The 57,671-nt window shown below is 61.5% G+C and carries 36 protein-coding genes and 14 pseudogenes (1 of these 50 running past the window's edge); 24 read left to right on the top strand and 26 right to left on the bottom strand.

Annotated features, from left to right (window positions below):
• Both JFV26_RS06835 and JFV26_RS06840 read left to right on the top strand, forming a co-directional pair.
• Positions 1 to 219: aldo/keto reductase (locus JFV26_RS06835; protein WP_201190877.1), on the top strand; the 219-nt coding region annotated here is incomplete at its 5' end.
• 28 nt (positions 220 to 247) lie between these two features.
• Positions 248 to 718 carry a DUF1810 domain-containing protein gene (locus tag JFV26_RS06840; protein WP_201190879.1) on the top strand — a complete coding sequence of 157 codons (471 nt, stop codon included), beginning with the start codon at positions 248 to 250 and terminating at the stop codon, positions 716 to 718.
• Here JFV26_RS06840 and JFV26_RS06845 read toward each other — a convergent pair.
• On the bottom strand, positions 683 to 3,043 hold the full coding sequence (locus JFV26_RS06845; protein ID WP_201190881.1) for a DNA polymerase II: 2,361 nt from the start codon (positions 3,041 to 3,043) through the stop codon (positions 683 to 685). The genes JFV26_RS06840 and JFV26_RS06845 overlap by 36 nt on opposite strands.
• A gap of 348 nt (positions 3,044 to 3,391) precedes the next feature.
• Here JFV26_RS06845 and JFV26_RS06850 point away from each other — a divergent pair, with 348 nt between their 5' ends.
• Positions 3,392 to 3,832, top strand: coding sequence for a CBS domain-containing protein (locus JFV26_RS06850; protein WP_201190883.1), 441 nt, complete (start codon positions 3,392 to 3,394; stop codon positions 3,830 to 3,832).
• 139 nt (positions 3,833 to 3,971) lie between these two features.
• Here JFV26_RS06850 and JFV26_RS06855 read toward each other — a convergent pair whose 3' ends face one another.
• Entirely contained in the window at positions 3,972 to 4,595 is a 624-nt protein-coding gene (locus JFV26_RS06855; RefSeq protein WP_201190884.1) for a glutathione S-transferase family protein, read from the bottom strand.
• A 146-nt stretch (positions 4,596 to 4,741) separates the two neighbouring features.
• On the opposite strand from JFV26_RS06855, the gene JFV26_RS06860 reads away from it, so the two are divergent.
• Positions 4,742 to 5,536: a DUF4349 domain-containing protein gene (locus JFV26_RS06860; RefSeq protein ID WP_201190886.1), complete on the top strand. Its 795-nt coding sequence runs from the start codon at positions 4,742 to 4,744 to the stop codon at positions 5,534 to 5,536.
• A 426-nt stretch (positions 5,537 to 5,962) separates the two neighbouring features.
• Here the strand turns inward: JFV26_RS06860 and JFV26_RS06865 are convergent, their stop codons facing one another.
• Positions 5,963 to 7,054 (bottom strand): DUF1615 domain-containing protein, encoded by a 1,092-nt coding sequence (locus JFV26_RS06865; RefSeq protein ID WP_201190888.1) that lies wholly within the window; start codon positions 7,052 to 7,054, stop codon positions 5,963 to 5,965.
• A 275-nt stretch (positions 7,055 to 7,329) separates the two neighbouring features.
• Here JFV26_RS06865 and JFV26_RS06870 point away from each other — a divergent pair, with 275 nt between their 5' ends.
• Positions 7,330 to 9,540, top strand: a complete 2,211-nt coding sequence (locus tag JFV26_RS06870) for a TonB-dependent receptor (protein WP_201190890.1) — start codon at positions 7,330 to 7,332, stop codon at positions 9,538 to 9,540.
• Between the two features lie 223 nt (positions 9,541 to 9,763).
• The gene (locus JFV26_RS06875) at positions 9,764 to 11,299 is read left to right on the top strand and encodes an FAD-dependent oxidoreductase (protein WP_201190892.1); all 1,536 of its coding nucleotides are present in this window, start codon (positions 9,764 to 9,766) and stop codon (positions 11,297 to 11,299) included.
• A 123-nt stretch (positions 11,300 to 11,422) separates the two neighbouring features.
• Here JFV26_RS06875 and hemB read toward each other — a convergent pair whose 3' ends face one another.
• The 4 genes and pseudogenes from hemB to JFV26_RS06895 form a co-directional block, all read right to left on the bottom strand.
• Complete coding sequence (gene hemB, locus JFV26_RS06880; protein ID WP_201190894.1) at positions 11,423 to 12,397, bottom strand: porphobilinogen synthase; 975 nt, start codon at positions 12,395 to 12,397, stop codon at positions 11,423 to 11,425.
• 394 nt (positions 12,398 to 12,791) lie between these two features.
• Positions 12,792 to 13,633: pseudogene (locus tag JFV26_RS06885) on the bottom strand (PhzF family phenazine biosynthesis protein).
• Positions 13,634 to 13,657: 24 nt separating this feature from the next.
• A pseudogene (locus JFV26_RS06890) lies at positions 13,658 to 14,355 on the bottom strand (glutathione binding-like protein).
• A 32-nt stretch (positions 14,356 to 14,387) separates the two neighbouring features.
• Positions 14,388 to 14,597, bottom strand: coding sequence for a hypothetical protein (locus JFV26_RS06895; RefSeq protein WP_201190902.1), 210 nt, complete (start codon positions 14,595 to 14,597; stop codon positions 14,388 to 14,390).
• Between the two features lie 188 nt (positions 14,598 to 14,785).
• Here JFV26_RS06895 and JFV26_RS06900 point away from each other — a divergent pair, with 188 nt between their 5' ends.
• Both JFV26_RS06900 and JFV26_RS06905 read left to right on the top strand, forming a co-directional pair.
• Positions 14,786 to 15,460 (top strand): histidine phosphatase family protein, encoded by a 675-nt coding sequence (locus JFV26_RS06900; RefSeq protein WP_201190903.1) that lies wholly within the window; start codon positions 14,786 to 14,788, stop codon positions 15,458 to 15,460.
• Positions 15,461 to 15,552: 92 nt separating this feature from the next.
• Entirely contained in the window at positions 15,553 to 16,608 is a 1,056-nt protein-coding gene (locus JFV26_RS06905) for a permease (RefSeq protein ID WP_201190904.1), read from the top strand.
• A gap of 136 nt (positions 16,609 to 16,744) precedes the next feature.
• Here JFV26_RS06905 and mnmH read toward each other — a convergent pair.
• The 3 genes and pseudogenes from mnmH to JFV26_RS06920 form a co-directional block, all read right to left on the bottom strand.
• A pseudogene (gene mnmH / locus JFV26_RS06910) lies at positions 16,745 to 17,847 on the bottom strand (tRNA 2-selenouridine(34) synthase MnmH).
• On the bottom strand, positions 17,847 to 18,881 hold the full coding sequence (gene selD / locus JFV26_RS06915; RefSeq protein ID WP_201190910.1) for a selenide, water dikinase SelD: 1,035 nt from the start codon (positions 18,879 to 18,881) through the stop codon (positions 17,847 to 17,849). Before selD ends, mnmH begins: the two are co-directional and overlap by 1 nt.
• 289 nt (positions 18,882 to 19,170) lie before the next feature.
• Positions 19,171 to 29,720 (bottom strand): annotated as a pseudogene (locus JFV26_RS06920) (autotransporter-associated beta strand repeat-containing protein).
• Positions 29,721 to 30,207: 487 nt separating this feature from the next.
• On the opposite strand from JFV26_RS06920, the pseudogene JFV26_RS06925 reads away from it, so the two are divergent.
• A pseudogene (locus tag JFV26_RS06925) lies at positions 30,208 to 31,163 on the top strand (nucleoside-specific channel-forming protein Tsx).
• Between the two features lie 62 nt (positions 31,164 to 31,225).
• The gene (locus tag JFV26_RS06930; protein WP_201190912.1) at positions 31,226 to 32,260 is read left to right on the top strand and encodes a purine-nucleoside phosphorylase; all 1,035 of its coding nucleotides are present in this window, start codon (positions 31,226 to 31,228) and stop codon (positions 32,258 to 32,260) included.
• A 243-nt stretch (positions 32,261 to 32,503) separates the two neighbouring features.
• On the opposite strand, the gene JFV26_RS06935 is transcribed toward JFV26_RS06930, so the two are convergent.
• From JFV26_RS06935 to JFV26_RS06945, 3 genes are all read right to left on the bottom strand, one after another.
• Positions 32,504 to 33,460, bottom strand: coding sequence for a quinone oxidoreductase family protein (locus tag JFV26_RS06935; RefSeq protein ID WP_201190914.1), 957 nt, complete (start codon positions 33,458 to 33,460; stop codon positions 32,504 to 32,506).
• A gap of 31 nt (positions 33,461 to 33,491) precedes the next feature.
• Entirely contained in the window at positions 33,492 to 33,665 is a 174-nt protein-coding gene (locus JFV26_RS06940; protein ID WP_201190916.1) for a DUF1427 family protein, read from the bottom strand.
• A 200-nt stretch (positions 33,666 to 33,865) separates the two neighbouring features.
• Positions 33,866 to 34,648 carry an AraC family transcriptional regulator gene (locus JFV26_RS06945; RefSeq protein ID WP_201190918.1) on the bottom strand — a complete coding sequence of 261 codons (783 nt, stop codon included), beginning with the start codon at positions 34,646 to 34,648 and terminating at the stop codon, positions 33,866 to 33,868.
• Positions 34,649 to 34,793: 145 nt separating this feature from the next.
• On the opposite strand from JFV26_RS06945, the gene JFV26_RS06950 reads away from it, so the two are divergent.
• Positions 34,794 to 35,021, top strand: coding sequence for a DUF6555 family protein (locus JFV26_RS06950; RefSeq protein WP_054051602.1), 228 nt, complete (start codon positions 34,794 to 34,796; stop codon positions 35,019 to 35,021).
• Positions 35,022 to 35,094: 73 nt separating this feature from the next.
• Here the strand turns inward: JFV26_RS06950 and JFV26_RS06955 are convergent, their stop codons facing one another.
• The 3 genes and pseudogenes from JFV26_RS06955 to JFV26_RS06965 all read right to left on the bottom strand — a co-directional run.
• Positions 35,095 to 35,259 (bottom strand): metallothionein, encoded by a 165-nt coding sequence (locus tag JFV26_RS06955; protein WP_201190920.1) that lies wholly within the window; start codon positions 35,257 to 35,259, stop codon positions 35,095 to 35,097.
• Positions 35,260 to 35,475: 216 nt separating this feature from the next.
• A complete protein-coding gene (locus tag JFV26_RS06960) occupies positions 35,476 to 35,928 on the bottom strand; it encodes a DMT family transporter (protein WP_201190922.1) in 453 nt (150 codons plus the stop codon).
• Positions 35,929 to 35,930: 2 nt separating this feature from the next.
• Positions 35,931 to 36,089, bottom strand: a pseudogene (locus tag JFV26_RS06965) (DMT family transporter); the annotation flags it as partial.
• Between JFV26_RS06965 and JFV26_RS06970 the strand changes: the two are divergent.
• A pseudogene (locus JFV26_RS06970) lies at positions 36,083 to 36,280 on the top strand (LysR family transcriptional regulator); the annotation flags it as partial. The pseudogenes JFV26_RS06965 and JFV26_RS06970 sit on opposite strands and share 7 nt — an antisense overlap.
• Positions 36,281 to 36,434: 154 nt before the next feature.
• Here JFV26_RS06970 and JFV26_RS06975 read toward each other — a convergent pair.
• Both JFV26_RS06975 and JFV26_RS06980 read right to left on the bottom strand, forming a co-directional pair.
• Positions 36,435 to 38,117 carry a methyl-accepting chemotaxis protein gene (locus JFV26_RS06975; RefSeq protein ID WP_201190924.1) on the bottom strand — a complete coding sequence of 561 codons (1,683 nt, stop codon included), beginning with the start codon at positions 38,115 to 38,117 and terminating at the stop codon, positions 36,435 to 36,437.
• 163 nt (positions 38,118 to 38,280) lie between these two features.
• Positions 38,281 to 39,599 (bottom strand): annotated as a pseudogene (locus JFV26_RS06980) (Na+/H+ antiporter family protein).
• Positions 39,600 to 39,960: 361 nt separating this feature from the next.
• Between JFV26_RS06980 and JFV26_RS34685 the strand changes: the two are divergent.
• The 3 genes and pseudogenes from JFV26_RS34685 to JFV26_RS34695 all read left to right on the top strand — a co-directional run.
• Positions 39,961 to 40,831 (top strand): annotated as a pseudogene (locus JFV26_RS34685) (cache domain-containing protein); the annotation flags it as partial.
• 313 nt (positions 40,832 to 41,144) lie between these two features.
• A pseudogene (locus tag JFV26_RS34690) lies at positions 41,145 to 41,201 on the top strand (hypothetical protein); the annotation flags it as partial.
• A gap of 201 nt (positions 41,202 to 41,402) precedes the next feature.
• A complete protein-coding gene (locus JFV26_RS34695; RefSeq protein WP_446739906.1) occupies positions 41,403 to 42,107 on the top strand; it encodes a methyl-accepting chemotaxis protein in 705 nt (234 codons plus the stop codon).
• A 147-nt stretch (positions 42,108 to 42,254) separates the two neighbouring features.
• Here JFV26_RS34695 and JFV26_RS06990 read toward each other — a convergent pair whose 3' ends face one another.
• The 4 genes and pseudogenes from JFV26_RS06990 to JFV26_RS07005 form a co-directional block, all read right to left on the bottom strand.
• Complete coding sequence (locus tag JFV26_RS06990; protein ID WP_201190926.1) at positions 42,255 to 43,574, bottom strand: ATP-binding protein; 1,320 nt, start codon at positions 43,572 to 43,574, stop codon at positions 42,255 to 42,257.
• Positions 43,571 to 44,238: pseudogene (locus JFV26_RS06995) on the bottom strand (response regulator transcription factor). The gene JFV26_RS06990 and the pseudogene JFV26_RS06995 overlap by 4 nt, the downstream one beginning before the upstream one ends.
• 3 nt (positions 44,239 to 44,241) lie before the next feature.
• Complete coding sequence (locus JFV26_RS07000) at positions 44,242 to 44,547, bottom strand: PepSY domain-containing protein (protein WP_201190928.1); 306 nt, start codon at positions 44,545 to 44,547, stop codon at positions 44,242 to 44,244.
• Positions 44,547 to 44,855, bottom strand: coding sequence for a PepSY domain-containing protein (locus tag JFV26_RS07005; protein WP_201190930.1), 309 nt, complete (start codon positions 44,853 to 44,855; stop codon positions 44,547 to 44,549). The genes JFV26_RS07000 and JFV26_RS07005 overlap by 1 nt, the downstream gene beginning before the upstream one ends.
• On the opposite strand from JFV26_RS07005, the gene JFV26_RS07010 reads away from it, so the two are divergent.
• The 7 genes and pseudogenes from JFV26_RS07010 to codA all read left to right on the top strand — a co-directional run bounded on the left by JFV26_RS07010 (position 44,854) and on the right by codA (position 50,522).
• A complete protein-coding gene (locus JFV26_RS07010) occupies positions 44,854 to 45,156 on the top strand; it encodes a hypothetical protein (RefSeq protein ID WP_201190931.1) in 303 nt (100 codons plus the stop codon). The genes JFV26_RS07005 and JFV26_RS07010 overlap by 2 nt on opposite strands.
• Positions 45,157 to 45,186: 30 nt before the next feature.
• A pseudogene (locus JFV26_RS07015) lies at positions 45,187 to 46,265 on the top strand (patatin-like phospholipase family protein).
• 85 nt (positions 46,266 to 46,350) lie between these two features.
• Positions 46,351 to 46,707 carry a 6-carboxytetrahydropterin synthase QueD gene (gene queD, locus JFV26_RS07020; protein WP_201190933.1) on the top strand — a complete coding sequence of 119 codons (357 nt, stop codon included), beginning with the start codon at positions 46,351 to 46,353 and terminating at the stop codon, positions 46,705 to 46,707.
• 111 nt (positions 46,708 to 46,818) lie between these two features.
• Positions 46,819 to 47,271: a GNAT family N-acetyltransferase gene (locus tag JFV26_RS07025; protein WP_201190935.1), complete on the top strand. Its 453-nt coding sequence runs from the start codon at positions 46,819 to 46,821 to the stop codon at positions 47,269 to 47,271.
• 232 nt (positions 47,272 to 47,503) lie between these two features.
• A pseudogene (locus tag JFV26_RS07030) lies at positions 47,504 to 48,333 on the top strand (alpha/beta fold hydrolase).
• 251 nt (positions 48,334 to 48,584) lie between these two features.
• Positions 48,585 to 49,264, top strand: a pseudogene (locus JFV26_RS07035) (cytosine permease).
• Between the two features lie 13 nt (positions 49,265 to 49,277).
• Complete coding sequence (codA, locus tag JFV26_RS07040; protein WP_201190937.1) at positions 49,278 to 50,522, top strand: cytosine deaminase; 1,245 nt, start codon at positions 49,278 to 49,280, stop codon at positions 50,520 to 50,522.
• A 110-nt stretch (positions 50,523 to 50,632) separates the two neighbouring features.
• On the opposite strand, the gene JFV26_RS07045 is transcribed toward codA, so the two are convergent.
• Together JFV26_RS07045 and JFV26_RS07050 are read right to left on the bottom strand one after the other, a co-directional pair.
• Positions 50,633 to 51,625, bottom strand: a complete 993-nt coding sequence (locus JFV26_RS07045; RefSeq protein ID WP_201190939.1) for a diaminopimelate epimerase — start codon at positions 51,623 to 51,625, stop codon at positions 50,633 to 50,635.
• A gap of 45 nt (positions 51,626 to 51,670) precedes the next feature.
• Complete coding sequence (locus JFV26_RS07050) at positions 51,671 to 52,450, bottom strand: AraC family transcriptional regulator (protein ID WP_201190941.1); 780 nt, start codon at positions 52,448 to 52,450, stop codon at positions 51,671 to 51,673.
• Between the two features lie 92 nt (positions 52,451 to 52,542).
• On the opposite strand from JFV26_RS07050, the gene JFV26_RS07055 reads away from it, so the two are divergent.
• Positions 52,543 to 52,794 (top strand): hypothetical protein, encoded by a 252-nt coding sequence (locus tag JFV26_RS07055; protein WP_201190943.1) that lies wholly within the window; start codon positions 52,543 to 52,545, stop codon positions 52,792 to 52,794.
• A gap of 137 nt (positions 52,795 to 52,931) precedes the next feature.
• Positions 52,932 to 54,083, top strand: coding sequence for an MFS transporter (locus JFV26_RS07060; protein WP_201190945.1), 1,152 nt, complete (start codon positions 52,932 to 52,934; stop codon positions 54,081 to 54,083).
• A gap of 115 nt (positions 54,084 to 54,198) precedes the next feature.
• Here the strand turns inward: JFV26_RS07060 and JFV26_RS07065 are convergent, their stop codons facing one another.
• Together JFV26_RS07065 and JFV26_RS07070 are read right to left on the bottom strand one after the other, a co-directional pair.
• Entirely contained in the window at positions 54,199 to 56,409 is a 2,211-nt protein-coding gene (locus JFV26_RS07065; RefSeq protein WP_342215431.1) for a TonB-dependent siderophore receptor, read from the bottom strand.
• Positions 56,410 to 56,715: 306 nt separating this feature from the next.
• Positions 56,716 to 57,671: the 3' portion of a FecR family protein gene (locus JFV26_RS07070; RefSeq protein WP_201190947.1), read on the bottom strand. The gene runs 19 nt beyond the window's last position; 956 of the gene's 975 nt are visible here — the last part of the coding sequence; its start codon lies beyond the right edge, outside the window — the gene reads right to left on this strand; it ends in the stop codon at positions 56,716 to 56,718.

Here is a 57,671-nt window from a genome sequence, read left to right on the forward strand (position 1 = left end):
AAGCAAGTGGCCGCCCGTCACGGAGTGACGCCAGCCCAGGTAGCGCTGGCATGGATACTGCGTCAGGACAGTGTCATTGCGATTCCCAAGGCGGTCCGACCCGAGCACGTGACGCTCAATGCGCAAGCGGCGCAGTTGAAACTGCAAGCGCAGGATCTGGAGGCGCTGGACCAAGCGTTTCGCGCGCCACAATGTAAGCAGCGGTTGGCCATGGTCTGAGCCATCGCGACCTGTAGAGGGCTTCGGAATGAGAAGCACCGATCAGCTCGACTCATTCAATCTGCCACGCTTTGTCCAGGCACAGGACCCGGTGTTCGAGTGGGTCCAGGAGGAACTGCGCGCCGGCCAGAAACGCCGGCACTGGATGTGGTTCATCTTTCCGCAGATCGCCGGGCTTGGCGGCAGCGAAATGTCCCGCCACTTCGCCATCAGTTGCGCCGAAGAAGCGGCGGCCTACCTCAAGCATCCACTGTTGGGCGCGCGTTTGCGTACGTGCACCCAGTTAGTGCTGAACCTGAAAAAACGCTCGATTGCCGAGATTTTCGGCCACCCCGATGACCTCAAGTTTCACTCCTCCATGACCCTGTTCGCCCAGGTCGCCCCTGACGGCAGCCTGTTCCATCGGGCGCTGGATCACTATTTCCATGGCATACAGGATGACTGGACGCTGTCGCTGCTGGACCTAAAACAGGCCCAACTGCCCACCAATCAGCGTTGAGAAATCGTCATTGACGAACGGCAGGATCGCATCGGCCACCGGTTGCAGCTGTCGGGTGACGTAGTGGTCGTAGTCGATGGGCGCACTGCGGATCTCCAGCGGCTCCGGCCCGGCGACGGTGATTACGTAGCTGATCCAGCCGCCACTCTGGTACTGCCGCGGGCGGCCCTGCTGTTCGTTATAGGCATCGGCCATCCGCGCCGCTCGCACATGGGGCGGCACGTTGCGCTCATAGTCGTCGAGGGTGCGGCGCAGGCGCTTGCGATAGACCAGGCGGTCGTCGAACTCACCGACCAGGGTCTTGCGCACGTAGTCGCGCACATAGTCCTGATACGGCTGGCGATGGAAGATCCGCGAGTACAGCTCCTGCTGAAATTGCCGGGCCAGCAACGACCAGTCGGTGCGCACGGTTTCCAGGCCCTTGTAGATCATTTCGTCGGTGCCGTCGGCACGGGTGACCAACCCGGCGTAACGCTTCTTGCTGCCCTCCTCGGCCCCGCGAATGGTCGGCATCAGGAAGCGCTTGTAGTGGGTTTCAAACTGCAATTCCAGAGCGCTTTCGAGTCCGTATTGCTGCTGCACATGTTCACGCCACCACTGGTTGACGTGATCTACCAAAGCACGGCCGATCTGCGCCGCTTCCTCCTGACCGTGGGCGCGACGCAGCCAGACGAAAGTCGAGTCGGTGTCGCCATAAATCACCGCGTGGCCCTGGGCCTCGATCAACTGCCGGGTGCGCAGCATGATTTCATGGCCACGCAGGGTGATGGACGAGGCCAGCCGCGTATCGAAGAACCGGCAACCGCTGGAGCCGAGTACGCCGTAAAAAGCGTTCATGATGATTTTCAGGGCCTGGGACAGCGGCGCATTGTATTCACGCTTGGCGGTTTCGCGGCCTTCGGCGACCCGCGCGACGATGGCCGGCAGGCAATGCCTTGTTCGGGAAAAACGCGCACCGCGAAAGCCTGGCACCGATTCGCTGTCGTCTGGGTGCTTGAGGCCCTCGATCAGCCCAACCGGGTCGATCAGGAAGGTGCGGATGATCGACGGATAAAGGCTTTTGTAGTCGAGCACCAGTACTGACTCGTACAACCCCGGTTGCGAGTCCATCACAAAGCCGCCGGGGCTGGCCTGCGGTGGCTTGCCGCCGAGGTTCGGCGCAACGAAGCCCTGGCGGTGCATCAACGGCATATACAGGTGCGTGAACGCCGCCACCGAACCGCCGCTGCGATCCGCCGGCAACCCGGTGACGCTCGCTCGTTCCAGCAGGAAGGTCAGCAATTGGGTTTTGGCGAAGATCCGCGTGACCAGTTCGCAGTCCTTGAGGTTGTACGTCGCCAGCGCCGGTTTGTCCTCGGCGAACATGCGGTTGATTTCGTCCATGCGCTGGTACGGCGTGCTGATCGCCTTGCCCTCGCCAAGCAGGGTTTGCGCGACGTTTTCCAGGCTGAACGAGGGGAAGCTCCAGGTCGCCGAACGCAGGGATTCGATGCCGTCGATGATCAAGCGCCCGGCTGCCGAGGCAAAGTAATGGTTACGGCTGCCGTGCTCGCGCCACTGCATTTCTTCGCCGCCACGCCCCAGTTTCAGCGGCACCGCAAGACGTCGGGCGTGCTCGTGAAGCACGCGCAGGTCGAATTGCACGACGTTCCAGCCGATGATCGCGTCGGGGTCGTGTCGGGCGAACCATTCGTTGAGTTTTTTCAGCAGCAGGGTTCGGGAATCGCAGTATTCGAGCTGGAAGTCCAAAGCGCTGGCGTCACCGTTGGGTGGGCCGAGCATGTAGACCTGACGCTCGCCGCAGCCTTCCAGCGCGATGGAATACAACTCGCCCAGGGCAGTGGTTTCGATATCGAGGGACACCAGCCGCAGATTCGGCCGGTAACCGGGGGCCGGTTTCATTTGCGCGTCGAACAGCAGGCCATCGGCGTTGGGTGTGCCGCCAAACTGCACGGGCGCGGTGATGAAACGCTCCATCATGTAGCGTTCCGGCGGGCGCACGTCGGCTTCGAACATCTCGACGCCGACCTTGCGCAGCGCAGTTTCCAGCCGCATCAACTGGCCGTGCTGCTGGCAATACAGGCCGAGCACCGGGCGATGCTCGAAATCCAGCAGGGCCAGGGGCCGCAGTTCGACGTTCTTTTCCCCGCGCAACACGGTTTCAGCCTGCTCACGCTGCTCCGCCGGAATGAAGGCCACCGACGGTTGATGAGGCAGGCGGATGCGCCGGGGACCGGCATCGGTCGCCAGCCAGAACTCGACTTCGGTGCCGGCCGGGGTGTCGCGCCAATGCCGGGTCAGGACGAAGCCCTGCTGTAAATCCACCACTGCAACCTCGAATCTGATTCAGGGCGCAAATTCTACGCGTGATTAGTCTATATAGCGCCTCACATCCCCTGTAGCAGCTGTCGAGCCCCAGCGAGGCTGCGTTCGAGGACGCAGTCCTCATGCGATTTGCCTGATACAGCGCGTTGGCTGGATTGGCGACGGCGACGCCGCCGAACGCAGCCTCGCGGGGGCTCGACAGCTGCTACAAGGGGGGCGAAAAACCGGGCATTTCGCAAAAAAACCGCCAAATGACGTTTTTTGCGTGTTATCTGCCGCTTTGCGCCTTGCCCTGCGCGCCTGGGTCTACGATTCTTCAAGAACAACGACAACACCTGAGAAGCCGCCATGAAAACCGTCGCCCAACTGCTCAAGTTGAAAGATCAGAAGAACCAGGAAGTGCACCAGATCAAACCCGACCACATGGTGCTCGAAGCACTGATGAAGATGGCCGAGAAGAACGTCGGTGCCTTGCTGGTGGTGGAGAACGACGAAGTGCTGGGCATCATCAGCGAGCGGGACTATGCGCGCAAACTGGTGCTGCACGGCCGCTCTTCGGTGGGCACCCCGGTACGCGACATCATGGCGTCCCCGGTGATCACCGTCGACACCCACCAAACCGTCGATACCTGCCTGGGTATCATGTCGGACAAACGCCTGCGCCACTTGCCGGTGGTGGAGAACGGCAAGTTGCTGGGCTTGCTGTCCATCGGTGACCTGGTCAAGGAAGCGATTGCCGAACAGGCGGAATTGATTCGTCAGTTGGAGCAGTACATCCGCGGGGAGTGATCGGACGCGATCTCACTAAACCGCAAATCCCCTGTGGGAGCGAGCCTGCTCGCGATGGCGGCCTGACATTCAACATTGATGTCGACTGGTCGGACGTCATCGCGAGCAGGCTCGCTCCCACATTGGTTTGTGGTGGGGTTCAGGTCGGCCAATGCCGGGCGAACACCGGCGCCAGGGCCGGATGCCGATCAATCCGCGTCAGCCAGGCGTAAAAACCCGGTCGCGCACCGCGTAAATGCTCCCGGCTCCCGGCCCAGCGCGACACCACCGCCGCCAGCACATCCAGCGCTCCCGGAGTCTCAGCACCCAGGTACAGCTCACCGGAAAACTGATCGGCAAACACCTCCCAATTCCAATGCAAGCGCGCACGGGCACCCGCCATGAGGTTTTCCCTCGGCGACTCGTCCGGTTCGGCCAACCAGCGCTCCGGGTAATCGATAAGGCTGATGGCCGAATAGCAATTGCAGACGATGTAGACCAGGCCTCGAATGGCCTGGTCGCGTTCCGCCGGGCTGTCCGGCAGCAAGCCTGATGAGGGAAAAGTCAGCCCCAAGTGAATGAGGATCGCCGCGCTTTCGGTGAGGATGCTGCCGTCGGGCAGTTCCAGGGTCGGGATCTGCTTGAGCGGGTTGAGCTTTTCCAGCGCGTGAGCCGCCTCTGCCGACCCGGCGACATCGATAAACCGATAAGGGATCGCGCAGAGTTCAAGGGCCGCTTCTATCGCCGCCGCGCCGGAGTTCTGTTGTCCGTAAAGCTGATACATGTCGCGCCCTCCCGGCGAACAGACAATCAGTGGGTAGACGGTGGGGCACGGTGCAGGTTCGCGGCCATTTGGCCAAATGATGCAGGTAAGATGCGCGCTCCCGGGGCGCACTGCTGACGTCCCGCTGCACACCTCAAGGATCGAACATGCGCCAACCGGATGGCAAACCTGCCTCAATGCCTCGCGTCTATTGGTTTGTACTGGCCTGCCTGGCCCTGGGCGGCTGCTCGCCGAGCGAACGGTCGTCATCGGCCAGTCTAGACGGAGAACAAGGACGTGGCGGCGCGATGCTCGCCTATGAGCATCAGTTGCACCTGTTGCTGCCCCAAGCGCAGATAGCCCCACGCTTGCAGGCCACCCGCGAGGCCTGCGAAACCGCGCGTTTTGGTGCCTGTAACGTATTGCGCATCGAACAAGGGGCCGGCCGCGCCGAAATCACCTTGCGCATCGCCCCCGCTGGCGTCGAGCCGTTGGTAGCCATGGCTGCCGAGGGTGGCGAAATGGGCCAGCGCATCACCTCCGCCGAAGATCTCGCCGATGCGGTGGACGACACCCGCCGCCGTCAGGAGCGACTCAAGGCCCAGCAGCAGCGCCTGGACGAACTGGCCAGCCGCCGGGACATCAGCGTCACCGACCTGATCGCCCTGAGCAAAGAACAGGCCGGCATCGAAAACGACCTGCAGGCCCTGGCCCAGGTATCCGCCGGCCAGCAACGCCGACTGGACACCAATCGCGTCACGCTGTCGTTCCAGCCGACCGGTGCCAGTAGCCGCTCGTCGCAGTTGAGCCGGGCGTTCAGCAACTTGCTGGACAACCTCGCCGATGGCGCCGTCGATGCGCTGGAGAAAGGCAGCTATGCGTTGCCGTTCCTGGTCCTGGCCTTCCCGCTGTTTATGCTGTGGGTCTGGCTGTGGCGCAAGTTTGTGCGTCGTCGCACGTGAGTCAATAGCAACGATCCGATACAAACCCTAATGGGTTTACCGCAGCACTCAACGAAAAACCCGGCCTTATCAGCTAATGCCGATCAGTTAAGAATATCTCAAGGTGACACGCGCTCTTTGTAACAGCTGGCGAAGCCTGCGTTCGGCTGAGCAGCAGTCGTAAATCCTGTATACGCGGTTTGCCTGAAAGAACCGGGGGCTGATCTAACGACTGCTGCGCAGCCGAACGCAGGCTTCGCCAACTGCTACAGATCGCGTTTAGCTTAACTGATCGGCATTAGCCTTATCAGCCGGGGGTTTTATGCCTACTAATATCCATTACTCATGCAGTGTCTGGATACTCGCCAAGATCGCAGCCTTCGGCAGCTCCTACAGGTGTACGCAATGCCCATGTAGGAGCTGCCGAAGGCTGCGATCTTTTGATCTTCAACTTCCCTTCGCCATGCACCGCTGATAACGCTCATCAACCCGCTTGGCAAACCACGCCGTCGTCAGTTTGCGGGTGATCTTCGGACTGTGCAGTTCGATCCCCGGCAACACCGCTCGCGGCAACGCCCGGCCTTCGGCCTTCTCGGCCAGGGCGAAGACCTTCTGATAGAGCGCCGTGTCCTCAAATTCCAGGCTCTTGCCCTTCTCCAATTGCTGGCGAATCGTCGGATTGCGCATGCCCAGTTGCTTGCCGAGGGTGCGCACCGCCAGTTCCGTGGTGCCAGGCATGATCGAGTCGTAGCGAATCACGTCACCGTCCAGCGCCAACGGGATACCCGAGGCGCGACTGACGGCATTTTGAAACGCCGCATTACGGCTGGCGTACCAACCGGCATTGAAATCGGCAAAGCGATACAGCGGCTGCTTGTAGCTCACCGGATAACCGAGCAAATGGGCAATGCCGAAGTACATGCCACCGCGACGGCTGAACACCTCATGGCGAATCGAGCCCGTCACCGGATAGGGATAATTGCGTGCCTCCTGTTCGGCGAACTCGACGCTGACCTGCATCGGCCCGGCGGTGTGCACCGGGTTGAACCCGCCGAACAAAGTCCGGCCCATGGGCACCATGTTGATAAAGTCATCGAAGATCGCGCTGAGTTCTTTTTCGCTACGGGCGGCGCTCAGTCGGTCGCTGTAGCTTTTGCCGTTCGGTGAACGGACTTGCAACGCAGCGCTGACCAGCAGGCTGGGAATGTGCACCTTGGCGGCGCGGCGGTCGATCTCGTCCCGGGCGATCTTGCCCAGGCCCGGCACGGTTGGGTCGACCTGGAAAGTCGATTCCTGCTCGGTGACGGCCAGGACTGCGCAGAGATTTTGCGTGCCTGGTGAAATGTCCTGGGCGACAAACGCTGCGTAGATGTCCGTCGCCCAACCCTCACGGTCGACGGTCTTGGCCGGTAACAGGCGCACGATCTGCGCCTTGACCTCGGCAGGCTTGCGGGCCGGCGTCTCCTGGGTACGCTGAGTGCCGCAACCGGCCAGGACCAGCAAGGCAGTGAGGCTCATGATCAATCGGTGGGCGTGCATGGTGCTCCATCAAATCTGTTTAGCCGGGTCAACCATACGATCAAAGGCATGGCGCAGGCTATGACTCCCACCACCCCCCGCCGTTCCTTCGTAGCAGTTGTCGAGCACCGCGAGGCAGCTGCTACAGGGCACCTCGCATGTGCAGGATGATGACAAACTGATTGCAAGACGTTACTGAGAAAACATATCATTTGCGCCTGGAGTCGTATTCGCGCAAGGAGTTCCCCGCGCCGTTATCTCTTTTTCTCATCGGCGGCGCGCCGCCAGGATCGAACATGCCCACTCCAGCCCGACTCGGCGTTCCTTTTCGCCCGACCTTTCTCGCCTTGTTTTGCGCCCTGTCCGTCTCAGCCCACGCTGCAACATCCGAAAACGACGGCAAGGCGCTGGTGCTGGACGATGTAAACGTCAACGCCCAAGCCCCGACGCCGACCGCCCTGCCTCCAGTGTATGCCGGTGGCCAGGTGGCACGCGGCGGTCAATTGGGTGTGCTGGGCAATCAGGATGTGATGGACGTGCCGTTCACCATGGCTTCCTACACCGAGCAACTGATCCAGGACCAGCAAGCCGAAACCGTCGGCGATGTGCTGCTCAACGATTCCTCGGTGCGCCAGGCCACCGGTTATGCCAACCAGGCCCAATTGTTTGTGATTCGTGGCCTGCCGCTCAATGGCGATGACATTTCCTATAACGGCCTCTACGGCGTGCTGCCGCGGCAGATCATTTCCACCGACGCCCTCGAGCGCGTGGAAGTGTTCAAAGGACCGAACGCCTTTATCAATGGCGTGACACCGACCGGCTCCGGCATCGGCGGCGGGGTCAACCTGCAACCCAAACGTGCCGACGACGTGCCGCTGCGTCGCTTGACCACCGACATCAGCAGCGACGGCCGGGTCGGCGAACACCTGGACCTCGGCCAGCGTTTTGGTGAAGACAACCGCTTCGGCGCCCGGGTCAACCTGGCCCAGCGCGAAGGCGACACCGGTATCGACGACGAAAACCAGCGTTCCAAACTGTTCGCCCTGGGCCTGGATTATCGCGGCGACGCCCTGCGCATCTCCGGCGACTTCGCCTATCAGAAGCAACGCATCAACGGCGGCCGCAACTCGGTGTTCCTCGGCAGCGCCACCCAGGTGCCGGACGCACCATCGGCCTCCACCAACTACGCGCCGAAGTGGGGTTTTACCGAGATAGAAGACACCTTCGGTATGCTGCGCGCCGAGTACGACCTCAACGACAACTGGACAGCCTATGCCGCGGCCGGCGCCAAGCACACCCGTGAAGTCGGTCGCTACAGCTCGACCACCCTCACCGATAACCTCGGCAACGCCACCACTACCGGCTCTTTCGTCCCCCACGACGAAGACAACACCAGCGCAATGGCCGGCCTGAACGGTCGTTTCCAGACCGGCCCGGTCAGCCACAAACTGAGCTTCGGCCTGGCCGGCATCTGGACCGAACAACGCAGCGCCTACGATTTCGACCTGACCAAATACTCGAACAACCTCTATCACCCGGTGGATACGCCATCGCCCGTCGGCAACTTCTCCGGCGGCGACCTGAACGATCCGGGTATCGTCGGCAAGACCTTCAACCGTAGCGCTGCGGTGTCCGACACCCTCGGCTTCTTCGACGACCGACTATTGGTGACCGCCGGCTTGCGTCGCCAACAATTGGTGGTTCAAGGCTACAACTACGCGCCCTACGGGTCGGGCAGCCGCAAATCCGCCTACGACGAATCGATCACCACGCCGGTCTACGGCATCGTCTTCAAACCGTGGGGACACGTGTCGCTCTACGCCAACCACATCGAAGGCCTGGCGCAGGGCCCGACTTCACCGACTTCGGCCGGCGGTCGCGTCGTCACCAACGGCAACGAGGTCTACGCCCCGGCCCGTTCCAAGCAAATCGAAGCCGGCGTAAAAGTCGACATGGGCACCTACGGCGCGAGCCTCGGCGTGTACCGTATCGAGCAGCCGAGCGACGGTTACTCGCTGATCACCGGCGCGACCACCGCTGTGTATGTGCGTGAAGGTCAACAGGTCAACAAGGGCGTCGAACTCAACATCTTCGGCGAGCCGATCACTGGCCTGCGCCTGATCAGCGGCCTGACCTTGATGGACACCGAACTGAAGAACACCCAGAACGGCGCCAACGACGGCAACCGCGCCATCGGCGTGCCGAGCTTCCAGTTCAACGCTGGCGTGGACTGGGACGTACCCGGCCTGCAAGGCGTAGCCCTGACCGGGCGGATGTTGCGCACCGGCGGCCAATACGCCGACGCGGCGAATAACCTCAGCCTGCCGACCTGGAACCGCTTCGACGCGGGCGCCCGCTACGCCTTCAAGGTTGAGCACAAAGACGTGACCGTGCGTCTGGGCGTCGACAACCTGACCAACGAGAAATACTGGGAATCGGCCCTCGGCGGCTACCTGACCCAGGGCGAGCCACGGGTGGCGAAGTTGTCGGGCACCCTCGATTTCTAAGCACCACCGTTTAACGAAAAGGCCCCGCAGTTTTACAGCTGCGGGGCCTTTTTTGTCAGATGTCGACCGATACCCGTAGGAGCTGCCGAAGGCTGCGATCTTTTGATCTTGCTGTTGGATCAAGATCAAAAGATCGCAGCCTTCGGCAGCTCCTACGGGGTTCGCCAGGCTCGAAAGCCGGACCTGGACCATACTGGGTGCATACACCAAGGAAAACAGGCCCATGAACCGAAGCGACGTGTTGATCATCGGCGCCGGCCCGACCGGTCTGGTGCTGGCGTTGTGGCTGAGCAAGCTCGGCATCCGCGTGCGCATCATCGACAAAACCCTGGCCCCGGGCACCACCTCTCGCGCCCTGGCCGTCCAGGCCCGGACCCTTGAGTTGTATCGCCAACTCGATCTCAGCGACACCATCGTGCAGAACGGCCACCGGGTGGCGGCAGCGAATTTCTGGGTCAAGGGTGAAGCCGTGGCGCGCCTGCCGTTGACCCGTATCGGCGAGGGCCTGACGCCCTACGCGTTCATGGAAATCTTTCCTCAGGACGAACACGAACAGTTGCTGATCGAACGCCTTGAAACCTTCGGCATCACCGTGGAGCGCAATACCGAACTGGAAAACCTCAAGGAAACCAGCGACGGCATCAGTGCTCAGTTGCGCCTGCCCGATGGCCAACAGGAAACCTGTGAGGCTTGTTACATCGCTGGCTGCGACGGCGCCCGGTCGATTGTGCGCAAAAGCCTGGACAGTGGGTTTCCCGGCGGCACCTATCAGCAGATTTTCTACGTCGCCGACGTTCAGGCCAGCGGCCCGGCGCTCAACGGTGAACTGCACGTAGACCTCGATGAAGCGGATTTTCTCGCGGTTTTCCCATTGGCCAGCGAAGGTCATGCCCGGCTGATCGGCACCGTGCGCGATGAGCGCGCCGAGCATGCCCAAACCCTGCAATTTGCAGACGTCAGCGGCCGAGCCATCGAACATCTGAAGGTGCAGGTCGAACAGGTGCACTGGTTCTCGACCTACCGTGTGCATCACCGGGTCGCGGAGTTCTTTCGCAGCGGTCGGGCGTTTCTGCTCGGCGACGCCGCCCACGTCCACAGTCCCGCCGGCGGCCAAGGCATGAACACCGGGATTGGCGATGCAATCAACCTGGCCTGGAAACTCGCCGCCGTGCTAAGCGGCGGCGCAACCGCCAAATTGCTCGACAGCTACGAAACCGAACGCATCGCCTTTGCCCGGCGCCTGGTGTCCACCACCGACCGGGTGTTCAGCTTCGTCACCGCCGAGGGCAAAGTCGCCGACCTGCTGCGCACGCGCCTGGCGCCGTTCCTGATCCCGAAAATGGCTTCGTTTGGGGCGAGCCGGGAATTTCTGTTTCGCACGGTGTCGCAGATCACTCTCAACTATCGCGGCATGCCGCTGAGCGAAGGCGTGACCGGGCACGTACACGGCGGTGACCGCTTGCCCTGGGCCCACGATGGCGAAGGCGATAATTACGAACCGCTGAAAAACCCGGCCTGGCAGGTGCATGTGTACGGCGATACCAGCGACGAAATGATCGCCTGGTGTATCGAGCATCATTTACCGCTGCATGTGTTCGACTGGCGGCCGGCATTTGACGCGGCGGGGTTGGCGCGCAACGGGTTTTACTTGCTGCGACCGGATACGTACGTGGCGATTGCCGATAACAGCGCCGATCCGAAGGTGATTGAGCGGTACTTGCGCGATCACGGGATACGGTCGTTTTTTGGGTCCCACTGACTCAACGCATCCCGAAAGTGCGAGCGAGCCCGCTCGCGATGATCGCGGCACATCCAGCATCATTGCGCCTGACCCACCGCAATCGCGAGCAGGCTCGCTCCCACAGGGAATGTGTGGTGGTGGTTAGATCCCTGCCAGCGCCAAGTCCATCGCGAAGTAGGTGAAGATCAAGTCCGCCCCCGCCCGCTTGATCGCCCCAAGGCTTTCACGCACCACACGATCTTCATCAATTGCTCCGGCCTGCGCCGCAAACTTGATCATGGCGTACTCGCCACTCACCTGATACGCCGACAGCGGAAGGCGCGACACCTCGCGAATATCGCGGATGATGTCCAGGTACGCACCCGCTGGTTTGACCATCAGCGCATCGGCGCCTTCCTGTTCGTCCAGCAGCGATTCGCGCACCGCTTCGCGGCGATTCATCGGGTTCATCTGGTAGCTTTTGCGGTCGCCTTTCAAAGCGCTGCCGCCAGCTTCGCGAAACGGGCCGTAGAGCGCCGATGCGAATTTGGTCGAGTAAGCCATGATCGCGGTCTGGGTGAAACCGGCTTCGTCCAGCGCCCGGCGAATCGCCTGGACCTGGCCGTCCATCGCGGCTGACGGAGCAATCACATCAGCGCCGGCACGGGCAGCGGCCACGGCTTGTTTACCGAGGTTGATCAACGTTTTGTCGTTGTCGACTTCGTGGTTATGCAGCACGCCGCAGTGGCCGTGGTCGGTGTATTCGCAGAAACAGGTGTCGGACATCACAATCATCTCCGGCACTGCATCCTTGGCGATGCGCGACATGCGCGACACCAGGCCGTTGTCGCTCCAGGTGTCGCTGCCACTGCTGTCCAGGTGATGGGACACTCCAAACGTCATGACCGACTTGATCCCGGCACGGGCATAACGCTCGATCTCGCCAGCCAGTTTCGACTCTGGAATGCGCACCACGCCGGGCATGCTCTTGATCGGAACGAAGTCGTCGATTTCTTCTTCGACGAAAATCGGCAGCACCAGGTCGTTCAGGCTGAACTCGGTTTCCTGGAACAGGCTGCGCAGGCTCGCATTGCGGCGCAGACGGCGTGGACGTGCTTCTGGGAACTGGCTGGACATGGGTTTTCCTGAAAGACGATAACGAGACGAAAGTCGTAAGGGGGTGAAGCTTATGCCCTGAATGGCTCGGGGCACAAACCTCAGGGGCGGAAAAAACCGTTACCGACCAAGCAATAATCCCCACATTCAACACAATTCCCTGTGGGAGCGAGCCTGCTCGCGATGAGGGAGTGTCAGTTGATATTGATGGTGGCTGATACACCGCTTTCGCGAGCAAGCTTTGCTCCTACGGGGGTCTGCGGCGGATGAAAAATTTGTGTTCTACGGTGATCTACTGTGGGAGCGGGCTTGCTCGCGAAAGCGGCCTGGCAGTCGCTATTGATGTCGACTGAGATACCGCTTTCGCGAGCAAGCCCGCTCCCACAGGGGATTTGTGTTGATTCCACGGGGTTTGTTACAGATTCAGGGTCCCGTCGATGCAGGTCACCACCGCGCCACCAATCCAGATCTCATCGCCTACCTGATCCACCTGAATCCTCCCCGCGCGCCCCATGGCCAGGCCCTGACTGACTACGTAAGATGCCGGCGCCAGTCCTTCGCCGAGCAGCCATTGGGCGATCCCGGCATTCAAGCTGCCGGTGGCCGGGTCTTCCGGCATCCCGTCGCCGGAAATGAACGCCCGCACTTCGAACTGGGCGTCATCGCCATCACGTTCAGGGTGCCATGGCGCGATGACGCCGACGGCCAGGCCAAGCATCTGCGAATGATCCGGCTGCACAGCTAGCACCTGCTGACGATCCTCGACCATCACCGCCAACCAGCCGGCGCCGTTATCGACCCATTGCGCTCGAACGATTGCCCCGGCGTCCAGCCCGAGCCCGAGCCGCACCCGTTCCAACAGGTCAACGGCCAACGGCCCGGTACGCAGCAGCGGCGGCGCAAGAAACGCCAGCTCCGCGCCTTGCCGGCGAACCCGCACCAGACCGACGCCGCACTCTTGAATGACCTCCTCGCCCTTGGGTACACCGCCGGCTTCAAGCCACGCGTGGCAGGTACCCAAGGTCGGATGACCGGCGAATGGCAGCTCCGACAGGGTGGTGAAGATCCGCACCCGATAGTCGGCGCGCGAATCCCGGGCTCCAGCACGAACGTGGTTTCGCTGAGGTTGGTCCAGCTCGCGAACGCCGCCATCCGCTCATCACTGAGCTCGTCAGCGCCAAACACTACCGCCAATGGATTGCCTTTAAGCGCAACGCGGCTGAAGACATCGACTTGTTTGAAAGGAAATAAGCGCATGGCCGTCCCTGGTCTTGAAAAGGATTATTTGGGAATGTCCAGCCCACGCATTACCGCCGGCCGTGCCAGGAAGCGCTCCAGCACCCGCGTGACGTTGGCGAAGTTCTGGATACCCACCAGATCACCGGCCTCATAGAAGCCGATCAGGTTGCGCACCCATGGAAACGTCGCGATGTCGGCGATGGTGTAGCGCTCGCCCATGATCCAGTCGCGCCCTTCCAGACGCTCGTCGAGGACCTTTAGCAGGCGTTTGCTTTCCTCGACGTAGCGATCACGGGGCCGTTTGTCCTCGTAATCCTTGCCGCCGAATTTGTTGAAAAAACCGACCTGGCCAAACATCGGCCCGATACCGCCCATCTGGAACATCAACCACTGAATCGTCTCGTAACGCGCCGCCGATTCCTGGGCCAGCAGTTGGCCGCTCTTGTCAGCAAGGTAGATCAGAATCGCCCCGGACTCGAACAGCGGCAGTGGCTGATCCCCGGACCGTGCGGGTCGATGATCGCCGGGATCTTGTTGTTGGGGTTCAACGACATGAACTCGGATGACAACTGATCGTTGGTCTCGAAGCTCACACGGTGCGGCTCGTAGGGCAGACCGATCTCTTCGAGCATGATCGAGACCTTGACGCCGTTGGGGGTCGGCAGGGAGTAGAGCTGAATCCACTCGGGATACTGGGCCGGCCATTTACCGGTAATCGGGAACGCAGAGAGATCGGTCATGGGAGCATCCACGCAAACATTGGAGTTGCTGATCATAATGTAGGAGCTGCCGAAGGCTGCGATCTTTTGATCTTGATCTGTTCGGCATTGCTGAAGGTCAAGATCAAAAGATCGCAGCCTTCGGCAGCTCCTACAGGGATTGGGTACATCCGTTCAATAGCGCTTGCGGTCGGATCGAAATCATCCGGCGTCGCGACGACGATCCATAAATCCGCAACATCCTGTCGATAACCTTCGGCCACCCCGTCAAAGGTTGCCGCTAAAGTGCGGCGAACCGGCCGGGATCGAACCAAAGGGCTTCAGAGGACTCTGAGCACTGCCCATTACGGAAGCGGACCGGTTCAACGACATGGAAAACACCTGACGCCGGGAGCCCAGGGTGTAAGGGTTTGTCAGCCTTAATCGAATGCGCTGAAGATCACTTTACTGAATGAAGACCCTTTTGAAATTCACCCAACGCTTCAAGCATCGTGCCTTTATCGTACTGCCCTCGTTGTTGGCAGCAAGCGCGTTGCTCCTGTCGCTGGAGTCCAGCGAAAGCCGCGCCCAACCGGCCGACGGCACCCAGACGCTGGTGTTCCTGCGCCACGCGGAAAAGCCCGCTGGAGGCCTGGGGCAGCTCAATTGCCAGGGGTTGAACCGTGCGATCAGCCTGTCTACGTTGCTGCCCGAGAAATTCGGCAAGGCCAATTACGTATTTGCCGCCAACCCGACGCGCAATGTCGAGGAAGGCGAGCTGGACAACTCCTACAGTTACATCCGGCCACTGATGACCATCAGCCCCAGCGCGATCAAGCTCGGGTTGCCGGTGAACATCAACTTTTCGGCCAACGACACCAGCGACCTGGCGGATGAACTGCTCCACGACAAGTACCACAATGCGATCATCTACACCGCCTGGTCCCACGGCTACCTGCCCGAGCTGATCAACAAAGTTGCCAGCGAAGCCGTCGGCAAGAAACAGAACATCACTGAAGACTGGGCGTCCAGCGACTACGACTCGCTGTACGTGCTGACCCTGACCTGGCACAACGGCAAGGCCAGCCTGGAAAGCCACGTCTACAAACAAGGGCTGGATAACGGCTCGCAGAACTGTCCGATATAAAAAGTCGCTACATCCCACGCACTGTCGGGACCACGTTGACCCAGGGGCTGGGCTATCATTGACACCATCTCCCCATTGCCCGGAACCTCGCCATGTCACTCTCAACCGCAGCAGCCCCCGTCCGGGGCTGGTCGTTCTGGTGGAAGCCCGCCCTGTTCCTCCTGGTCGCCTGTGTCGGCCTCTACTACGTCAAGTGGTCGCCGTACTACCTCAAGGCCTTCGTCGCCGCTGACAACCACAGCATCGGCGCCTCGATCATCAACGATCAACTGTCCGATCCTTTGTCCGCCGCCCTGGCCTATGCCAAGGTGTATTTCCTGGCAATCTGGAAAGCCGCGGTGCTGGCGGTGATTCTCGGTTCCCTGCTGCAAGTACTGATTCCGCGAGACTGGTTGCTGCGTCTGTTCGGCCGCGCCGGTTTCGCCTCGACCCTGCGCGGTGGCCTGTTTGCCCTGCCCGGCATGATGTGCTCTTGCTGCGCCGCCCCGGTGGCCGCCGGCATGCGTCGGCAGAATGTGTCGGTGGGTGCCGCCCTGGCGTTCTGGATCGGCAACCCGGTACTCAACCCTGCCACGCTGGTGTTCATGGGCTTCGTGCTCGGCTGGGGCTTCACTGCGTTGCGGCTGGTGGCGGGCTTGGTGCTGGTGTTCGGGGTGTCGATGGTGGCGCAGCGTATCGCCGGCCCCGAGACCTTGCCTGAAGCGGCTGTTGAAGCCGTGGTTGAAGCCCGCGAGACCGACGCGCAACCGTTCCTGACCCGTTGGGGCAAGACGATCTGGCAACTGTTCTGGAGCACCATCCCTGTCTACATCCTGGCGGTGCTGGTACTGGGTGCGGTGCGAGTCTGGGTATTTCCACACATTGATGGGGCCATGGCCAACAGCCTGTTGTGGCTGGTGCCGCTGGCGATCATCGGTACGCTGTTCGTGATTCCGACCGCCGCTGAAATCCCGATCGTACAAACCATGATGACCCTGGGCATGGGCACCGCCCCGGCGGTCGCGCTGCTGATGACCCTGCCGAGCATCAGCCTGCCGTCGCTGCTGATGCTGCGCAAGGATTTCAATGCTCGGGTGCTGGTGAGCGTGGCGCTGATGACCATGCTGATTGGTGTGATCAGCGGGTTGGTCGGGGCTGCATTGCTTTAAGAGGTTGGGGCCTGTCAGGGCCTCATCGCGAGCAGGCTCGCTCCCACATTGGATCTAAGCCGTACACAAAATCCGTGTCCACTGAAGATCTACTGTGGGAGCGAGCCTGCTCGCGATGGGGCCGGCAATAACAATATCAAACCCGCTGAATATCCCGCTCGCGCAGGTACTCAAGCACCGCCCCCGCTCCCCGGCAAACTCGATCCGCGCGTCTTTCTTCTCGCGCTGAAACGCATACATCGGGTCGTAATACTCGCTCAGCAATCCTTCGATCCAACCCCGGTGCAAGTCCACCGCACCGCTGCTCGCCTGCTCGGCCAGTGCGTCTTCCATCAACAACAACATCCGCCGATGGCGTTCACCGCCCAAACGCTTCTGCACGTTATTCAGGCTTTCCAGCAGCCGCTCGGAAAACAGCGCAAAGCCCTCCTCGCCATGCACGCCGATAAACTCGGCACACAGGTCCACCACGTAATCACCCAGGATCCGCTCGACGCGCCCCTCCAGGCTGTCTTCGAGCCAGACCATCGGAAACTGCTGCATCCCCTGAAACAACGGCAGCGGCAAGGCACAACTGCCGACCGCACGGCTCTCGTCTTCCAGCACGAATTGCTCGATACCCCGTGCGCGCTTCTTCAGCACGTCCACGGCCAGACGGTTTTCAAAGTCGATGTTGGAGGGTTGGCCGGTGGCACGTTTGCCGAAGCTTGAACCCCGGTGATTGGCGTAGCCTTCCAGGTCCAGTCCGTTGTTCAACTGCGTCAGCACCTCGGTTTTGCCGGTACCCGTCATGCCACCCAGCAGAACGAAATCGCACTGGGCCACGGCGTGATCAACAGTGTCGAGCAAGAAAGTGCGCATCGCCTTATAGCCACCACCGACCCGCGGATAGTCAATGCCCGCCTCATCCTTGAGCCACTGCTGGACAATCTGCGAGCGCAAGCCGCCGCGAAAACAATACAAATAACCATCCGGATGAGCCCGGGCAAACTCGGTCCAGGCCTGGATGCGCTCGGCCTTGATCGGGCCGGACACCAACTGATGCCCGAGCGTAATAGCCGCTTGCTGTCCATGCTGTTTGTAACAGGTGCCGATCCGTTGCCGCTCGTGGTCGCTCATCAGCGGCAAGTTGACCACGCCGGGGAACGAGCCCTTGAGGAATTCGATCGGCGCGCGGGCATCCATCAGCGGCCGGTCGTTGAGAAAGAGGTCGCGGTAATCGGTGTAGTCGATTGACATCAAAACACCTCGACCGCGTTAGTCTGTCGCTCAACCAGTTCGCCGATTGGCTCCAGGGCCAGGCCCAGTTCGGCGGCGACCGCAAGGAATTGAGCGTTGCCTTCAGGCGTGACCGCAATCAGCAGGCCCCCGCTGGTCTGTGGATCACACAGCACGCGTTTGTGCAGTTCCTGCAAACGCCCGAGCTTGCTGGCGTAGCTGTCGAAGTTGCGCAACGTGCCACCCGGCACGCAACCCTGTTCGAGGTAATACTCGACACCGGCCAGACGCGGCACACGGTCGTATTCGATGCGAGCGGTGAGTTGGCTGCCGTCAGCCATTTCCACCAAATGCCCCAGCAGCCCGAAACCGGTGACGTCGGTCATCGCGGTCACGCCTTCGAGTTTGCCGAAACGGCTACCAGGTTTGTTCAGGGTGCACATCCAGTCACGGGCCAGGCCGATGTCGGCGTGGCGCAACTTACCCTTCTTCTCGGCAGTGGTGAGGATGCCGATGCCCAACGGTTTGGTGAGGTACAACAGGCACCCGGCGGTGGCAGTGTCGTTGCGCTTCATGTGACGCTTTTGCACCAGCCCGGTGACGGCGAGGCCGAAGATCGGCTCCGGGGCATCGATGGAATGCCCGCCGGCCAGTGGAATCCCCGCCTCGTCGCAAATCGAACGCCCGCCGCGAATCACTTCACGGGCGATTTCCGGGGCCAGCACGTTGACCGGCCAACCGAGGATCGCAATCGCCATCAACGGATCGCCGCCCATGGCGTAGATGTCGCTGATGGCATTGGTGGCGGCAATGCGGCCGAAGTCGAACGGATCATCGACGATCGGCATAAAGAAGTCGGTGGTCGAAACCACACCGCGCTCGTCGTCGATCGCATACACCGCCGCGTCATCGCGCGAGGCGTTGCCGACCCAGAGCTTGGGGTCGAGGTTCTGCGCGCCGCTGCCGGCCAGAATCACTTCCAGAACCTGCGGGGATATTTTGCAACCGCATCCTGCGCCGTGGCTGTATTGGGTCAGACGAATCGGCTCGCTCATGGGGTGCACCTTGTGGGATCAATGGGGCCGATTCTAGCAGAGCATGGGTTGTGCAAGTCGTACGCTTGGGTGGGGAGATGGATTACCTTGATTGCCTGAACAAACACTCGCCACAACAACAAAAGAAAGGTCAAAAGATCGTCCGAACGCGGCCCGAGCCTTCGGCAGCTCCTACAGGGATCGCGTACATCCAGAACGACACGGTTTGTGTAGGAGCTGCCGCAGGCTGCGATCTTTTGAGGTACAAAAAAAACCGCCCTTTCGGGCGGCTAAAGTGCTTCGACCCTATTTAGAACGTGAGGCTGTAGCTGATGGTCATCGCGTTGTCGCTGTTGTCGCTCGACAGCTGCCCTGAGTAACCAATCCCCAGCTTGCCGGTCGGCGTGATCTGGAAGTCGACGCCCGCTTCCAGCAGTGCGCTGTCCTTGGCAATCGGCACGCCTTGCGTTTTGAACGAAGCGCCGCCGTCGATGAAGGTCAGGTCGGCGTCCGGCTTGGTGTCGCCGTAGGCATGGCGCCAGCCAAGGGCGGCGCGCGGGTCAATTGCGAGCCGTTGGCCAGGGTCAGCAGTTTGCCGACGCGCACACCGAGGGTGGAGAACGTGATGTCCTGGCTGGAATCAGCCTGCAACCGCCCTACCCCGCCTTTTTCCTTGCCAGTGTCACTGTCGTAATTGACGTAGGACAAACCGGCGAACGGCTCGACCGCGAGACCGCCCGCATCGATGGCGTAACCCACTTCGCCGAAGACCTGGGCGCTGCGAGCGTCGTAGTGCGCCTTCAACCGATCGTTGTAGGTGCCGACGTTGACGTTGCGTTCGGTTTCGATGTCGTGCCAGCTGTAAGCGGCGCCCAGGCGCACGGCCAAGGCGTCGAATTGCGAGTTGAGGTACGCCGCCAGGTGGTAGCTGTCGACCGTGGCATCGGAGTTGCGGTCATTGGCATCCAGGCTGCTGCGGGTGTAACCGGCGGCCATCCCGGCGCGCCATTGATCGTCGATTTGCTTGTCGGTGCCCAGCATGAAGCCGCTGAGTTTGCGATCCAGCTTGGCGCTGTTGCTGTCGCCATCCATTTCACCCCAGGTGCCGAGTGCACGCATCCAGCCCACCATTTCACCGTGACAGCCGCCGCTGGTCAGGCGATTTTCGCTGGGCGCCAGGGCGCGGCGAGGATCGTCAGGCCCACTGCAGGACGGTTGGCGCATACGGTCGTTGACCGCGTCCCGGATGTAGCGCGAATCCTCGAGAATCGCGCTGGCGGTGCTGGCATGAATTTCCCCGGACAAGCTGTCGAAGGCCGCACGAGCACCGGCCGCCGAGAGATTGAGGATCTGGTTCTGCAACGCCGCACCGGCCAGGCCATTATTGGACAAGGCCGAGGCCGTGCCGCGCTGGTTGCCGGTGGCCGCGACATCGGCGAAGGACGTCTGGTTGCGACTGACGGCCAGGTCGACCTCGTTACCGCTGTACACCAGCGACGAGTCGAGGAACACGGTTTCCGGCAGATTTGCAGCACTGAACGTACCGTTGACACCGCCGCCCGCCGTGATCAATGCATACGTCGTGTTGCCGGTAAAGGGTGCGAGGTTGCTGACTTGCACGCTGCCGGCCAGGGTTGCGGTGCCGCCCACGACCAACGGCGTGACGGTCGCAGAGTTCACGGTCAGTGCCAGCAGGCCATCCGGGGCGTTGCTCAGGTTGCCCGCCACACGCAGGTTGTCGCCGTTCGCGCCGGAGATCACCACACCATGGTTGACCACCGAACCGACGCTGCCGTTACCGCTCAAGGCAGCGCCATTGGACACGGTGATCTGTCCGCCGAAGGTCGTCGGTGCATCACCGACCTGCAACAGGCCTTGCTCCACTTCAACGGTGCCACTGAACGGCTGAACGCCATCGATGAGCAGCGTCCCTGCGCCCTGTTTGACCAAATCACCCGTGCCGCTGAGTACGCCGTTGAAACGTCCGCTGGTGTTCTGCGCAAACAACATGCGGGCATTGTTCAAGAAACGCCCTTGCAGGCTGGTGGTGTTACCCACCAGCGTACCGCCGCTGACGGTGGTGCCGCCGCTGTAGGTGTTGGCACCACTCAATACCAGCGTGCCGGAATCGAGTTTTTCAATGCCACCGGTGCCAACCAGCGGCGCCGAGATTTGCGTGGTGACGCCCGAGTTGACCCGCACCGCAGCCAGGCTGCCATCGGCCGCGTTGACCGGTGTCAGGCTGCCGCCCGTGCCCTGAACCAGACTGTAACCGTTGTCCAGGACCTGCAACCCGGTGAAGCCCTGGTTGCCGACTACGGTCACGGTGCCGCCCTGCCCGCCAAATACGGCGAACTGATGGGTCGAACCCTGGCTCGCGGTGCCGCTCGCATCAGTCCAGTTAGTGCTCGGCCCCCAGATGCCACTGCCGCCGCTAATCGTACCGTCGGCGTTGGTTTTGCCACCATTCCAGAACTGCACGGAACCCGGAGCACCTTGCACCAACAGGTTGATCTGATTAGCCAGTGCGGTTTGCAGGGTCAGGCTCGATGGCAACACCCCGCCCGGCAACGTGCCGAAAGTCAGGCCATTGTCGGTCAGGCTGCCGCCGTAGCGGAACAACTGATAGACGCCCGTCCCGAAGCTCCCGGCATCGCTGACGTTCAACGTGCCGTCGAGGACCAGGTTACCGGCGACGTTGACTACGTTGGTCGAACTGGTGACCGAGCCGAGGCTGAAGTCCAGGTTGCTGCCCGAAGACAAAGCCAGGGAACCGACCGACAGCGGCGTGGCAGTACCGCCGCCGACCAGGGTCGCGCCGCTGGCCAGTTGCACTGCACCGCCAATCTGGCCGCTGCCACCGATTTTCGCCCCGCTGGCCACATTCACGTTGGCACTGTTGAGGGTGCCGTTGACCAGCAATGAGCCGGCCTGAACGTTGGTGTTGCCAGTGAGGCCGTTGGTGCCGGTGAGCAGCAAATCGCCGGTGCCGTTTTTGGTCAATGTACCGGTGCCGGTAAGGTTACCGGTGTAGCTGCCGTTGCTGGTTTGCTCGAAGGTCAGCGCGGCGTTGTTGAGGATCGCGCCTTGCAGGCTGCTGGTGTTGCCGCTGGTGCTGCCACCATTGAGCGTGGTGCCGCCGCTGTAGGTATTGGCGCCGCTGAGCAACAGCGTACCGTTGCCGTTTTTCACCAGGCTGCCATTGCCCGCGATCACGCCGCTGAGGGTGGTGTTCTGGGTGCCTGCCAGGGTCAACTGCCCGGCCAGGTTGATCGCATTCGCCAATTGCAGCGCCGCTGCGCTGTCCAGTTGCGCGCTGCCGCCGACGCCGAGCGCGCCGGTGCCGATGGCGCTGTTGTTGCCGAGTACCAACGAACCTGCGTTCAACTGCGTGCCACCTGCGTAGGTGTTACTGCCGTCGAGGGTCAGGCTCGAGGCACCGTTTTTGATCAGGCTGCCGGTGCCGCTGACGATGCCGCCGAGGGTCAGGGCGTTGCTGCCCGCGACACTCAGCCCGCCATTCAGCACCACTGCGTTAGCGAGGCTGACGCTGGTGTTGCTGTCCAGAGCGGTGTCATTGGCGGCGGTCAATACACCGCTGCCCAGCGCGCCATTGTTACCCACGACCAGTTTGCCGCCGTTCAGCGCCGTGCCGCCGGTATAGCCGTTGGCCGCGTTGAGCACCAGAGTACCGGTGTCGTATTTGCCTAGAGTGCCGGCGCCATTGAGGGCTACGCCAAGGGTCGCGGTGGCGTTCGGATCGACCCGAACGGTCGCATTACCCAAGCTGCCATTGACCAGCGTCAGTGCGCCCGCCGTGCCATTGGCCAGGGTGTAGCCGTCGGTGACGAATTGCATGCCGGTGATGGCTTGCGTGCCGTTGACGGTGACAGTACCCGCCGTCCCCTGGAACACCGCGAAGCTATTGGCCCAGGCCTGATTGAAGGTGCCGTTGACATTGGTCCAGTTGGTGGTGCCACTGCCCCAGGTGCCACTGCCGCCATTGACCGCGCCGTTACCGACCAGTTGCGTACCATCCCAGAACTGCACAGTAACGTTCGGTGCGCTGACCAGCAGGTTGACCTGGTTGCCCACGGCAGTCTGCACTTGCAGATCACCCGGCGTTACGCTGCCCGGCACGCTACCGACCAACAGGCCGTTGTCGGTCAGGCTGCCGGTGTAGTTGATGATGCGATACACACCGCTGCCGAAACCGCCGATGTCGCTGACGTTCAAGTTGCCGTCGAGGGTCAGGTTGCCGCCGACATTGATCAGCGCATTGCCGCCACCAGACACCGGCACACCGAGCCCGACGTCAAGGTTGGAGTTACCACTCAAGGCCAGTGAGCCCACCGACAAGGTGCTGCCGGTGGCCAGTGCAACATGACCGCCATCGGCGACATTGACTGCACCGCTGAGGTTGCCACTGCCGGCGAGGGTCCCGCCGTTATTGACCGCGACGTTGGCACTGGCCAGAGAGCCGCTGACATTCAAGGTGCCGCCGTTGATGCTGGTGTCGCCGGTCAGGGTGTTGCTGCCGGTGAGGTTGAAGGTGCCGCTGCCGAGTTTGTCCAGCAGACCGCTGCCGCTGAGGACACCGTCAAAGATGCTGCTGGCATTGTTGCCGCCGATGCTCAGCGTGTTGCCCGCACCGACCAGCGCCGTGCCGCTGCCCGTCAGGCTGGCGAGGCTGCCGGATGCACCGAGATTGAGCTGGGTCGCTGCTCCCAGATTGACCCCGGCGTTGTTGCCCAGGGCCCCGGCACTGAGGGTGCTCAGGCTGCCGCCCAGCACATTGAAGGTACCGCTGAAGGTGTTGTTGCCGCTGAGGGACAGGTCCGACGTGCCATTTTTGTTCAGGGTTCCGGCACCGGCAACGACGCCGGCCAGGGTCAGGTTATTACTGCCAGCCACATTCAGCGCCGCATTGACGTTGACGTTGTTGGCCAGGCTGAGCGCCGAGCTGCTGTCCAGTGTCGAGGCACCGGCGACGGTCAACGCGCCAGTGCCCAGCGCCGCGGCGTTGCCGAGGGTCAGGGTACCGGCATTCAGGGTGGTGTCGCCCTGCAAGGTGTTGACGCCGTTGAGGGTCAGGTTGGCCGCGCCATTTTTGCTCAGGCCACCGGCGCCACTGAGCACACCACCGAGGGTCAGGTCATTGCTGCCGGCGACCGCCAATGTGGCGTTCAGGCCAACGTTATTAGCCAGGCTCAGCGAGGTGTTGTTGTCCAACGTCGAAGCACCGGCGACAGTCAGGTTGCCCAGCCCCAGGCCCGAGGCATTGCCGACGGTCAGGGTCCCGGCGTTCAGGGCCACACCGCCAAGGAAGCCGTTGGGACCATTGAGGATCAGGTTGGCCGCGCCGTTTTTGCTCAGGCTGCCAGCGCCGTTGACGGCGCCGCCGAGGGTCAGGTCAGCGGTGCCACCGATGCCGAGGTTACCGGCCAGGTTCAGCACATTGTTGACGGTCACCGCAGTCGCGGCGTCCAGCGTGGTGCCGTTGGCGGCGTTCAGCGCGCCAGCGCCGAGCGCCGAGTTGGACGCCAGAATCAAACCGCCGGCATTCAACGCGACCGGGCCGAGGAAGCTGTTGTTGCCACCGAGGGTCAGGTTGGCCGCGCCAGCCTTGATCAAACCGCCCGCACCAGCGATTGCCCCGTTGAGGGTCAGCGCGTTGCTGCCGCCGACATTCAGGTTACCGGCCAGACTGACCGCATTGCCAAGGGTGACGGCAGCGTTGCTGTCCAGGGTGGTGCCCGAGGCTGCCGTCAGCAGACCGCTGCCCAGCGCCGTGTTGCTGCCGAGCACCAGCGTGCCGCCATTGAGCAGCGTGCCGCCGGTGTAACTATTGGCGCCGTTGAGTACCAGGGTGCCGCTGTCGAGTTTGGCCAGGGTGCCGCTGCCGTCGATGCCGACGCCAATGGTTGCGGTGGAACCCGGATCAACACGGATCGCCGTGTTGCCGCCCGTACCGTTCACCGCGGTCAATTGCCCAGCGCTGCCGGCCACGACGTTGTAGCCATCGGTGACGAATTGCAGCCCGGTGAACAGTTGCGCACCCGCCACCGTAACGGTGCCCGCCGTGCCCTGGAACACACCGAAGTCACCGGCCCAGGGTTGATTCAGCGTGCCGTTGACCGAGGTCCAGTTGGTGCCGCCCGCCGTCCAGGTGCCAGTGCCGCCATCCACCACCCCGTTGGCGATTGTCTGGCTACCGTCCCAGAAGCGGATATTGGCATTGGGTGCCGACACCAACACGTTGACCTGATTGCCCACCGAAGTTTGCACCACCAGATCGCCGAGGCCGAAACCGACGGGCACACTGGCCACATTCAGGCCCAGGTCCGTCAGGCTGCCGGTGTAGTTGATCAGGCGATAAACGCCGACGCCGAAGCCGCCGGCATCGCTGACATTCAGGTTACCGTCAAGGGTCAGGTTGCCGCCGACGTTCAGCAGCGAATTGGTGGAGGGCGCGCCGAGGGCAACGTCCATGTTGGCGCCACTGCCCATGACCAGCGAGCCGGCAGACAAGGTGTTGCCGCTGCTCAGGCCCAGGTGACCGCCGTTGGCCACGCTTAATGCGCCCAGCACCGAGCCGGTGCCGGTCAGGGTCGCGCCACTGCCGACGTCAACGTTGGAACTGCCCAGCGAGCCGCTGAGGTTCAGGGTGCCGCCGTTGACTAGCGTGTCGCCGGTGATGCCATTGATACCGGTGAGGTTGAGGGTGCCGGTGCCGACTTTGGTCAGGCCGCCACCGCCGCTCAGGCCACCGTCGAAAATGCTGGTGGTACTGACGCCTCCCACCGACAAGGTGCTGCCCGTGCCGATCAGCACACCACCGCTGCCGCTGAGGCCCGCGAGGCTGGCATCGCTGCCCAGATTAAGGCTGGCGCCGGCGCTGATGTTCGCGCCGGAGGTGTTGCCCAATGCCCCGGTGCTGGCGGTGGTGACGCTGCCGGAAAGGATGTTCAAGGGACCGGTGAAGGTGTTGTTGCCACCAAGGGTCAAGTCGGCCAGGCCGTTTTTGTTCAGCGCACCGGCACCACCGATCACGCCGTTCAGGGTCAGGTTGTTGTTGCCCGCCACGCTCAAGTCCGCGTTCAGCGTCAGGGCGTTGGCCAAGGTGAAAGCGGCGCTGTTGTCGAGGGTCGAGGTGCCTGCCACGGTCAGTGCGCCGGTGCCGAGCGCCGCCGCATTACCCAGAGTCAGGGTGCCGGCGTTCAGGGTGGTGTCACCCTGGTAGGTGTTGACGCCATTGAGGGTCAGGTTGGCCGCACCGTTTTTGATCAGTTGGTGGGTGCCGCTGACCGGGCCACCGAGGGTCAGGTCATTGCTGCCGCCGACGGTCAGGTCGGCATTGAGCGCCACTGCATTGCCCAGAGTGACCGGGGCATTGCTGTCCAGGGTTGCCGCGCCGCCAACGGTCAAACCGCCGAGGCCCAGGGCGTCGCCGTTGCCAACCGTCAGGGTGCCGGCGTTCAGGGTGGTGCCACCGAGGAAGCCGTTAGCGCCGTTGAGGATCAGATTGGCCGTGCCGTTTTTCACCAGACTGCCGGTGCCGTTAACCAGCCCAAGCAAAGTCAGGTCGGCCGAGCCGCCGATGTTCAACGCACCGGCCAGATTCACCTGGTTGTTGAGGCTCACGGCGGTGTTGGCGTCCAGCGTGGTGTTGGCCGCCGCGTTCAATGCGCCGCTGCCCAATGCACCGTTGGCCCCGACAATCAGTTTGCCGCTGTTCAGCGCGGTGGCGCCGAGGTAGTTGTTGCTGCCGTTGAGGGTCAGGTCGGCTGCGCCGTTTTTGATCAGGCCACCGGTACCGCTGACGATGCCATTGAGGGTCAGCGCATTGCTGCCGCCGACGGTCAGGTCGCCGCCAAGATTCACCGCGTTGGCCAGGGTTGCACCGGTACTGGCATCGAGGGTGGTACCGCCGGCAGCGTTCAATGCGCCAGTACCCAATGCAGTATTGGAACCGACGATCAGCGTGCCGGCATTTAGCGCGGTGGTGCCTTGGTAGGTGTTGGCACCGGTGAGGGTCAGGCTGGAAGCGCCGGTTTTGATCAACCCGCCCGCGCCGTCGATGAGGCCGTCGAGGGTCAGCGCATTGGCGCCGCCAGTGGTCAGGTTGGCATTGAGGGTGATCGCGTTGTTCAGGCTCAGGGCCGAGTTGCCGGTCAGGGTGCTCGCGCCGGCGACAGTCAAGGCGCCGGTGCCCAACGCGGCGGTGTTGCCGACGGTCAGGCTGCCGGCATTGAGGGTGGTGCCGCCCTGGAAGGTATTGACGCCGTTAAGGGTCAGGTCGGCCGCGCCGTTCTTGATCAATTGGTTGGTGCCGCTGATCACGCCGTCGAGGGTCAGGGCGTTGCTGCCACCGATGCTCAGGTCTGCGTTCACAGCAATGTCATTGGCGATGGCGACGCCGGTGCTGCTGTCCAGCGTAGAGGCGCCGGCCACGGTCAGCACGCCGCTGCTCAAGGCGTTGGCGTTGCCGACAGTCAGGCCACCCGCGTTCAACGTGGTGCCGCCAAGGAAGGTATTGGCGCCATTGAGAATCAGGTTGGCCGCGCCGTTTTTGGTCAGGCCGCCGCTGCCGCCCACCACGCCGCCGAGGGTCAGGTCGGCGGTGCCGCCGATATTCAGGTTGCCGGTGGCGTTCACTGCATTGATCAGGGTCACCCCGGTGCTGGCATCCAGCGTGGTGCCGTCAGCCGTGTTCAAGGTGCCGCCAACGCCAAGCGCGGTGTTGGAGCCGACAATCAGCGAGCCAGCATTAAGTGAGGTGTTGCCGCTATAGGTGTTGGCACCCCCGAGGGTCAGCGCCGCCGTACCATTCTTGATGATCCCGGCCGCGCCGTTGATCACGCCCGTCAGGCCAAGTGCCTGGGTGCCACCAATGGTCAAATCGGCAGCCATGAACACCGAGTTGTTCAGGGTCACGGCCGTGGTGGCGTCCAGGGTGGTGCTGGCTGCGGTATTCAGCGCGCCAGTGCCCAGCGCATTGTTGTTGCCCACCAGCAGCGTGCCAGCATTGAGCGTGGTCGGCCCGCTCTGGCTGTTGTTACCGGTCACCGTCAGGGTCGACGCGCCGTTCTTGGTGATCCCGCCCACACCCGATATCGCCCCGGCAAGGGTCAAGGCATTGCTGCCGACGCTGGTCAGGTTGGCGTTGAGGATTACGCCGTTGTTCAGGGTGACATTGGTGCTGCTATCGAGGTTTGCGCCGCCGTTGACGTTCATCACGCCCGTGCCCAGCGCATTGTTGTTGCCCAGCACCAGGGTGCCGGTGTTCAAGTTGATAGGGCCACTGAAGGCTGTGTTGTTGCCGTTGATAGTCAGAGTGCCGCTGCCGCTCTTGCTGAGCCCGCCCGCACCGTTGATCACGCCGCCCAGGGTCAGGGAGCCGGCGCCGGTGGTGGTCATGGCGCCGTTAATGGTGATGAGGTTGTTCAGGTTGATCGTGCCCGGTGCAGACAGCGACGCCGAACCGGCGAACGTCACGCTGCCGCTGCTGAAGGCCTGGTTATTGAGTACTTGAACAGAGCCACCATTGATCGTGGTGTTGCCGGCGTAGGTGTTGGTGCCACTGAGACTCAACTGCCCGGTGCCGGCCTTGGTCAAACCGCCCGTGCCGGAAATCACCCCGCCCAGGGTCATGCCGTTGCTGCCCTGAACGGTGAGGCCGCCGCTGCCCAGGGTGACCAGGTTATTGAGGGTCAAACCGGCGTTGCTGGCCTGGATCGTCCCGCCATTGGAGGTCAGCACCCCGGTGCCGAACGACTGGGTGTTGTTGAACGACGCGACACCACCGTTGAGGGTGGCGCTGCCGCTGACGAGCGGACCTTGCAGGACCCAGGTGCCGCTGTTGACCGTCAGGTTATTGAAGTTGATGTAGTTGGCGCTGGACGCCGTACCCGCGCCGCTGGTGCCACCGCCGACACCGATGGTGTTTTGCAGGATCAACGAGTTGTTGCCCCCGGCCCCGCCATCGATTTGCCCGGTGGGTGCGAAGGTCAGGTTAACGCCGATCAATCCGCCGAGGCTGAGCCCTGCGCCGCCGCCGTTGGTGATGGTCGAACCGGTGACCGCGGTAAAGGTGTTGTTGCTGGCGACGCCCATCGACACGCCACCGCTGATGGCCCCGGTGTTGATGAAGGTATTGCCGGTGGACGACGTTTCGAACGCCACCCGCCCGGTTAACGTGCCGTTGTTGACCATGTTGATCTGCGATCCGCCCTGCACGGCCACGATCGGCGTGTCGGAGGCGAACAGCGTCAGATTCAGCAACGCGGTGGAGCCGAGGGTGCCGTTGTTGGTGATGTTGGTGACGCCGCCTGCGCCGTTGACCACGTTCATCGCCATGCCGGCGATAGTCGTCAGGTTCACGCCCAGCAAGTCGCCGGTACCGCGCATGATCCCGGTCAACGTGTTGTTGATATTCACTGTCGAGGCGCTGCCATTGCCTATCATCAAGGCGGTACCGAGACCCGTCACCGCCCCCAGCAAAGCCGGGTCGACCGTCCCGGAGTTGTTGAAGGTGAGATTGTTACCGGTGAGGTTGAGCGACTGTCCGCCCAGCGTCGCGTTCATCTGCGCGCCCGAGTTGACGTTGACCGTCAGGTTGTTCACTGCACTGGCAAATGTGTTGAGGAACAGCGGCAACGATGGCACACCGGTACAGGTCACCGTGGCGCCCGCTGTCGGGCTGGCCGGCGAACAGGCCGCCAGCGCTTGTGGGCTGACGAGGCCGACAACCGCACCGACGATAGCGAGACGAACAGCGAGAGAAAGAGGGGAAACACGCAAAATCGGGGCGATAACGGAGCTCAAGTCCACGGGTAATTCCTTTACGTGGTTAACCATTCTTCCTTGAAGGGCGTGCTACAGCGGCCACCCTGGCCGTGAATCCAACGACACGCGAATCAAGACTGCGACGGTGTACAAAACCGTTTCATTCCCGACACAAGCTAGTCGACGCACAGCAATGGGGCACATCTCTACGCGGGTTAATTAGCATTAATACTTTGGTGCGCGAATGACTTGGCCTGCGGATTCCAGGCTGTCTTGCCGAGCGCGATCTCCTGTAGGAGCTGCCGAAGGCTGCGATCTTTTGATTTTGCTTTTAAAAGCGAAGATCAAAAGATCGCAGCCTTCGGCAGCTCCTACCGGGGATATCCGATAGCTGATCGAAGCGACAATAAAACCACCGATTTCTTCGGCTTTTCATGGAATTGAAACAATTGGTATGGGTTGTGCAAACGTTTGCGAGTCGCCGATAACGGCTTTTTCGCTACCTAACCGCGCAAGCCCGAAATATCGGGCCTTCGATCCGCACGAAAAGGGACTTTTAATGCACCGCACGTCCAGCCGCGTGACTTGCTCGCGCACATTTGCTGTTTCTTTGGCGCTGGCCAGCGTTACAGGACTACTCAGCAGCACTGTTTTGGCGCAACCCGCCCTCCCCGAAGAATCCGCCCAGGGCGAAACCCTCAGCACCGAGGCCAGCCCGCCCAAAAAGGCGCGTACCTGTCGGACTGGTTCAACCAGGACCTGACCGTCATCGGCAGCAAGGACATCAGCTTCGGCCCGCAATCGTCTGACGATGTGTATCTGGAATACGAGTATTTCGGGCGCAAGGGGCCGTTCGAGTTGTACGGCTACGTCGACATCCCGAAAATCTTCGACATCGGCAACAGCCATGACAAAGGCGCGTGGGACCACGGCTCCCCGCTGTTCATGGAGCACGAACCGCGAATCTCCATCGATTATCTTGCCGGCCGCAGCCTGGCCGTCGGGCCGTTCAAGGAATGGTATGTGGCGTTCGACTGGATCTACGACCACGGCAGCAGCACCGCCAACCGTGCCAACACGTTGTACAGCGGCCTGGGCACCGACATCGACACCCACTCGCGGGTCAACCTGTCGGCCAACTTCTACGGTCGTTATCAGTGGGAAAACTACGGCGCCAGCAACGAGTATTCCTGGGACGGCTACCGCGCCCAGTTGAAATACATCGTGCCCATCGATAGCTACAGCAATGGCGCGTCACTGACCTACATCGGTTTCACCAACTTCGACTTCGGCTCCGACCTGCACAAAGACAACCCGGCCCGCACCGCCAACGCGACCGTGGCCACCAACGTGTTGCTCTACTCGTTTACCCACCTGCGCTTCACCCTGGTCGGCCGTTACTTCCACAACGGCGGCAACTGGGAGGATGGCAGCGAGTTGAATTTCGGCGACGGCGACTTCCGTGCCCGTTCCAACGGCTGGGGTTACTACGCTGGCATCGGGTATCAGTTTTAAGCGGCAAGCTTTTAGCGACAAGCTGCAAGAGGCTTGTCCTGCATTCAGTCATGGAGATTTTTATGCACGTTGTTACTCGTCTTTCCCTGTCCGTTGGTTTGGCCTGCGGCACTCTGCTCGCTTCCACCGCGTGGGCAAATGAAGCACCGATCCAGCCGAAAGTGATGCTGATCACCATGTTCGCCCCCGAGGCGCAGAACTGGATCGAGCGCCTGGAGCTCAAGCAGGAAGTTCGCGTACCGGGCCTGTCCGCCGAGTACCCGAGTATTCGCTGCAACACCCAGCAGGTGTGCCTGATGGTCACCGGCATGGGCCAGACCAACGCCGCCGCGTCGACCCTGGCCTTGGCGCTGTCTCCAAAATTCGACCTGCGTAGAAGCTACTTCCTGATCGCCGGGATCGCCGGCATCAGCCCGAAACACGGGACCATCGGCACCGCCGCCTGGGCGCATTACCTGGTGGAATTCGGCACCCAGTGGGAGCTCGATTCCCGCGATGTGCCGAAAGACTGGCCAACCGGTTACATCGGCATCAACACCAAAGGCCCGAACGAAAAACCGCCGCTGGACTACAAGACCGAAGTCTTCGAGCTCAACCCGAAGTTGCAGGCCAGGGCGTTTGCCCTGTCGCATAAAGTCGAGCTGAGCGAGAGCAAGGAATCGGCCGCGTGGCGTTTGAAATACCCGTCGGCCCCGGCCAATCAGCCACCCGTGGTGACGAAGTGCGATACGGCGGCGGGCAATACCTGGTTTTCCGGGACTCGCCTGAGTGAGCGCGCCGAAGTCTGGACCAAGTTGCTGACGGACAATAAAGGCGAGTACTGCACCACCCAACAGGAAGACAACTCCACCTACGAAGCGCTGCTGCGGGCCAGCCGCGAAGGCTTGGTGGATGTGCAGCGTCTGGCAGTGGTGCGCGCCGGGTCCGACTTCGACCGGCCGGCGCCGGGGCAGAGCGAGGTGGATAACCTGCTCAAATATGCGGACCAGGGCGGGTTTGTGCCCGCGCTGGAAAACCTCTATCGCACGGGAAATCCGTTGGTGCAGGAGATTTTGAAGAACTGGTCGGCCTGGGAGAAAGGTGTGCCTGAGGCCTAAGTAGGGCTCAACGACGCCATCGCAGGCAAGCCTTGCTCCTACAGGGTTTTGCGTCGATGGCAAAGGCCAGGATCGACACATAACCCTGTAGGAGCAAGGCTTGCCCGCGATGAGACCGGCACATTCAACATCAAAGTGACTGACCGCCCCTTCGCGAGCAGGCTCGCTCCCACAGGTTCAGTGCAATCCTTGTGGGAGCGAGCCTGCTCGCGAAGGGGTCGGTTCATCCAACATCAATATCACTTATGGCAACAAAATCACCTTGTCGCCACTGCCCGAGTTCACCTCGGCATACCGCTCCAACCCTTCGGCCAACGGCGACTCAACCAACCCTTCCGGCAACGGCAACAAGCCCTGATCGAAGAACGTGCCGAACTGATCCAGCATCGCCGCACACGCCTGCACGCCATACAGCAGCGAGTTGATCCCGACCACCGAACCACCCTTGCGATACAACGCCAGCGCCGGCAATTGCACGTGACCGTCGACCGGCGCGGCAATGATCGCGATGCGGCCAAACGCAGCCAGCGCCGGGACTGAAGCCGGTAGCCAGAAACCCGTGGTGTCGAAGATCACGTCCGCGCCACCGGCGTACACCGCATTCACCTGAGCGCCGAGGTCTTCGGGCTTGTCCAGTTGCAGGGTCTGATAACCCTGAGCCTGCAATTCCTTGACCTGCTCCACCCGCCGCGCCGCCGCCAGTACCTTCGCCCCACGAACCTTGGCCAGCGCCAGCGCCGCACTCCCGACCGCCCCGCCACCAATCACCAACAAACGCGTACCCGCGGTTACCAGACTGCGCTCCAGCGCATCCCACGCCGTGGTGTACGGCACGCCGAGGCTGGCGGCCTGGGAAAAACTCAGGTGAGTCGGTTTCAGCGCTACGCCATTGGCCGGCAATTTGACGAATTGCGCGTGGGAACCATCAGCGAAAAAGCCCAGTTCACGACCGGTGCCCCAGACTTTCTGACCAACGAGCGCCTGCGGGCCCTCCACCACCACCCCGGCGAAATCCCGGCCGGGAATCCGTGGCAGCGTGGTGTAGGGAAATCGCCCCAGCACGTTCTTCACATCGCTGGGGTTGAGGCCCGCAGCCTTGATCTGCACCAGCACTTCATCAGCGCCAGCCACCGGGGTCGGGACATCAACATGGCGCAGGGCCGAGAGGTCGCCGGTCTTGTCAAATTGCAGAGCTTTCATGGGGAGCTTCCGTTAACAGGATGAAGGGTTTTCAGGAGATCCAGCCGGCGATCAGTTGCCGACCCATGGGCCACAACTTCTCGCCGGCGAGCATGCCCAACAACCCCACCAGCGCGATGGCGGGCGGTGCCGGGGAGCGAAAATCCAGCGCGCCGTAAAGCAGGCCAACGCCCAGGCCGATGCCCAGCGAGATGAGGTAGTTCATGACAGACTCCGTGGCACAAGAGGTAGGCGCAAAGTCTAGAGAAAGGTCACTCAATCCATCGGCCAAGTGCTTCTGAATATCGGCCAAACCGCAGTAACGGAACACCCTCTGGAGCTGCCGAGTGAAACGAGGCTGCGATCTTTTGATCTTGTTTTTAAAGCAAAATCAAAAGATCGCAGCCTCGTTTCACTCGGCAGCGCCTACAGGGCGGCAGGTTGCGATGCCATGAATTGTGAAGGCGCAACACCCAACTCCCGGCGAAACATGTCACTGAAGCTGCTCGGCGAATACCCCAACTCCCGGGCAATGGCACTGACCGGCACACCTTGGATCAACTCCGCCACTGCCGTCACCAGTTGCACCTGCCGCCGCCATTCGGCGAACCCCATGCCCAAGCCGTCCTTGAACAGCCGCGCCAGGGTGCGCACGCTGGCCCCGGCGTTTTCGGCGTGCTGTTCGAACGCAATGTCCAGGGACGGCGCAGCCATGACTGCCTGACACAGGTTCAGCAAGCGCCGGTCGGAATTGTCCGGCAGCGGGATTTTCAGCATCGAGCGTTTGGCCCGCTTGAGTTCCAGCAGCGCCAGACCGACCAGCGCCTCGTAATACTGCGGCGCACCGTCGTCGCTCTGCTCCACCAGCCCGACGATCAATTCCCGCAGCAGCCCCCCGACCTCGATGACCTGAACACTGTCATCCAGGGTCGCCGCCAACGCCGGCCGCAGGTAGATATTGCGCATCTGCAAGTCCGACACCACGCGAATCCCATGGGGCACGCCCGGCGGCAACCACACCGCCCGTTGCGGCGGAACCACCAGGGCTTCGTGCGGTGTCTCGACCCACATCACCCCGCTCATCGCGTACAGCAGTTGACCCCAGACATGCTCATGAGGCTCGATGAACAAGCCACGCGGGTAGGTGCGCGCCAGCGGTTGCACGGGCACGTCGGTGTCAGTCAAGTCGGGCGGTGCGGCGAGGGCCATGGGCTAGGATCATTGGGATTCGAGGAACCACCATGGTAACGAGGCGCCCGGTTTCTCGCCAGAGAGCGGCACCGTCTGCCAATCCGACTGAATTTTTATCGGTGCCAGCGATCCTTGTATTACCACAGGGAGGAATACGGGCTTTATGAACAACGCAAAACTGTTCGTCATTGAATACACCCTTCATGGCGCCCCCAAGTCTTTCATTATCCGTCTGGATAAAATGGACAACGCGGAGGCCTGGCATTGGGCGAGCTGCGATGCCGGCGTGGGACGCATCCCGCGCTTTGGCCGTGAGAAGGTGCAGAAGACCAGCAAACCGCTGGCAGAGAAATTCGGCGTCGAGAACGTCACCTGGCGACCGGCGAGCTAATTATCACAAGGAGACAGGGAATGTCAGAAACAAAAAGTGGAGCCCAGGTGGCTCCACTTTTTTTGAACTGCGATCAGCTTTTGGCGCATTTACAACCTTCGCTGGAGCATTTTTCACCGTGTTCATGGTGCTTGGCGCAGCCTTCGCAGCAGTAGTGTTTGCCATGACGTGCGATCGGATGATCACCAAGCTTGCAGGAGCATTTAGGGCAGTCGCAGGTGCTTTTACTGTCGATCATGGGGTCTGACTCCACTGTTATGGTCGTCCGGTGCGACGGATGCGCACCGTAATACCAGTGTAGAAGCTGGCGCTAGCCATGAACGTTTAAGATCAGGATCAAAAGATCGTCCGAATGCGGCCCAAACCTTCGGCAGCTCCTGCATGGACCGCGCCTGGCAACATTTCTGTAGGCGCTACCGAGTGAAACGAGGCTGCGATCTTTTGATCTTCAGGATCAAGCCGAGCGGGTGCTGCTGCGATACATAAACACCAATGCCAGCGCCAGGCACACCATCGCCAGTATCCGGCTCCCGGACAACTCGATCGCCGGGTTGCCGAGCCAGCCAAAGTTATCGATCAGCATGCCCATGCCCAATTGCCCGACGATCACCGCCACGGTCGCCACCGCCGTCCCGACGCGAGGCACCGCGCCGACCATGACCATCATGTACACCACGCCGAACAACGCCCCGCCGAGCTGCCATTTCGGCACGTCCAACAGACTCACGGCGTGGGCCGGTTCGAAAAACAGGATGAGTAACCCAGTGACCACCGCGCCGACCACAAAGGTCAACAGACTGCTGCGCAATACACCGACGGTTTCGCCCAGACGTCCGTTGATCGTAGCTTGAACACTCAACACCGCACCGGCTGCAACCACCACTGCCAGCAAAATAATCAGATTCATCATCAACCCCGCGCAATCAGAACAAGTGCCATGACAATCAGCAGCAAGGCCAGCCAACGTTCACCGTTGACCTTCTTACGGGTGGCGCCGAACCAGCCGAAGTGGTCGATCAACACGCTTTTGCCGACCTGCCCGGAGAGGATCGCAATCATCGTCATGGCTGATTGGTGAAGCGGTGCGCGAAGGCACGCTGGTGCCGGTGCTGGGGGAATATCAGGTGTCCAACAGCGTTGAGCCGCAGCAGATTGCGGTGTTGTGGCCGCGTAGTCGGCGGTTGTCGGTGAAGGTCAGGACGGTGATTGATTTCTATGTGGAGTGCTTTGGCGTGGTGCCATATTGGGACAGACCGTAGCGCCCTGTAGCAGCTGGCGCAGCCTGCGTTTGGCTGCAAAGCAGTCGTAAACCCTGTGCTCGCGATTTACCTGACACACCGCGCTGCCTGATTTCACGACTGCTTCGCAGCCAAACGCAGGCTGCGCCAGCTGCTACAGGGAGTGCGTTGCGGCCTAGATCCGGAACTGCCCGACCAGTTTTCCGAGGCGTTGACCAAGGTCGGCCAGACTACGAGAAGTCTGCGCGCCGAGCTGAGTTTCATCCGCGACGCTGTCCACCGCCACGGCAATCTGATGCACGCTGCGGTTGATCTCTTCCGCCACCGCCGTCTGCTCTTCAGCGGCGCTGGCAATCTGGGCGTTCATCGAGTTGATGGTGCCGATCAACTGGGCCATGGTGTCCAGCGAAGCGCCGGCCTCGTTGGCCTGGGCCGAAGTGCCGTCGCCGGCCTCGCTGGAACGGCGCATCGCTTCGACGGCCGACTGGGTGCCGGCCTGCAAGCGGTCGATCATGCCCTGGATTTCCTGGGTACTGATTTGCGTGCGACTGGCCAGCGCCCGTACTTCGTCCGCCACCACCGCAAAACCACGGCCCGCCTCACCCGCACGAGCAGCTTCGATCGCAGCATTGAGGGCCAGCAAGTTGGTTTGCTCGGCAATCGAGCGGATCACCCCGAGTACGCTGACAATCGACGACACGTCTTTTTGCAGGCTGTCGAGGGACACGCCGCTGCTGCGGATGTCATCCACCAATGCATGAATTTTCACGATGCTGCCGGCCACCACACGCTTGGCGGCCTGGCCTTCGGCGTCGGTCTGTTGGGCGGCGACCGCAGCGTTTTGCGCACTTTTCGCCACTTCTTGCGCGGCGGCGGACATTTCGTTGATCGCCGTGGCGACTTGATCCGTCTCGTGGCGCTGACGCTCCATCGCCTGATCCGAGCGCTGGGCCTGATCGGAGACCTGAGTCACCAGCCCGGTCAGTTGCGAGGTCATTTCGGTGATCTGGCGCACCAGGCCGTGGATCTTGTCGACGAAGCGGTTGAACGAGCCCGCCAGTTGACCGAGTTCGTCGTCGCTGGTGATGGTCAAGCGTCGGGTCAGGTCGCCCTCGCCCGCCGCGATGTCATCGAGGTTGGCTTTCATCAGGTTCAGCGGACGCAGGATCGCGTTGGCCAGCAACATCCCCGCCGCCGCAATCACCAGCAGCACGATGACTGCAATCGCGACGATGCTCAGCACCACGCCTTCCATCCGTTCGGTGACCTTGGCCTGAACCAGTGCAACCTGGGCTTCAATGCCGTCCAGGTTAACCGAGGTGCCGACCGCCATGTCCCACTTGGGCAGGTATTCGGTGTAGCCGAGCTTGGGCACCAATACATTGCTGTTGCCGGGCAGTGGCGAACTGTATTCGAGGTAGTGGGTACCGTCCTTGGCGACTTTCACCAGGTCACGGTTGACGTAGACGCCGTTCGGGTCGCGGTTGTCCTTGAAGCTCTGGCCCACGCCTTCAGAGCTGTTGGCCTTGAACAGGCGCACTGTGTTGGAGTCGTAGCCGAAGAAGTAGCCTTCCTTGCCGTAGCTGATGCTCGACAGCAACTTGACCACCTGGGCCCGCGCCGCGTCATCGCCGAGGGTCGCCGCGTCGTAAAGCGGCTTGATCGCGGTCATGGCCACCGCCACATAACTTTGCAGGGTGGCCTTGGCGTCGTTGAGCAGGCTTTGGCGAGTCTCCTCGACCTCCTTGCGGGCCTGTTCCTGAAGAATAAACAGCGTGGTCAGGCTGATGACCAACGCAAAGAGCAACACCGGGAGGACGGCAAGGGACAGGACTTTAGCCTTGAGGCTCATGCGCATGACGGTTCGCTCTCTTTTGATTTTATTGGCGTGGTTAAAGGCTTTAACGGCACACCAAGTCAAAAGTTGAACCGCAAAAAAAGATCGCAGCCTTCGGCAGCTCCTACGCCGATCGTATAGGAGCTGCCGAAGGCTGCGATCTTTTGATCTTCGGGTGCTTACATCAAAGCACCATAGCCGCCACCCAGCCAAATGCCAGCAACGGCAGGTTGTAATGCAGGAACGTCGGGACCACGGTGTCCCAGATGTGGTGATGCTGGCCGTCAATGTTCAAACCGGAAGTCGGGCCCAACGTCGAGTCCGAGGCCGGCGAGCCGGTGTCGCCCAAGGCGCCGGCAGTGCCGACGATGCAAACGATCGCCATCGGGCTGAAGCCCAATTGCACGCACAGCGGCACGAAAATCGCCGCCAGGATTGGCACAGTGGAGAACGACGAACCGATACCAATGGTGACCATCAACCCCACCAACAGCATCAGCAGCGCACCGATGGCCTTGCTGTGGTCGATCCACGCTGCCGCGCTTTCCACCAGTGTGCGCACTTGCCCGGTGGCCTTGAGCACTTCGGCAAAACCCGAGGCGGCGATCATGATGAAGCCGATCATCGCCATCATCTTCATGCCTTCGGTGAACAGGTCGTCGGTTTCACGCCACTTCACAATCCCCGACACCGAGAAAATCAGAAACCCCGCCAGGGCGCCGATGATCATCGAATCCAGCAACAGCTGAATGATGAAGGCTGCGGCAATCGCCAGCCCGGCAATGCCCAGGGTCATCGGGTTGTAGGCGACGGTTACCTGCTCCACCTGCTCGATCTTGGCCAGGTCGTAGACGCGTTTTTGCGGTAGCTGAAAAACACCGCCACCAACAGGCCAGACACCATGCCCATCGCCGGGATTGCCATGGCATGCATGACGTTGATCTGGCTGATGTCGACGCCACTTTTGCTGACGTTCGCCAGCAAAATCTGATTCAGGAAGATATTGCCGAAGCCCACCGGGAACACCATGTACGGCGTGATCAGGCCGAAGGTCATGACGCAGGCGATCAAGCGGCGGTCCAGTTGCAGTTTGGTCAGCACATATAAAAGCGGCGGCACCAGCAACGGAATAAAGGCGATATGTATCGGCAGAATGTTTTGGGAAGCGATGGCCACCACCCATAGCAAGCCGATCAGCAGCCACTTGACCTGCCGGCCACCGCTGGCGTGCTGGCGGTCGACCATCAGCAAAGCCTTGTCCGCCAGCGCGTGGGCCAGGCCGGACTTGGCAATCGCCACCGCGAACGCGCCGAGCAAGGCGTAGGACAAGGCCACCGTAGCCCCATTGCCGAGGCCACTGTTGAAGGCTTTGAGCGTCGCGTCGATGCCCAGCCCGCCAGTCAAACCACCCACCAGCGCGCCGACAATCAGCGCGATTACCACGTGCACGCGGGACAGGCTGAGCACCAGCATGACGCCAACCGCGGCAATTACAGCATTAATCATCGTTACCTCAAGGCAAGCGGAATGAGCTCAGCCGGCAGTCTGCGAAGAGCCGCCAGCGGAGTAAGGAATGGGTTTTATTAGAGGGCGCGCACTGTGCCGCAGGACCGCCCCCTTGTCAAAGCGAACGCCGCCCTTCTCATTGCAATTGCCGCCCCTGTAGGAGCTGCCGAAGGCTGCGATCTTTTGATCTTCGGCGTCATCACGGCCACAAAAATCAAAAGATCGTCCGAATGCGGCCCAAACCTTCGGCAGCTCCTACGGGGGTGAATCCGATATTTGTTAAAGGCCATAAAGAAAGCCGATTCGCGGCCGTTACAGTGCAAAGTCTCAGATAAATATCGAATAAGGACGTCACTCCATGTCGCTCAGACAACTCTCCATCCAATGGAAAATCACCCTGCTGGCCGGGTTGTGCCTGGCCGGCATCGTGACCCTGCTGGTGGGTCTTTCGCTGTATCGCATGGAGCACAGCTCTGCGCTGGTGAAAGCGTCGAGCATGGAGATGCTCACCGAATCAGCCCAGGCGCGGATCGAGTCCCAGGGTGAAAACCAGGCGCTGAATATTCGCCAGCAGTTCATGGACGCCTATCAATACGGCCACGGTTTTTCGCGCCAGGTGCTGTTCCTGCGCGAACAGGCCGAGAAGCGCTTTCTCGATGCCTTCGACCTGCGTGAAGACCTGACCCGCCAGGTCAAGTCGGCCCTGCAAGCCAACCCGGAACTGTTGGGCTTGTCGTTGGTGTTTGAAGCCAATGCGCTGGACGGCAAGGACGAACTGTTCGCCGGCCAGGCTGAACTCGGCAGCAACGATAAGGGCCGCTTCGCCCTGTACTGGTCGCAACCGACGCAGGGCAAGCTGACGTCGATGTCGCTGCCCGAAAGCGACATGGCCGACACCAGCACCGGGCCTGGCGGCGAGGCGGCCAACGCCTGGTTCACCTGCCCGCGCACCACGCTCAAGCCATGCGTGATCGAACCCTACTTCTATGTGATCGACGGCCAGAACGTGCTGATGACCAGCATCGTCTTCCCGCTGATGGTCAACGGAAAAGTCATCGCCTCGCTGTCGGTGGACATCAACCTTAATCGCCTGCAAGCGGTCAGCCAGGGCGCGAGCAAAAAGCTCTATGACGGCCAGACCAGCGTCAGCATTCTCAGTCCGGCAGGCTTGCTCGCTGGCTACAGCCCGGACGCCAGCAAACTCAGCCAGCGCCTGGACGCCGTGGACAAAACCAACGGTGCCGAACTGATTCGTATGCTCGGCACCAGCACCAAAACCACCAGCCTGCACAGCAATGAGCAGTTGAAAGTGCTGTCACCGTTCCAGCCGATTCCTGGCGGCAAGTCGTGGGGGTGTTGCTCGACGTGCCGGAGAAAGTCCTGGTCGGCCCGGCCGAAGCGCTGAAAAAACAACTCGATGAAAGCAACACCGCCGGCACCCTGGTCGAACTCAGTCTGGGCGTGATCGCCGCACTGATCGGCCTGTTGCTCGTATGGTTGATGGCCCGCAGCGTGACCAGGCCGATCCTCGGCGTGGCCCTCATGCTCGAAGACATCGCCAGCGGCGAAGGTGATTTGACCCGACGCCTGGCCTACGACAAGAAGGATGAACTGGGCCAGTTGGCTGGCTGGTTCAACCGTTTCCTCGACAAGCTGCAACCGATCATCGCCGAGGTGAAACGCTCGGTGCAGGACGCGCGCAGTACCGCGGATCAATCCTCTGCCATCGCCACCCAGACCAGCGCCGGCATGGAACAGCAATACCGCCAGGTCGATCAGGTGGCGACCGCCTCCCACGAAATGAGCGCCACCGCCCAGGACGTCGCCCGCAGCGCCGCCCAGGCCGCCCACGCCGCGCGCGATGCCGATCAGGCGACCCGTCAGGGCTTGACCGTAATCGACCGCACCACCACCAGCATCGATAACCTCGCCGCCGACATGAGCGCAGCGATGGTGCAAGTCGAAGGCCTGGCGGCGAACAGCGAGAAGATCGGTTCGGTGCTGGAAGTGATTCGCGCCATCGCCGAGCAGACCAACCTGCTGGCCCTCAACGCCGCGATCGAAGCGGCTCGCGCCGGTGAAGCCGGACGCGGCTTTGCCGTGGTGGCCGATGAAGTGCGTAACCTGGCGCGACGCACTCAGGAATCAGTCGAGGAAACCCGTCAGGTGATTGAGCAATTGCAGAGCGGCACCCAGGACGTGGTCGGTTCGATGAACAACAGCCATCGTCAGGCTCAGAGCAGCGTCGAGCAAGTCAGCCAGGCGGTAACGGCGCTGCGCCAGATTGGCGACGCGGTGACGGTGATTACCGACATGAACCTGCAAATCGCCAGCGCGGCGGAAGAACAGAGCGCGGTGGCCGAGGAGATCAACAACAACGTGGCGACCATTCGCGATGTGACCGAGTCGTTGTCGGGGCAAGCGAATGAATCGGCGCGAGTGAGTCAGTCGCTCAATAGCCTGGCGAACCAGCAGCAGAGCTTGATGGATCAGTTCCGCGTCTGACGCCCCCCCTGAGCCCGCTCGATACCCCCGTAGGAGCTGCCGAAGGCTGCGATCTTTTGATCTTGATCTTCGGCAGTTTCAACACCCTAAAAATCAAGATCAAAAGATCGCAGCCTTCGGCAGCTCCTACGGGGGTATCGAGTGGGCTCAGGGGTTGCGTCTGGGGAGTTCGATGACGACCTTCAACCCACCCCACTCGCTGTCCTGCAACAGCAGTTTCCCGCCCCAGGTGTCGACGATGTCGCGCACAATCCCCAGCCCCAACCCATGCCCGTCAGTCTGCTCATCCAGCCGCCTCCCGCGACTGAACACATGAGCCCGCTGGTCCTCGGGAATCCCTGGCCCATCGTCCTCCACACTCAGCTCAAACCCTTGAGCCGTCTCGACCACGCTCAAGCGAACCTCGGCATCTGCCCATTTGCAGGCGTTATCCAATAGATTGCCGAGCAGTTCCAGCAGGTCTTCGCGATCCCACGGCAACTGCATACCGGCCGGTGCGCGATAGCTCAAGTCAAGGTGTTCGCCGTGAATCATGTTCAAGGTGGCCAGTAGCCCCGGCAACTCGACATCGCAATCAAATAACGCCCCCGGCAGCGCATCGCCGGACAATCGAGCGCGGTTGAGTTCGCGATTCAAGCGTTGCTGAACCTGTTCAAGCTGTTGCTGGAAGACCTTGCGCAGTTGCGGATGGTCGTCGAGTTTTTCGCTGGAGGCCAGGCTGAGCAACACCGCCAACGGGGTTTTCAAGGCGTGCCCGAGGTTGCCCAAGGCATTGCGCGAGCGCTTGAGGCTGTCTTCGGTGTGGGCCAGTAGATGATTGATCTGCGCCACCAGCGGCTCCAGCTCCACCGGCACCTGATCATCGAGTTGCGAGCGCTGGCCTTGTTGTAACTGGGCGATCTGCTCGCGGGCCTTTTCCAGCGGACGCAGGGCGCGGCGCACGGTGAGCCGTTGTAGCAGCAGAATCAGAATCAACCCCGCCAACCCGAGTCCAAGACCGACCTGCTGCATGCGCAAGAAGCTCTCGCGCACCGGCGTGTAATCCTGCGCGACGCTGATGGAAATCGACTGGCCCAACCGCCGATAGTCCGAGCGCAACACCAGCAACTGCTGCCCTTCCGGGCCCAATTGCAGGTTGCTCTCCAGACCGGGGCTCTCAAGGCGAGGCAGTTCCTGGTCCCACAGCGAGCGGGAGCGCCAATGGCTGTCGGCGAAATCGATGCGGAAGTAATGCCCGGAAAACGGCCGCTGATAGGCCGGCGCCAGGTGTCGTTCATCCAGTTGCAACCCTTGAGGGCCGCGCACCAGCGCCGATAGCAGGTTTTCACTGTCATTGCGCAGCCCGGCTTCGAGGTAGCGCTGTAAACCCAATTCGAAACACCACAGGCTCGTTTGCGCCAGCACCAGGCCGACGATCACCATCACGCTGATCAGCCCCAGGCTCAAGCGGCGCTGGATCGACCTCACCGGGCTTGCCCGCCGAACAGGTAACCCTGGCCGCGACGGGTTTCAATCACGCTGCGTCCAAGCTTGCGCCGCAGGTGGTTGACGTGGACTTCGAGCACATTGGAGTCGCGCTCGGTTTCACCGTCGTAGAGGTGTTCGGCGAGGTGGCTTTTGGAGAGGATCTGCTCCGGGTGCAGCATGAAGTAGCGCAGCAGACGGAATTCAGCGGCGGTGAGCTGAATGTCGGCGCCGTCGCGGGTCACGCATTGACGACCTTCATCCAGGTGCAGCCCGGCGGCCTTGAGCGTCGGCTGGTTGGCATGGCCGTGGGAACGCCGCAGCAAGGCCTGGACTCGCAGGTGCAGCTCTTGCGGGTGAAAGGGTTTGGTCAGGTAATCGTCGGCGCCAGCCTTGAGGCCTTCAATCCGCTCGGCCCAGGAATCGCGCGCGGTCAGGATCAGCACTGGCGTTGACAAGCCGCCGGCTCGCCATTGGGTCAGCACTTCAAGCCCGGGTAACCGGGCAGGCCGAGGTCAAGAATGATCAGGTCATAGGGCTCGCTGCTACCTTGGTACACCGCGTCGCGTCCGTCGGCCAGCCAGTCTACGGCGTAACCCTGGCGGTTGAGGCCGGCTATCAATTCGTCGGCCAGGGGCACGTGATCTTCCACCAGGAGCAAACGCATCGATCAATCTTCCTTGTCTTTCAGTAAACGGCCAGTGGCGGCCTCGATGTCCAGTTCGCGGACCACGCCGTCGGTGGTCAACAGCTCGACTTCATAAATGTAGACGCCATGTTTTTCTTCAAGCTCGGCTTCCAGCAGTTTGGAGCCGGGATAGCGTTCCAACGCCTGCTGCAGCAGTTGCTCCAGCGGCAGGATGACGCCCTGCTGACGCAAGCGCAGGGCTTCGTCCTGATCCAGATCGCGGGCCATGACCACTGAGCAAAACGCCAGAAGCAGCAGCGCCATGCGTGAAAATGAAAGCACCTTCATTACGTATCCTGATGATCCTTGAGAACCTGCCCGCTGACAGCGTCTAATTCCAGGTCCCACTCAATGCCCTGCGGATCGCGCAGTTCCACCTGGTAGACGTACTTGCCGTACTCTTCTTCCAGATCGGTTTGGGTGATGACGGAGCCCGGGTGTTTGGTCAGTGCCGTGGCATTGAGTTTCTCGAAAGACACAATGGTACCAGCGTCGCGTAGCCTCAGGGCTTCGTCGGGACCGAGGTCACGAGCCAGGGCAAGGCTGGCGGTCATGCCGATGATGGATGCGATGGACAGGGCAGTCAGGGTTTGCATGGGTGTCTCCGTATTTTTATGTGTTGCCTACGGGGTGCACCTTAGCGGGGTGAACTTAACTGAAACTGAATTGCCATCATTGGAGCGACTGCATACACCCCCTGTAGGAGCTGCCGAAGGCTGCGATCTTTTGATCTTCGGCGGCTTCATGGGTATCAAAGATCAAGATCAAGATCAAGATCAAGATCAAGATCAAGATCAAGATCAAGGTCAAAAGATCGCAGCCTTCGGCAGCTCCTACATTGAACGCCTGCGCCATAACATTGCAGCCATACGCCGCTTTTGCGACACACGTTTATAATCCGCCTGCTTGCCCGATATCGAGACCGGTATGACCGCTATCCACATCAAGTTCCCTTCACTGACCCTCAAGGCCGGCCCCGGGCCTTTGCACGCATCCGTGAAAACGGGCTGAGCGCCGCCGACGTGGGCACGTTGCCGGGGGCGGCTGGTGGGCCCAAGGCGCTGGGGATTCAAGGTCTGGACCTGGCGCTGTTCGGCGAATGGCTACCGGCGGCACCCCGAGAGCGTTCGCTGATCGGTGCCTCGGTGGGCTCCTGGCGGTTCGCCAGCGCGTGTCTGCCGGACGCCGCCGAAGGCATTCGGCGTCTCGGTCATCTGTACACCGAGCAGAATTTCGACAAGGGCGTGACCATGGCGCAGATCAGCCAGAGCTCGCGGCGCATGCTCGATGAGTTGCTCGAGGGTCGCGACGCCTCGATCCTCGACAACGCCCACTACCGACTGAACATCATGGTGGTCAAAAGCCACGGCCTGCTCGCCCACGATCATCGTGGCCGTCTGGGGTTGGGGCTGTCGTCGGTGATCGCCGACAACTTGCGGGGTCGCGCGCGGTTGTCGCGGCATTTCGAACGGCTGATCATTCATGACCCGCGCCTGGCGCCGCCGGTCAAAGCGTTGACTGACTTCCCATCGCGCTTTGTTGCGTTGAATGCCGGCAACCTGCGCCAGGCCTTGCTCGCGTCGGGCTCGATCCCGATGGTCATGGAAGGCGTGCGTGACCTGCCGGGTGCTGGCGCCGGAACCTTCCGCGACGGCGGTCTTCTGGACTATCACCTCGACCTGCCCTACAGCGGCAACGACATCGTGCTCTATCCGCACTTCACGGACCGGGTGATCCCCGGCTGGTTCGACAAAACCCTGCCGTGGCGCCGCGCCTGCCCCACTCGCTTGCAGAATGTTCTGCTGCTGGCGCCTTCGAAGGATTACCTGGCGCGCCTGCCTTACGGCAAACTGCCGGACCGCAATGACTTCAAGCGCTTCATGGGCGATGCCCCGAGCCGGCAGAAATACTGGCGGGCAGCGATGGATGAAAGCCGCCGGATGGGCGATGAGTTCCTCGAACTGGCCGCCAATGGTCGCCTCGGCGAGCGCTTGCTGACCCTTTAGTCAGTGTTTTGCCCAGAGCTCTGGTAAACTCGCCGCCTGCCCACATCGCCGCGGCGATCGCCACCTGACAGAGCTGAAAATCACTGTGGAAATTTTCAAAGAGTTTACCTTCGAGTCCGCCCACCGCCTGCCTCACGTACCGGACGGCCACAAGTGCGGTCGCCTGCACGGTCACTCGTTCAAAGTGGCGATCCACTTGAGCGGTGACCTCGATCCGCACACCGGCTGGATCCGCGACTTCTCGGAAATCAAGGCGATCTTCAAGCCGCTCTACGAGCGCCTGGACCACAACTACCTGAACGACATTCCTGGCCTGGAAAACCCGACCAGTGAAGTACTGGCCAAGTGGATCTGGACTGAGTTGAAGCCACTGCTGCCGGAACTCAGCGCAATTCGCATCCACGAGACGTGCACCAGCGGTTGCATCTATCACGGCGAGTAAAAACAGCGGACTCAGAAGAACCACCGACGACGGTGGTTTTTTTATGCCTGTCGTTTCACCCTCACGCCGAGTACAGTCATGCCCCATCCTTGGCCCAAAGGAACCCGTCTCATGTCACCGCTTATTCGTCCTGCTACGCTTGAGGACATCGCGCAGATCGAGGCCATCGTCGAGGCGGCTTACTCGCCTTACATCGAGCGCATCGGCCGCAAACCCGCACCAATGCTGGACGACTACACCAGCCAGGTGCTGGCCCGACGTGTCCACGTGCTCGCCCACGAACACACACTCAGCGGCTTTGTGGTGCTGATCGACACGGAAAATTACTTGCTGCTGGACAACATCGCGGTCAGCCCGGCGGCCAAGGGCCAAGGTTATGGCCGACAATTGCTCGAATTCGCCGAACGCCACGCACTCGAGGCCGGTTACCCGTCAATCCGGCTCTACACCAACGAAGCGATGAGCGAAAACATTGCGCTGTACACCCGCCGAGGGTTTGTCGAAACCCATCGCGTCGAAGAAAACGGCCTGCGCCGGGTGCACATGAGCAAAAAGTTGGGCTGAACCCAGCGGATACCTGTGGGAGCGCGCCTGCTCCGGGCGGCGTTCCGACGAAAGCGGTCTGTCAGTCACATCAATGCTGGATGTGCCGCCGTCTTCGCGAGCAGGCTCGCTCCCACAGTGAGTCTTCAGCAAATACAGAAAATGCGTTTCGTCAGTTACTGAATAAGCCACCTTCTGAGGTGGTTTTTTATGCCTATGCTTTTGGGCTCGCAACCTCCAAGAGAACACGGGCATGACTGACTGGCCACTGCCTCAAAGCTATCGCTTCAACGGGCACTCCGTTCGATACGCCGTACGGGGTGACGGGCCACCGCTGGTGTTCGTGCATGGCACGCCCTTCTCTTCTTACGTGTGGCACCGCATTGCACCGCACTTCATCGCCACGCATCGGGTGCACTACTTTGATCTGCTGGGCTACGGGCAATCCGAACAACCTGACGGCGATGTGTCCCTCGGCGTGCAAAACGGGCTATTGGCGCAGTTGTTAGAGCATTGGGGCCTGGATCGCCCCAACGTGGTAGCCCACGATTTCGGCGGCACCACCGCTTTGCGCGCTCATCTGCTCAACGGCAAGGATTACCGCAGCCTGACGTTGATCGACCCGGTGGCGCTGACGCCGTGGGGTTCGCCGTTCGTGCAGCATGTGCGCCAGCATGAGGTGGCATTCAGTGGGTTGCCTGATTACATCCAGCGAGCCATCGTGCCGACTTACATTCGTGGGGCGATCAAGCGCGAAATTCCCGATCATGAGCTGGCGCCATATGTGCAGCCCTGGCTTGGGGAGCCGGGGCAAGCGGCGTTCTATCGGCAGATCGCGCAGATGGACGAGCGCTATACCCGCGAGGTCGAAGGGCTGTACCCGACGATTCGGTGCCCGGTACAGATTCTCTGGGGGAGGATGACCAGTGGATTCCCATTGAGCGCGGGCGGGCATTGCACCGGATGATTCCGGGAGCGCGGTTTCAGGCGGTTCCAAATGCCGGGCATTTGGTCCAGGAAGATGCGCCGGAGGCGATCGTCGCGGCTTTGATGCAGTTTTTGCCGCAACGCGAATCTTCCTGAGTAAACCGAATCCCCTGTGGGAGAGAGCCTGCTCGCGAAGGCGGCCTGACAGTCACGTTGATGTTGAATGTGCCGCCGTCTTCGCGAGCAGGCTCGCACCCACAGGGGTCTTGTGTTCCGTCAGGCGCACCGCTTTCGCGCCCGCAACGGGCCAAATCCCCCTCCTCGTCTATACATAACCACGCCATCCCATGCCTGGCACGACCACTGCAACCCTGCGCGCGTCTCTCTCATCCAGCAAGGAACGCCACATGACGCAGAACGATCCGGGTAACGATTACCCCCTCAGCGAAGTCCCGATGCATGCCCGCAAAGGCCTCGCCTCCACGGCGATGGTGCTGCTGGGTTTCACCTTTTTACCGCGACCATGTTTGCCGGCGGCAAGCTCGGCGTGGCCTTCAGTTTCGGCGAGATGATGGCGGTGATTGTCGTCGGCAATCTGCTACTGGGAATCTACGCCGCCGGCCTGGGCTACATCGCCTTCAAGAGTGGCCTCAACTCGGTACTGATGGGGCGTTTCTGCTTCGGCGAAGTCGGCAGTAAGCTCAGTGATTTGATCCTCGGGCTCACCCAGATAGGCTGGTACGCCTGGGGCACCACGGCCGCCGAGGTGCTGGGCAAATATTTCGAACTGGACCCGGGCACGGTGCTCGGGCTGATGCTGCTGGGCACAGTGATTCCGCCGATTGGCGGGGTGATCATGGCGGACTTTTTCTTCCGTTATCGCGGTCAATACCCACGGCTGGCCGACGCCCGGCTGCCGGCGTTCAACTGGCCCGGCCTGAGTGCTTATGCGGTCGGGACGGTGGCCGCGTTCAGCTCGCCGTGGGTCGCGCCGCTGGTAGGAATCGCTGCTGGCGCGCTAACGTATGTGATATTGACCGGCGTGCTGGGTGTCCGTACTGCCGATGCACCACTTCAAGATATCTAAAAGGATTCGCCTGATGCACATCATCAACGCCCGCCTGCGTAACCAAGAAGGCCTGCATGAGTTGCACCTGGAAAACGGCCTGATCAGCAACATCGCCCGTCAGACCGAAGCCCCGACCCTGGGCGCCGACGACCTCGACGCCGGCGGCAACCTGGTGGTGCCGCCCTTCGTCGAGCCGCACATTCACCTCGACGCCACGCTCACCGCCGGCGAGCCGCGCTGGAACATGAGCGGCACGCTGTTTGAAGGCATCGAATGCTGGGGCGAACGCAAAGCCACCATCACCCTGGAAGACACCAAGACCCGCGCCAGGAAAACCATCCAGACCCTGGCTGCCCACGGCATCCAGCATGTGCGCACCCACGTCGACGTCACCGACCCGACCTTGACCGCGCTCAAGGCGATGCTCGAAGTCCGCGAGGAAAGCCGTCACCTGATCGACCTGCAAATCGTCGCCTTCCCCCAGGAAGGCATCGAGTCGTACCGCAACGGCCGGGAGTTGATGGAAGAAGCCATCCGCATGGGCGCCGACGTGGTCGGCGGCATTCCGCATTTCGAGTACACCCGCGATCAAGGTGTCAGTTCGGTGAAGTTCCTGATGGACCTGGCCGAACGCACCGGTTGCCTGGTGGACGTGCATTGCGATGAAACCGACGACCCGCATTCACGCTTCCTCGAAGTGCTGGCCGAAGAAGCCCGCAGCCGCGACATGGGTTCGCGGGTGACCGCCAGCCACACCACGGCGATGGGCTCTTACGACAACGCGTACTGCGCCAAGCTGTTCCGCTTGCTCGGGCATTCGGGGATCAGTTTCGTCTCCTGCCCCACGGAAAGCATTCACCTGCAAGGACGCTTCGACAACTTCCCGAAACGCCGTGGTGTGACCCGAGTGAATGAGTTGCTCGAAGCGGGGATGAACGTGTGTTTCGGCCAGGATTCGATCGTTGACCCGTGGTATCCGCTGGGCAATGGCAATATCCTGCGGGTGCTCGAGGCGGGCCTGCACATTTGCCATATGCTCGGTTATCGCAACCTGCAAAGTGCGCTGGATCTGGTGACAGATAACAGTGCCAAGGCCATGGCTCTGGGGGATCGTTATGGACTGGTGCCTGGGCGGCCGGCGAATATGTTGATTCTGTCGGCGGACAGTGATTACGAGGTGATTCGCAGCCAGGGTTTGCCGCTGTATTCGATTCGCGGGGGTGAGGTGTTGATGAAGCGGCAGATGCCGGTGGTGGAATGGCCACAACAGGTCTGAATGTTCGCTGACTGGGCGGGCCTGTTCGCAGGCAAGCCTCGCTCCTACAGGTCACGTTTTGTGCCGAAATCCCGTAGGAGCGAGGCTTGCCCGCGAAGGCAATCTAACAATCATCCCATCAACCGCGCCGTGCCAAACAACCTCACCCGACTCAACTGGCCCTGCTCTTCCTCCAACAAAATCGGCGCCGTGCCGCCAGGCATAACCACCTTCACCGCCCCCGCCTTCACCCAGCCCACCCGCCAACCCGCGCAAGCCACCGCGCTGGCGCTGGTACCCGACGACGCCGTCGGCCCTTCCCCGCGCTCGAACACCCGCGCCATGATTCGCCCTTCGGACTCCAGCATCGCCCATTGCAGGTTCACTCCCGCCGCACAAGGCTGCCCGGCCCCGGTTGGCACGGCATAAGCGATCCGCATCAGCCCTTCGGACAACCCCGGTTCGCGCATCCGTTCAGTGCTCGGCAAGGCATCGGCGTCGGTCACCAATGTCACGCAATGGGGATTGCCTATCCGCACAAACTGGCTCCGGCCCCACGCAGGACTGAGCGCCGATAGCGACTGCACATGGCTAACGTCGTGATTGTTCAACATCACGCTTTCAACCTCTTGCGCACCCACCGCCGCTGGCCCGAACAAGGGCTTGCCCAAGTCCAGCCAGAAGCCTTGCGCGCCATCGATTCCGGCTGGTTTCACCGACGTTTCCACGGGCGACAATGTATCGGTCTTGTCGTGATGAACCCTGAGCAAGCAGCCACCGTCAGCCAGCATCAACCCTTGTTCACTGAGTGATTGGGAAAAAATCGTCAGCCCGTTGCCACTGCGCTCGGCCAACGTGCCGTCGGTGTTGACGATCAGCAGGTCAAACGGTGGCGCCGCTTGAAACGGGCCCACCAGCAGGCCATCGCAACGATGGTCTTTGCTGCCGGGCGGCTGAGTCCCGGTCGCCCATCCGCAGAACGCCTCGATGGCCGACAGCGCCCAGCTCTCGCGGGATTGCGCAGCAAGGCTGGCCAGAGCGGGCAGTTCGATACCGCGGCGGCGTACCGCATCAGGCGCCACTACCGCGTAGATATTGCCTCGAGCGTCGTAGAACGGCGTCATGGATCGGTCCTGAGGTCAGCGTCAAAAGTGCCAACACTGTAGACGTCAAAACCCGGCGATGAAATACCGCCCCGGCGTCACCCCAAACGCCCGTCGAAACATCGCAATAAACGCGCTGATATTTTCATACCCCAACTCCAGCGCAATCGTCGTCACGACCTCCCCGGCGGCCAGCAACTCCAGCGCCCGCAACAATCGCGCGCGTTGGCGCCATTGGCTGAAGGTGAAGCCGGTTTCGCTGACAAAACGCCGGGCCAGGGTTCGTGCCGACACACCGCCCCACTGCGCCCATTGCTCCAGCGAACGGTGGTCGGCGAGGTCATCGACCAGTGCCTGGATGATCCGCCGCAATCGCGGATCCTGGGGCAGCGGCAGGCCGAAGGGGTCGGCGGGCGATGCGGCGATTTCGTCGAGGATGAGTTGGGCGATCCGATCCTGGCGCTGATCCAGTGCGCCCCCGCCCCAAGTCGCCGCTCGATCAACGGCCTCTCGCAGCAGACCCGAGGTGGCGATGATGCACGGCTGCTGCGGTAACCCGGCACAGGCAGGCGCTGCCACGTAGACACTCCAGCCATGGAACGGGCCGTGTGAGCGCAAACCGTGGAGGCAATCCGGTGGAATCCACACGGCGTGGGTGACCGGCACTACCCAGTGATGATCCGCTGCGTCGACCGACAACAACCCGCGTCGCGCCCCGAGCAATTGGCCGCGGGCATGCTGGTGCAAGGCACTTTGGCGCTCAACCGGACTGTCCAGAGTGACGGCAAACACCGATGCAGCGGTGGACGACTGCGCCAACTCTGTGGACATCAGTGGTTTAACCATTGGCAGTTTCACGTTATCGAATGACCTGGATGACGCAGTTTAGCCATGAACAACGCTCTAGGCTGAACCTTCATTCAACAGGAGTCACCGTTATGCGCGCCGAAGACCTGCTTCCCGACCCTCTCGACCAAAGCCAATTCAACGGCACGTCCGTGCGCAAAGGCACGGTCGGAGCCTTTCTGATCAATGCGCGAACGCTGGCCGATCCAGGTGCCAGCGACGAGCAGCGGCGGGTGGCCGAGCAAGACATCATCGAGGCCTTGCCGGCGCTGCGGGCGTTGGGTTTGTTCGAGATCCTGCAAGTGCGTGACCCACACTTGCGCGTTTTGTGCGAACGCCACTGACACCCGCGCTCGCGATGGAGGGTCAGGCTGTGCAAGGATGTCACCCTGCCTGACCGCGAACCGCAGCGGACGCTGATCGAACCTCACCGGTGAGTCACTGTCCCTTGGGTACGCGACGTTTTTTGCCAAGGAACGATATGACCAACCTCAACGCCCAAACCTCATTTGTTCCCGGACGCCTGGAACAAATGTCCACGCGCATCGCCTTCTTCATCGCCGGTTTCGGTATCGCTGCGTGGGCGCCATTGGTGCCCTATGCCAAGGCCCGCGCCGGGCTGGATGAAGGGACGCTCGGTTTGCTGCTGTTGTGCCTGGGGGTAGGGTCAATCCTGGCAATGCCGATAGCGGGGATGCTGGCCACGCGTTTCGGCTGTCGCCGCGTGGTGAGCGCCGGGGTGTTGCTGATCTGCGCGGCGCTGCCGCTGTTGGCGACGGTGTCGTCGATTCCGGCGTTGATTGCCGCGCTGTTCATGTTTGGCGCGGGGCTGGGCACGGTGGATTCGACGGTCAACCTGCAAGCGGTGATCGTCGAGCGGGCTAGTGGCAAGACCATGATGTCGGGCTTCCATGGCTTGTTCAGCCTCGGCGGAATTGTTGGCGCGGCGGGTGTCAGCGCCCTGCTCGGCCTCGGCGTTTCGCCGTTTGGCGCAACGCTGGTGGTGATCGTGCTGCTGATCGTCGCGTTGCTTAAAGCGGTGCCGCATCTGCTGCCTTACGGCAGTGAAAGTTCCGGCCCGGCGTTCGCCGTGCCCCATGGCATCGTGCTGTTTATCGGCGTGATGTGTTTCATCGTGTTCCTCACTGAAGGTGCCGTGCTCGACTGGAGCGCGGTGTTCCTGGCGTCTGAGCGCGGGATCGACACGGCGTATGCCGGGTTGGGTTATGCGGCGTTTGCGCTGACCATGACCGCCGGGCGTTTGACCGGGGATGCGATTGTCCGGCGTCTGGGCGCAACGAAGGTCATTGTGTTTGGTGGGCTGATAGCCGCAGTGGGCCTGGCGCTGGCGACATTCGCCCCGACCTGGGAAGCGGCGCTGGTGGGTTATGCGCTGGTCGGCGCGGGTTGTTCGAACATTGTGCCGGTGCTGTACACCGCAGTGGGCAAACAGACCGTCATGCCGGAAAGCATCGCCGTGCCTGCCATCACCACCCTCGGTTATGCAGGGATACTCGCCGGCCCGGCAGTGATCGGGTTCGTCGCCCATGGTAGCAGTTTGAGCTTTGCCTTTGGGTTGATGGCGGTGTTGCTGGTGGCGGTGGCCATTGGCGGGAAAGTGCTGAAGGTTTGAAAAGCTTCGCGAGCAGGCTCGCTCCCACGGGGGATCTTCAGCGAACACAATATCTGTGTACGACAAAGATCAATGTGGGAGCAAGGCTTGCCCGCGATGAAGCCACCCCGGTCTATCAGAACCCGACGCTGGCCTGCACAAAGAACGTGCGCGGTGCGCCAACGTAGATCCCCGAGTTGTTGTCGCTGGAACGGGTGAAGTACTGGTGATCGAACAGGTTTTTCACCCCGGCGCCGAGTTTCAGGTTTGACAGTTGCGAACCGAAGTCATAGCCCCCGCGCACGTTCCAGGTCACGTAACCCGGCATGTCGCCGTACTGCCCGTCAGCGCTGCCGTCGGTGATGTAGTTGCCGGTGAAGCTGCCATCGGCATTCACGCCGGTGCCCGGTGAGTGCTGCTTGGACTGGGCGAAACCGTCGATGTTGTAGGTCCAGCGATTCACGTCGTAACGCAAGCCAACCGTGGCCACCTGACGTGAATAGAACGGCAAATCACGCCCCTTGAAGCCCGGAATCTCGCCTTCGTAAGTGGCACGGGTGTAGGTGAAACCGGCGTTGGCAGTCAGGCCGTCGAGCCGTGGGTCGAGCGCTGACATATCGTAATGCACCGACGCTTCAAGGCCCTGGTGCTTGGTGGCGCCGAGGTTGGTCCAGCCCACGTCGTTGCTGATGTATTGCAGTTCGTCATCGAAGTCGATGTAGAACAGCGTCACTTCCCCGCCCCACACGTCATCGTTGTAGCGCGTGCCGAGCTCGTAGGTCTTGGCCTTCTCCGGGTTCAAGCCGTTGGCGGTGCTGTCACCCGAACCACCCTGGCCGAGCTGGAAATATTGCAGGCTGCCAAACGACGTCTCGTAGTTGGCAAACAGCTTCCAGGCGTCGGACAGGTGATACATCACGCTCAGCGCCGGCAGCGGTTCGTTGCTTTCAATGCTGCGGTTTTTCTCCGGGACGCGTTTGCCTGCGGTATCGAGGACGGCGCGGTCGTGCCAGTCAGTGCTGATGTGTTCGAAGCGGATGCCCGGGGTCACGGTCCAGTTGCCGACGTCGATTTTGTTATCGAGGTACACCGAGTTGGCTTCGGTGCCGCCGGTACGGTCCTGGAATACATGGCCGTCAGACGTCGGGGTGATCACCGGTTGGTTGTTGACCAGCGCCACGCGGCTCGATTGTTCGTGCATCGCTTCCTTGAGGTAGCGATAACCGACGCTGACTTCCTGGGTAGTCGGCCCGACATCAAACACATGGGAGACCCGTGGCTCGACGCCCAGGGTGTAATAAGAACGCGGATAAGAGCTGAGGGTTTGCTGGTCGCGGGCGGCGATGTTGCTGCCACGAAAACTGTCCGTGTAGTAGGTCAGCACTTCAGCCTGGGTACGGTCGTCGATCTGCCGCGTCCACTTGAACGACACGTCTTTACGGCGGCCAGTGAAGTTGTCGTAATCGCGCACGGACTGGAACGGACTGGCATCGTACTGCTTCTGCGTCAGGCCGCCGGGCATGTCGGCGCTGGCGTCGTAGTAGTGGAAATTCAGGCTGAAATCGTCAACATCGGTCGGCGCCCAGTGGGTCTTGAGGATCACGTCGTCGATGTCGTTGCCGTTGTTGCTTTCGCGGTAACCGTTGCCGTTCACCCCGGTGTACAACAGCGCTACGCCCATGCCGTTGTCCGCCGTGCCACCGACAAACGCGGTGTCGACATGCTTCCAGCCGCCGTGCCCGGAGGTTTCCAGGGTGGTGCCGATTTCACCGGTGGCTTTTTCCGGGATCGCGCGGGTCACGAAGTTGATTACACCGCCGACGTTCTGCGGCCCGTAACGTACGGAACCAGCGCCGCGCACCACGTCGATACTGTCGAGATTGCCTGCGGAAATCGGTGCCATCGACAACTGCGGCTGGCCATACGGGGCGAACGCGGCCGGTACGCCATCGATCAACACCGTGGAGCGCGGCGACAAACGCGAGGTCAGGCCACGCACGCCGACATTCAGGGCGATATCGCTGCCGCCGGTGCCGTTGGCATCTTGCACTTGCACACCCGGTACGCGACGCAGCACGTCGCCGACGTTCATGGCGCCCTGCTCGACCATCGCTTCGCGACGGATCACGGTCCGTGCGCCAGGATGGTTTTGCACCACGGCGGCATCGGCATCACCGAGCCAGTCACCGACAACCTTGATATCGGTCACGCCCAGTTCCAGCGGGCCGCTGCTGGTGGCAGTTGGCGCGGGTGTCAGGGTCACCGAGCCTTCATCAATCTGATATTCCAGACCACTGCCTTGCAGCAATTGGCGCAGGGCTTGTTCCGGTGACAAGTTGCCATCCACCGCAGGGGCCTGCTTGCCGGCGACCAGTTCCGGGCTGAAAAAACCTGCAACGACGTTTGCTGACCGAGCTGGCTCAAGGCCTGACCCAACGGTTGCGCCTGAATATGAATGGCGTCGGCGGCGAACGCCTGAGGCAACGCAGCGCTGACAGCCAATGCGAGGGCTAGACGCAGCCAAGGTTTTTTTGTTTTTAGCGGTGGTTTTTTCACGTCGAACGTTGTCCTGTGGATCGCAAGAATACGCGACTGTTAATGCAAACCAGTTGCAGTTGGACAAGAAGACGAAGAACTCGAAAAAAACCTGAACCTATCGCGAAATTATTTCCTGACTGCCATCAGGAAGGGTGCGCACCGCCACCGGCAAGATGCTCGGCAAGGCCTTGAGCAACGCGTCGGTGTTGTCGGATTTGAACACGCTGGTCAGGCGTAGATTGCCCACTTTATCGTTGCCGACCGTGAGCGGTTTTTCCCGATAGCGTGACACTTCGGCGGCGACTTCAGCCAGGCTGGCATTGTTGAACACCAGTTTGCCGCTGCGCCAGGCGGTCAGTTCGGGCGGGTTGACCGCGTAGGCGGCGGCCACCTTGCCCTGGGCATCGATGTGCGTGCCTAGGCCGGCGGTGAGGCTGATGAAATCGGCGCCATAGCCTTGAACCTTGACCGTGCCCTGCTCCACCGCGACCCTGGTTTGCGTCAAATCTCGGCGCACGTCGAAACGAGTGCCGGTGACGGTGACCTGGCCGTTGCCGGTCTCGACCACAAACGGTCGACGGGTGTCGTGCTCGACGCTGAACATCGCCTCGCCTTCCGTCAACTCGATGCCGCGACGGTCCTTTTCAAACCGCACCTGCACCCGGCTGCGGCTGTTCAGGTCGATGATCGAGCCGTCCGGCAACGCCACATGCTGACGCTCGCCCAGCGCCGTGGAAAACTCCGCGGTGTAGGTCGCCGGATGATACAAGCCGCTGAACATGCCCAAGCCGAGCGCCACCGCCAACACACTGGCGGCCACCGCGTAACGCACCAGAGGCCGACGTTTACGCCGCTCCCGCGGGCTGTCGCACAAGGCTTGCAGACGTTTGGCCGGCAACAGATCAGCCGCCGTCCACAAGCCCTGGAGCAATTGAAATTCATCGACATGCTGAGGGTGTTCAGCCAGCCAGGCCTCAAAACGTCGATGTTCCAAGACGTCCACGGCAGGCTCCTGCAAACGCACAAACCACCGTGCCGCCTCGTCGCGAACCGCTGTTTTCCCGCACACAC

The sequence above is a fragment of the Pseudomonas sp. TH31 genome (genome assembly GCF_016650815.1).
In the GTDB taxonomy this organism is placed as follows: domain Bacteria; phylum Pseudomonadota; class Gammaproteobacteria; order Pseudomonadales; family Pseudomonadaceae; genus Aquipseudomonas.

Excerpts from the sequence above, each read along its gene's own strand:
- JFV26_RS06840 (WP_201190879.1), top strand. The coding sequence starts at position 248 with ATGAGAAGCACCGATCAGCTCGACTCATTCAATCTGCCACGCTTTGTC.
- JFV26_RS06850 (WP_201190883.1), top strand. The coding sequence starts at position 3,392 with ATGAAAACCGTCGCCCAACTGCTCAAGTTGAAAGATCAGAAGAACCAG.
- JFV26_RS06855 (WP_201190884.1), bottom strand. The coding sequence starts at position 4,595 with ATGTATCAGCTTTACGGACAACAGAACTCCGGCGCGGCGGCGATAGAA.
- JFV26_RS06860 (WP_201190886.1), top strand. The coding sequence starts at position 4,742 with ATGCGCCAACCGGATGGCAAACCTGCCTCAATGCCTCGCGTCTATTGG.
- JFV26_RS06865 (WP_201190888.1), bottom strand. The coding sequence starts at position 7,054 with ATGCACGCCCACCGATTGATCATGAGCCTCACTGCCTTGCTGGTCCTG.
- JFV26_RS06870 (WP_201190890.1), top strand. The coding sequence starts at position 7,330 with ATGCCCACTCCAGCCCGACTCGGCGTTCCTTTTCGCCCGACCTTTCTC.
- JFV26_RS06875 (WP_201190892.1), top strand. The coding sequence starts at position 9,764 with ATGAACCGAAGCGACGTGTTGATCATCGGCGCCGGCCCGACCGGTCTG.
- hemB (WP_201190894.1), bottom strand. The coding sequence starts at position 12,397 with ATGTCCAGCCAGTTCCCAGAAGCACGTCCACGCCGTCTGCGCCGCAAT.
- JFV26_RS06900 (WP_201190903.1), top strand. The coding sequence starts at position 14,786 with ATGAAGACCCTTTTGAAATTCACCCAACGCTTCAAGCATCGTGCCTTT.
- JFV26_RS06905 (WP_201190904.1), top strand. The coding sequence starts at position 15,553 with ATGTCACTCTCAACCGCAGCAGCCCCCGTCCGGGGCTGGTCGTTCTGG.
- selD (WP_201190910.1), bottom strand. The coding sequence starts at position 18,881 with ATGAGCGAGCCGATTCGTCTGACCCAATACAGCCACGGCGCAGGATGC.
- JFV26_RS06930 (WP_201190912.1), top strand. The coding sequence starts at position 31,226 with ATGCACGTTGTTACTCGTCTTTCCCTGTCCGTTGGTTTGGCCTGCGGC.
- JFV26_RS06935 (WP_201190914.1), bottom strand. The coding sequence starts at position 33,460 with ATGAAAGCTCTGCAATTTGACAAGACCGGCGACCTCTCGGCCCTGCGC.
- JFV26_RS06940 (WP_201190916.1), bottom strand. The coding sequence starts at position 33,665 with ATGAACTACCTCATCTCGCTGGGCATCGGCCTGGGCGTTGGCCTGCTT.
- JFV26_RS06945 (WP_201190918.1), bottom strand. The coding sequence starts at position 34,648 with ATGGCCCTCGCCGCACCGCCCGACTTGACTGACACCGACGTGCCCGTG.
- JFV26_RS06950 (WP_054051602.1), top strand. The coding sequence starts at position 34,794 with ATGAACAACGCAAAACTGTTCGTCATTGAATACACCCTTCATGGCGCC.
- JFV26_RS06955 (WP_201190920.1), bottom strand. The coding sequence starts at position 35,259 with ATGATCGACAGTAAAAGCACCTGCGACTGCCCTAAATGCTCCTGCAAG.
- JFV26_RS06960 (WP_201190922.1), bottom strand. The coding sequence starts at position 35,928 with ATGAATCTGATTATTTTGCTGGCAGTGGTGGTTGCAGCCGGTGCGGTG.
- JFV26_RS06975 (WP_201190924.1), bottom strand. The coding sequence starts at position 38,117 with ATGCGCATGAGCCTCAAGGCTAAAGTCCTGTCCCTTGCCGTCCTCCCG.
- JFV26_RS34695 (WP_446739906.1), top strand. The coding sequence starts at position 41,403 with ATGAGCGCCACCGCCCAGGACGTCGCCCGCAGCGCCGCCCAGGCCGCC.
- JFV26_RS07000 (WP_201190928.1), bottom strand. The coding sequence starts at position 44,547 with ATGAAGGTGCTTTCATTTTCACGCATGGCGCTGCTGCTTCTGGCGTTT.
- JFV26_RS07010 (WP_201190931.1), top strand. The coding sequence starts at position 44,854 with ATGGGTGTCTCCGTATTTTTATGTGTTGCCTACGGGGTGCACCTTAGC.
- JFV26_RS07005 (WP_201190930.1), bottom strand. The coding sequence starts at position 44,855 with ATGCAAACCCTGACTGCCCTGTCCATCGCATCCATCATCGGCATGACC.
- JFV26_RS07025 (WP_201190935.1), top strand. The coding sequence starts at position 46,819 with ATGTCACCGCTTATTCGTCCTGCTACGCTTGAGGACATCGCGCAGATC.
- codA (WP_201190937.1), top strand. The coding sequence starts at position 49,278 with ATGCACATCATCAACGCCCGCCTGCGTAACCAAGAAGGCCTGCATGAG.
- JFV26_RS07045 (WP_201190939.1), bottom strand. The coding sequence starts at position 51,625 with ATGACGCCGTTCTACGACGCTCGAGGCAATATCTACGCGGTAGTGGCG.
- JFV26_RS07050 (WP_201190941.1), bottom strand. The coding sequence starts at position 52,450 with ATGGTTAAACCACTGATGTCCACAGAGTTGGCGCAGTCGTCCACCGCT.
- JFV26_RS07055 (WP_201190943.1), top strand. The coding sequence starts at position 52,543 with ATGCGCGCCGAAGACCTGCTTCCCGACCCTCTCGACCAAAGCCAATTC.
- JFV26_RS07060 (WP_201190945.1), top strand. The coding sequence starts at position 52,932 with ATGACCAACCTCAACGCCCAAACCTCATTTGTTCCCGGACGCCTGGAA.